This is a genomic window from Sphingomonas sp. Leaf62, assembly GCF_001421915.1.
GTDB lineage: Bacteria > Pseudomonadota > Alphaproteobacteria > Sphingomonadales > Sphingomonadaceae > Sphingomonas.
The window spans coordinates 287900-332715 of the sequence record NZ_LMLN01000002.1; the positions used below are offsets into that span (position 1 = coordinate 287900).

Here is a 44816-nt window from a genome sequence, read left to right on the forward strand (position 1 = left end):
TCGCGCCGAGGGTGACGGCGGTCTCGAAATCGTCGGACATGCCCATGCTCAAGGCGGTCAGGCCGTGGTCGCGGGCGAGTTTGGCGGTCAGCGCGAAATAGGGGGCGGCGTCGAGGCCGGCGGGGGGCACGCACATCAGGCCCGCGATGGGCAGTCCGGCGGCCTTCGCTTCGGCCAGCAGCGCCGGCAGATCGGCAAGGGCGCAGCCGCCCTTTTGCGGTTCGTCGCCGATATCGACCTGGATGAAACAGGCGGGTGCGCGGCCGGTCTTGTCGATCGCTTTCGCCAGTGCCGCGACCAGCGACGGGCGGTCGACCGAATGGATGGCGTCGAACAGGCGGACCGCGTCCTCGGCCTTGTTCGATTGCAGCTGGCCGACCAGATGCAGTTCGATGCCGGGGGTAACGTCCTGCAACGCCGGCCATTTCGCCTGCGCCTCCTGCACTCGGTTTTCGCCGAAGACGCGCTGTCCGGCGTCGATCAGCGGCTGGATCGCGGCGGCGTCGCGGGTCTTGCTGACCGCGATCAGCGTCGTCGCGCCACGGTCCCGGCGCGCGATCGATTCGGCATGGGCGATCCGGTCGCGAAGGTGGCCAAGCGAGGTTGCGGTTTCGGTCATCGCGCGCGCTATAGAGGCGGTCATGCGTCGCCGCCACCCTTTGCCGAGCCGCTGGCTGATGACCGACGAGCGGCTGGGCGACGACATGCCCGCGAAGGTGGCGAAGTTGCCACGCGGCAGCGGGGTCGTCTTTCGCCAATATGCTACACCAGAAGGGAAAAGGCGGCGGATGTTTGCACAGGTGCGGCGGATCGCGCGGGCGCGGCAGTTGGTGCTGCTGGTCGCGGGGCCGTTCCTGCCGGGCGGCGACGGGGTGCACGGCCGAAAAGCTCGCAAGAACAAGGGGTTGGCAACGCGGCCGGTCCATTCAGTGCGCGAACGGATTGCCGCCGAGCGGGCGGGCGTCGATGCAACCTTCGTCTCGCCGGTCTTCGCCACCCGATCGCACCCCGGCGCGCGGCCGCTCGGGCGCATCCGTTTCGCGCTGCTGATCCGCGGCGCGCGCCTGCCCGTCATTGCGCTGGGCGGCATGACCGAGCGGCGCGCCCGCACGCTGCCGGGCATCGCCGGCTGGGCAGCGATCGATGCGTGGTCAGAATTTGGTGCGTAGTTCGACGAAGGCGGTGCGCGGTTCGCCGGGGAAATGGCCGGTCTGCGCGGTGAAGCCCGACGCGGCATAGACTTTGTCGAACAGGTTATCGACGCGCAGCATCAGTTCGGCAAAACCGAGCTGGTGCGTGATCGATGCGTCGAAGATGGTGTAGGGCAGCACCGGCTGTCCCGAGCGGCTGACCCGGCGCGAGACATGTTCGCCGCCGAACGCGAAGGCGGTGCGGAGCGGTGCGACCTGATAGCGGGTCCAGAACCCCAGCTTGTGCGCGGGCGCGTTGGCGAAGCGGTTGCCGATCGCGTCGGTCAGCGACTGGCCGGCGATACTGCCGGTGATGCGCGTATCGTTATACCCGTAATTGGCGAGCAGCACCCAGTCCGGCGTCAGGTCGGTGGTCAGATCGATTTCGAACCCCTTGCTCGTCACTTCGCCGATCGGGCGCAGCTGATCGACGCCGCCGACCGGGGGCAGGCTGGGATCGACCTGCAACAGATTGCGACGGACGATGCGGTAGAGCGCGGCATTGGCCTGTACCCGGCCGTCGAGCAGGCGCGATTTGACGCCGGTTTCGATCTGGTTGCCGGTGATCGGCGCGAAGGGGCCACCGGCGGCGGGCAACTGGCTGGCCGGTGCCTGCGGATCGAAGCCCTGCGACCAGCTGACATAGAGCGACAGATCGTCCCGCGGTTTGTAGATCGCGCCGGTGCGGAAGGTGACGTCGCTGTCCTCGTAGCGTGCGTTCGACGTGACCCGGTCGGCGGTGGCGACCCGGGTGCTGTCCTCGAACCGGTCGTAGCGGACGCCCGCGACCAGCAGCAGATGCGTGGTCAGGTCGATCTGATCCTGCGCATAGACGCCGAAGCGGCGCGAATCGGTATCGGTGACGGTGAAGGGCAGCGCCGTCGCCCGCAGCGCGTCACCATCGGACCGGCCATAGACCGGGTTGGACAGGCTGAGCGGGAGCACGCCAGCGCGCAGGATACGCGATTCCAGCCCGTTCGATTCGCGATACCAGTCGGTGCCGACCTGAATGCGGTGCGACAGGCCGAGCAGGGTCGTGCGCGCGGTGGCATTGGCCATGAACGACAGGCCGTCGACCGGGCGGACCTGATCGCGAAACTCGCGCAGGACCAGATCGGGGTTGGTTGCGCTCAACCCGCGCGGCTCGTGATATTGCTGCCGTTCGATCGAGCGGAAGCTGCGTACGCCGGCATCGAGCGTCGCCGCATCGCCGATCGCCGTTGCATAGCGCGCGGCCCATGCGGTCGAGGCGAGGTGGAGATCATCGCTCCTTTCGTTCGCGTTCCAGCCGATCGAGGTGCGGAAGCGTCCATTGTCGTCGACCAGCACCCCGCGCAGGCGGTTGGCGCGCAGGTAATTGTCATAGGTCGTGACCTGCAGCGTCAGCAGCCCGCCGGGATTGGTACGGATCGACAGGCCGGCGTCGCCGATCAGCGCCTTGTGCAACGTGTTGAAGCGAAAGGGCTGCATCGCTTCGTAGAAGCCGCCGACGCGATAGGATACGACACCATCGGCATCGATGCGGTTGGTCGCCTCCGCCGAGATACCGACCCGGTCGTAATTGCCGGCGGTGACGACGGTGCGCAGCCCGGCGCGGTCGGACGGCGTCTTCGACACATAGTTGATGATCCCGCCCGGCGCGCCGGGACCGAAGAACAGCCCTGCCGGTCCCTTCAGCACCTCGACCCGGTCGATGTTGAACAATTGCGGCACGGTGAAGCCGACGAAGGGATTGCCGCGCATTCCGTCGTAGAAGGATTCGTCCTGGCGAAATCCGCGGAAGGTGACACCGGCATAGCTGTACGCGCTGACGCCCGAGATATTGCGATACAGGTCGGTCGCGTCGCGTGCGCCCTGATCGGTGAACAGGTCGCGGTTGATGACCTGCAACGCCTGCGGAATGTCGAGCGGGTCCTGCGCCGATTTGCCGACGGTGGTGAGCGTGGTGCGATAGAGTTGACGGCCGCGCCCCTCGACCACGATGTCAGCGTCGTCGTCGGTCGCGCGTTCCTGCGCCGCGACCGGTCCCGCCACCATCGCTGCCGCCATCACCGGCATCCACCACCGTTCCACCCGCTTCCCCCTTTAATGCAACTCGGTCGCATTAGCTAACTACAGTTTTATGTGCAATCGTTTCGGATACGATCTTTCGAACGATCGTAACGGTATCGAACCGGAACGGTGCGCGGCCTCTGTCCGTTCACGCGCGAAAGGGGAAACCGATGATGCAAGGCGAAACGGAACGGCAGGGCCCAAGCTATGGCCGGGTCGCGACGATGACGGTGATGGTGCTGGCGATCGTCGGGGCGGGGCTGTTGCTGATATCGATGATGCGGCTGGTACTGCTGGTGTTTGGGGCGACGGTCATCGCGGTACTGTTCAGCGCGGTGGCGCGCCGTATCCAGAAATGGACCCGCCTGCCGCGCGGATTATCGCTGGCAGCAGCGATCATCCTGCTGCTGGGGATCGTGATCGGCATCTTCTATGGCTTCGGCGCGCAGCTGGTGCAGCAGTTCGACACGATCCGCGAACAGATTCCGTCCGCGCTGCAGGCGATCCAGCGGCAACTGGACGCATGGGGGCTGGGCGGGCCGGCGCGCGACCTGTTGTCGCAGGGCAGCAGCGATATGTCGACGATCATGTCGCGCGCGGGCACCTATGCCCTGTCGATCGGATCGGGGCTGTCGGACGCGGTGCTTGTGCTGGTCGGGGCGATCTTCCTTGCGGCCGACCCCGAACTCTATCGCCGCGGGCTGGTGAAGCTGGTGCCGCCAAAGGCCGAACCGGTCGCGCGCAAGGCGGTGGACGATGCCGCCGGGGGCCTGCGCGGATGGATGAAGGGCGAGGCGGTGGCGATCATCGTCGTCGCGGTGCTGACCGGCACCGGGCTGTGGCTGCTGGGGGTGCCCGCCGCGATCGGGCTGGGCCTGATCGCCGGATTGATGGACATCGTGCCCTATGTCGGGCCGATCATCGCCGGTCTGCCGGCGGTGATGCTGGCGTTTACCCATTCGCCGTCGACCGCATTGTGGACGATCGTGCTGTTCCTGATCGTCCAGCAGATTCAGGGCAATATCCTGCAACCCATCGTCCAGAAGCACGCCGTCGACGTGCCGCCCGCCGTGCTGCTGTTCTCGGTCATCGGCATGGGGCTGATGTTCGGGTTCATCGGCGTGGTGCTGGCCGCGCCGCTGACCATCGTCGTGTTCGTGCTGGTGCAGCGGATCTACGTGCAGGCGTTGCTGGGGCGCGACATCACGGTGGCGACCGACAAGGTGAAGGGGGAGGATCATTGAGGAAGCGGATGTTTCTGCTCTCCTCCTTCCGGTCCCCAGCCGATGCTCTGTCGTCACTCCCGCGCTGGCGGGAGTCCAGATGCGCCGAGATCACTGCTTCAGCACAAACATCAGCGGCTATGGATTCCCGCCTGCGCGGGAATGACGAACATTCTTTTGGATCGCTGAACGTCGGTCCGTCCTAGTTCGGGCGCGTCCAGAGCGACGGGTCGCGGGGCGTATCGGGGGCCGGGCGCCAGCGCGCCGCCACGAACGCGCGGGCAATCGCTGCGATCTTCTCGCCCTTCGACGTCGTCTGGCGCTGGTCCCATGCCGCAGGGCCAGCCGCCGCGACCTTGCGGGCAATGCCGCCATAGATGTCGGCGGCGGCCAGTACCGCCCATGCCGACCGCCATGGCAGGCGTGCCGCGCCGACCCGGGCGCTGTCCTCGTGAAGCGCCGCGCGCGCCGCCATCCGCCGCGCGAGCACCGCCACCCGATCGGGCGTCGCCATCGGATCGGCCGGGTCGATGCGCTGTTCGACCAGCCAGTCGCGCGGCAGGTAGCAGCGCCCGGCATCCGCGTCTTCGCGCACGTCGCGGGCAATATTGGCAAGCTGGAACGCCAGCCCGAGATCGCAGGCACGGTCGAGCGTGTCGCGGTCCTCTGCGGGCACGCCCATCACCACCGCCATCAGCCCGCCGACCGCGCCGGCGACATGATAGCAATATTGGTACAGGTCATTCTCGGTCACCGGTTGCCAGCCATCGGCGTCGAGCTGGAACCCGTCGATGACGTCGTACACCAATTGATGCGGGAGGCCGACTTCTGCCGCAACCACGCCCAGCGCGTCGAAGGCCGGATCGCCGGTCGGCTGCCCGGCCAGCGCCTGCGCCGTACGCTCGCGGATCAGCAGCAGGCGCGCGGGCGCATCGTCGAGCCGCTGCATCCCGTGCCCCATGTCCTGCCCGTCGGCGAGGTCGTCGCAGGCGCGGCACCATGCGTAGAGCAGCCAGGCGCGTTCGCGGGTTTGCGGATCGAACAGCTTGCTCGCCGCCGCGAAACTTTTCGAGCCGCGCGCGATGGTTTCGCGGGCGTGCGCGACGAGCTCGGCGCGTGGCGGGATCAAAGGTCTTTGCTGCTCATCTGGATGATCGGCATCACCGGCGTATGCGCCGCCATCCTGTCGAGCAGCGTGTCGAGGGTGTCGGCAACCAGCAGGATATCGCGGTGGACGGGGCGCATGAACCCGACTTCGGCCATCTTTTCGACGAAGGCGATCAGGTGGTCGTAATAGCCGGCGGTGTTGAGCAGGCCGACCGGCTTGGCATGATAGCCAAGCTGCGCCCAGCTCATCGCCTCCCACAATTCGTCCATCGTGCCGGTGCCGCCGGGGATGGTGACGAAACCGTCGGACAGGTCGGTAAACGCCTGTTTGCGCTGATGCATGGTGTCGACGACGTGGAGTTCGGTGAGGCCCTTGTGCGCGGCCTCCGCCTTGACCAGCGCGGTCGGGATGACACCGATGACGTCGCCGCCGGCCTCGATCGCGCCATCGGCGACCGCGCCCATCAGGCCGAGCCGCCCGCCGCCATAGACGACGCCGATGCCGCGTTCCGCAAGGGCACGACCGACGGCACGGGCGGAATCGATGTAGATCGGATCGGCGGGGGTCGCGGACCCGCAGTAAATGGCCAGACGCTGCATGGTCGCGAGCGGTAGGCGATCGGGGGGAGGGGGGCAAGCTGGCCCTGCTATGGCCAGACCTTATCCGTTCGGTTCGAGCAGCTTCGAGCCTGTCGAGAAGCGAATGTCGAGAACGCCCCGTTTGAGGCATTCCGTTCTCGACCGGCGCTTCTCGACAGGCTCGAAGCTGCTAGAACCAAACGGTTTCTACTGGTGGAGGACCGTCAGTCCTCCTCGCCCAGCATCAGCGCCGCCGTCGCCTTGGCACTGCCGACCACGCCCGGAATCCCTGCGCCCGGATGGGTGCCGGCCCCGACGACATACAGGTTCGGGATATCGTCGTCGCGGTTGTGCGCGCGGAAATAGGCGCTCTGCGTCAGGATCGGCTCCAGCGAGAAGGCCGAGCCGTGATACGCGTTCAGATCGTGGGTGAAGTCGCTCGGCATATAGCTGAACTTCGTCACGATCCGGTCGTGGATGTCGGGGATCAGGCGGCGACCGACCTCGTCCAGAATCCGCTTTTCGAGGATCGGGCCGATCTGGTCCCAGTCGACCGGGAACTTGCCGGTGTGCGGCACCGGGCACAGCGCGTAGAAGGTCGAATGCCCCTCCGGTGCCATCGACGGGTCGGTGACGGTCGGGTGGTGGAGGTAGAGCGAGAAATCCTCGCTGAGCACGCCATGGTCGTAAATGTCGGCGAGCAGCCCCTTATAGCGCGGTCCGAACAGGATCATGTGGTGCGGGATGCCCGGCCACGTGCCCTTGATGCCGAAATGGACGACGAACAACGACGGCGAGAAACGCTTGCGTTCCAGCCGCTTGGCCTTGCGCTGCGCGCTGCGCGATCCCGACAGCAGGTCCTTGTAGCTGTGCATCAGGTCGGCATTGGTCGCGACCATGTCGGCACCGATGACCACGCCGCTTTTCGTCGTGACGCCGGTCGCGCGGTCGCCGAGCGTGTCGATACTGGCGACCGGGTCGTTCAGGATCAGCGTGCCGCCCAGCTTCTCGAACAGGCGGACCATGCCGGCGACCAGCTTGTTGGTGCCACCCAGCGCGAACCAGACGCCGCCGTCGCGCTCCAGCTTGTGGATCAGCGCATAGATGCTGCTGGTCTTCATCGGATCGCCGCCGACCAGCAGGGTATGGAACGACAGCGCCTGCCGCAGTTTCTCGTTCTTCACGAACGACGACACGATCGAATAGACCGAGCGCCATGCCTGATATTTGACCAGCGCCGGCGCGGCCTTGATCATCGAGGCGAAGTCGAGGAACGGCACGTGCCCCAGCTTCACATAGCCTTCTTCATACACGCCCGCCGAATATTCGAGGAAGCGGGCATAACCGGCGATGTCGCCGGGATCGAGCTTGGCGATTTCGGAGCGCAGCAGCGTGTCGTCGTTGGTATAGTCGAAATTGGTGCCGTCGGGCCAGTTGAGCCGGTAGAAGGGCGACACCGCCTGCAGCGTCACGTCCTCCGCCATGTCGCGGCCGGTCAGCTGCCACAATTCCTGCAACGCTTCGGGCGCGGTGATGACGGTCGGGCCGGCGTCGAAGACGAAGCCGTCGCGTTCCCAGTAATAGGCACGACCGCCGGGCTTGTCCCGCCCTTCGACCAGCGTCGTCTGTACGCCGGCGGATTGCAGGCGGATGGCGAGCGCGAGGCCGCCGAACCCCGCACCGATTACGACTGCCGTCTTCACCCCTGTCTCCCCACCAAAGCCTGTACCGCACGTCCGATCGGTACCGGCGGTTTGCCTGTCAGCACGCGCAATTTGTCGAACAGCGTCGACCCGCCGGCGTAGAAACGCCCGACCAGTCCCGCATCCAGGCGGTAGAAGCGTTCGAGCACACGGTAGCGTTCCGCCGGTTCCGCCGCACGGAACAACATCGTCGCCAGCATCCGGTAGAATCGCCGCTGCCGCCACAGCGTCGCGGCATAATCATGGGTCAGCGTGTGCAACGCGCCGCCCGACCAGTCGCCGCTGTCGGCGACCAGATGGGCGAGGCGCACCGCATCGGGCAGCGAATAGCCGGTCAGCGGATGGAACAGCCCGGCGCGCATCCCGCCCTTCGCCACGCGGTTCCCGCCCGAGCGCCAATATTCCTCGAAATCGCCGCCCATCGCGACCGGCAGCACGCCGGTTTCGCTGCGACCGACCCGGGCGACGTTCCAGCCCTGCGCCTGCGCATAGCCGCTGATGCGCCCCGCCAGCAGCTGCGTGTCGATATCGGGGGTGTCGCTGTAATAGGTATCCTCGACGAACAGCGTCGAGGCGTCGAACGGCAGGGTATAGACGAAGCGATAGCCGTCGAGCTGTTCGACCGATCCGTCCATGACGATCGGCCGGTCGACGCCGTGCAGGTCGTCGGTAATCAGCTCCATCCCCATGAACTTCTGCCAGCCGAGGTCGAGCAGCGACACGTCGCCGGGACCGCGACAGTCGATCACGCCCTGCGCCTCGACCCGGTCGCCATCGGCGAGGACGACCGCGGTCGGGCTGGCCCCCAGCACGCGGACCGATGGCATCAGGGTTTCGCGCGACAGCGTCTGACGCAACACTGTATCGAGCCGTTCGGAGGTGATCGAATAATAGGCGGTGTCGAGCGTGCGGGCATGGGCGGGAAAAACGATGTCGTAGCCGCGCCACGCATGGGCGATGAGCGGGGCGACCAGCGCGCGATGATCGTCGGACACGTCGCTGCCGAAGAACGACCAGACATGGTTGCCGCCGAAATGCGATGCGCCCTCGATCAGGCGGATGCGGGCATCGGGTCGCCGCTTCGCCGCCGCCAGCGCGATCAACGCACCGGCAAGCCCTCCGCCGACGATGGCGAGGTCGCAGTGATGGATGGTTGGCATGGAACGGCCCTAGGGGAGGGCGGCAACAGTAGCAACGGCGCGCAGAAAATCCTCTCCGTGCGCGGGAAGGGAACCCATGCGCAGCATGGTGGAAGGGGGACCGCCGCGTGCGAAGCCGTTGTTTTCGTGGACGCCCCCCTCCACCATCGCCTTCGGCGACGGTCCCCCTACCCGTGCCGGGGAGGATCTTGGGGTGTCATCTGCCTGTGCAATCCGCTACAGCGGCGGCATGTCGATCCCGTTGGCTATTTTCCTGTCCGCCGTGGCGATGACGGCGATCGTCGGTGTCCGCTATCTGCTGGCGTCGGCCGGCTTCGCCTTTGCGACGCGCAGCAAGCATCCGGGGCTGTACCGCGGACTCGACGCGCAGATCGCCAAGGAAATCCGCTGGTCGCTGTTGTCCGCCGCGATCTACGGCGTGCCGGCGGGCATCGTCGCGTGGGGCTGGGAGCATCGCGGCTGGACCGCGATCTACCGCGACGTCCACGCCCATCCCTTATGGTACCTGCCGGTATCGGTGCTGCTGTACCTCTTTGCGCACGATACCTGGTTCTACTGGACGCATCGCTGGATGCACCGGCCGAAATGGTTTCGCATCGCCCATGCCGTCCACCATGCCAGCCGCCCGCCGACGGCATGGGCAGCGATGGCGTTCCACCCGATCGAAGCGTTAACCGGCGCTGTGGTAATTCCGTTACTGGTATTCGTCATTCCGATTCACACCGGCGCGCTGGCGTTGGTGTTGACGATCATGACGGTTATGGGGGTAACCAACCATATGGGGTGGGAAATGTTCCCGCGGTTCATGTGGTCAGGGCGATTGGGGGGCTGGCTGATTACCGCCAGCCATCATCAGAGGCATCATGAGCGCTATGGCTGCAATTTCGGGCTCTATTTCCGCTTTTGGGACCGGTTGTGCGGCACCGATGGCGGCCTCGGCGACTTCGAAAAGGAACGTGCGCGCGTCGCGCGGCGGGCGAATCGTGCTGGCGGCGCTGGCGCTGGCGACGCTGCCGGGGGCCATGCCGACCGGCACGCTTGACGTCCGTATCGCCGACCTGCGGTCGGCCAAGGGCGTCATCCGCCTGTGCCTGACCGCCGATCCGAAGAATTTTCCCGGTTGCACCGACGACCGCAATGCCGTCACCCGCACCTTTGCCGCGGCGGAGCGCGGCGTACGCATCGCCGGGCTGGGGCGTGGCGATTATGCCGTATCGGTGATCCACGACGAGAACAACAATTCGAAGCTCGACACCTTTGCCGGCATCCCGCGCGAAGGGTTCGGATTCTCGCGCAATCCGGCGATCCGCTTCGGCCCGCCTGCCTTCAGCTCGGCGGAGTTCCCGGTCGCGGGTGATGTAACCATGCAACAGGTGCGGATTCGCTATCTGCTATAGTATCCGCGACGGACCGAAGCGCGCGGCGTAGCGTTACGGCCGGGTAACATTTTCTCGGAGCTACGCCCTTGCGCGCCTTTCTTGCCGCCGTCCTGACCGCCGCCGCCGTTGCCGGCCCCGCCTTCGCACAGGAAGCGGCGACCCCGGCAGTGCCGGCATCGTCGCTGCCCAACACCGATACCGGTGCCGATTTCTACGTCGTCGGCCTCGGCGCGGCGGTGCTGCCCGATTACGAAGGGTCGGACGATTATTCGTTCAGCCCGGTGCCGGCCGCGACCGGTCGTGTGTCGGGGTTCAACTTCCTCCTCGCCGGCAATCGCCTCAGCGTCGACGTGATCCCCGATGGCATCGGGCCGACCTGGGATTTCCAGGCCGGGCCGATCGCGGTCGTGAACCTGAACCGCAATTCGACCAAGGGCATCGACGATGCGCAGGTCCGCGCCTTGGGCACGGTCGATACCGCGATCGAACTGGGCGGCTATGTCGGGTTGGGCAAGACCGGGGTCATCACCTCGCAATTCGACCGGCTGTCGGCATCGATCAGCTATCGCAAGGACGTGAGCGGCGGGCACAAGTCGACGGTGCTGGCACCGACGATCAACTATGTCACACCGCTGAGCACCAAGGCGCTGGCCGGCATCTTCGTATCGGCCGAACGGGTCGGGGAAGGCTACGCCGACAGCTATTTCTCTGTCACGCCGGGGCAGTCGCTGGCCAGCGGCCTGCCGGTCTATAACGCGCGGGGCGGGTGGAAGAACTGGACGCTGGGTCTGCTCGGCGGCCGGTCGATCAGCGGCGACCTGCGCTCGGGCTGGCAGCTGTTCGGCACCGTCGTCTATCGCAAGCTGCTGAACGATTTCGCCGACAGCCCGATCGTTGCGCGCAACGGGTCGAGCAACCAGTGGCTGGGTGCGGTTGGGGTCGCCTACAGCTTCTGATTTGGTGTCGGATCGGGCGGGCGAGTTCGGACGATGAGACATTTGCGAAAACACTGATTCCTGCTTCCCTGCCGTACCCCCGCGCAGGCGGAGGGGCAGGCCGTTGCCGCGGTAGGCGGGCAATACCCGCTTGCGTACCCCCGCGCAGGCGGGGGTCCAGGGTTCCAGGTACAAGCCGTTGTTCTGTTTGGCTCTGGACCCCCNCGCGGGGGTACGGCGAGTTTGCGGCGACGCTTGCGAGTTTCGCAGCGGTCCCGATGATCGCATTGCTGCGTTGCGTCGAACGGGAACGCCATCAGCTGCTATCGTCTCCTGCAAGTTCGGCATATCGGCCGGTACCGGCCGTATGCCGGCCAGCGTCCCGCCGGGCACCCGGTCCTGCCTTGCAGCACGGTTTGCACGATAACGACCGTCAACGGTCGTAACAGGCTGAAGCCCGCGCCCGTCCTGCGCCCAATGGTGCATAGCAACAATATTTAACAGTGCGTCCAATACCCAGACGGGATTTTCGACGTAAGGCGCGGCAGGGCGGTCTGGCGTCGGTAGCACGCGGCCATCGCGACCGGCCTCGGACGCGGGAATAGGGGTGTGTTTTGGCGACGCAACGACTGGGGTTCCGGGATGCGATCGGCTGGCTGTCGCAGATCATCGGTCCCGATTCGGCCTATGTACGGCTCGGCATCGTCTATACCGTCGCGATCAGCCTGCTGGCGCTCGCGACGCCGATCTCGGTGCAGTTGCTGATCAACAGCGTCGCCAATACGGCGATGCCCGCGCCATTATGGGCGCTGTCCGGGGTCCTGCTCTTGCTGCTACTGCTGGTGGTGGCGCTGAGTGCGTTGCGGGTGTGGATCATGGCGGGGTTCGAACGTCGCCTGTTCTCGCGGATCGTCGCGGAAGTCACGTTGCGCGCGGTGCATGCGCAGGACCCGTTCTTTACCGATGGCAATCGTGGCGACCTGTTCAACCGGTTCTTCGATCTGGTCGTCGTTCAGAAATCGGTCCCGAGCCTGGTGATCGGAGCCTTCACCATCGTGTTGCAGGCGGTGATCGGGCTGACCATCACCAGCTTCTATCATCCGGTCTTTCTCGCCTTCAACGTCGTGCTGGTCGCGGCCATCTTCATGGTTTGGCTGATCTGGCGGCGTGGCGCGATCGGCGGGGCGGTGGCGCTGAGCCATGCCAAGCACAAGGCCGCCCACTGGCTGGAAAGCGTCGGCGGGTCGAACGGCTTCTACAAATCGTCGCGCCATCTGGATTTCGCGATGCAGCGTTCGGAGGCGGTGACCGCCAGCTATGTCGACACGCATCGGCGGTATTTCCGGTATCAGTTCGCGCAAACGGTCGCGTTCCTGCTGATCTATGCCTTTGCCAGTGCCGGGCTGTTGCTGCTGGGCGGCATGCTGATCTTGCGCGGGCAATTGTCACTGGGACAGCTGGTCGCGGCTGAGCTGATCCTGTCGGGCGTCTTTTACGGCATTTCGCAGTTCGGCTGGTATCTCGACAGCTTTTACGAACTGGTCGCGAGTTCGGAGGAATTGTCGCTGCTGTTCGCCATTCCGCAGGAAACCACCGTGCGCGGCGACCATGGTCCGCGCGACGGTGCGGTGAAGCTGACCGACGTGGTGCTTGACGGTGCGCGCTATACGCTGGCGCTGGGGGCGGGCGAACAACTGGTCACCGTCGCCGAACCGGGAGCCGAGCGGCGGCTGGCGATGCTGCTGAAACGCCATGCGCTGCCCGAACGCGGGCTGCTCCGGATCGGTGGTGCCGATCCCGGCTCGTTCGACATCTACCGGTTGCGATCGGACGTGACGGTGCTCGACCGCTCGACCATCGTCGAGGCGACGATTCGCCAGTATCTCCGCCTCGCGTCCGAAGACCTCGACGAGGTGGCGATGGAGGCGCTGGCGACGGTCGGTCTCGAACGCCGCCTCGCCAGCCTGCCCAAGGGGCTCGACACGCAGCTGGGATCGACCGGCTATCCGCTCAGCGTCGGCGAGACGATGGCGCTGAAGCTCGCCAATGCGCTGCTGGTCCGGCCGAAGCTGTTGCTGCTCGGCCAGCTGTACGACCTGTTGCCGCCCGAACGGCTGGCCGCGGCGCTGCGGCTGCTGAAGGCGCATGGCACGACCGTGCTGCTGTGTACCGGACGGCCCGAGGATCTGGAACTCGACGGCTATCTCCATCTCGGCATGACCGAACAACGCCGATTCGACCGGCTTGCCGATCTGCAGGCCGTAGCCAACCGGGAGGGTGCAGATGACGCATCGGCCTGAACAACTGGCGCATTTCCGCACGCTGGCGGCGCTGCGTCCGCCGCGCGTGGCGGTGGCGATCGCGTGGATGCTGGTCGTCGGCATCGCGGCGGCGGCGGTCGTGTTGTTCGTGGTGCCGTGGGTACAAACCGCGCAGGGACGCGGGCAGGTCGTGTCGCTCGACCCTGACGACCGTGCGCAGGAGGTGACGGCGCTGGTGCCGGGGCGGGTCGAGCGCTGGTATGTGCAGGACGGGCAGCATGTCGGACGCGGCGACCCGATCGCGCGCATCGTCGACCTCGACCCCAATCTGCTGTCGCGGCTGGCGGCCGAACGCGCGCAGGTGTTGGCCGAGATCGCATCGGTGCAACAGGCGCAGGCCGTCGCGCAGATCGATGTCGGGCGGATGCGGCAGCTCTATTCCGAAGGGCTGGCGTCGCGGCGCGATTACGAACAGGCGCAGATCAAAATCGCGGAATCTGGGGCAAAGCTCGCTGAGTCGCGGGCCAAGCTGAACCGCATCGACGTGCAGCTCAACCGGCAGTCGGCGCAGCTGGTGCGGGCACCGCGCGATGGCCGTATCCAGAATCTGAACGCGGCGACGGGCGGTGCGCTGCTGTCGGCGGGGACCGTCCTTGCCGTCGTCGCGCCCGAACGGGTCAAGCGCGCGGTCGAATTGCTGATCGACGGCCGCGACGTGCCGCTGCTGCGGCCGGGGCGTCCGGTACGGCTGGAGTTCGAAGGCTGGCCGGCGATCCAGTTCAGCGGCTGGCCGTCGATCGCGCACGGCTTTTTCGACGGGCGCGTCCGCACGATCGATCCGAATGCCAATATGCAGGGGCTGTTCCGCATCCTCGTCGAACCGGCCCCCGGCAAGCCGGCATGGCCCGAACGACGCTTCGTCCGGCTGGGCGGCAAGGTCCAGGGCTGGGTCCAGGGCGAGACCGTGACCGTCGGGTATGAACTCTGGCGGCAGCTGAACGATTTCCCGCTCGAATTCGGCCAGACCGCGACCGACCAGACTTCGGGTTCGGCCGGCGGGAAGGAGGAAGACCGGAAGATCGCGACGAAGGCGGGCAAGCCGAAATGATCCGGTTCAGCCTCCTGTCCGCGCTGGTCGCTGCGCAGCTGTCGGTCGCGCCGGTCATCGCGCGGCAGGTCCCGCCGGCCCCCGTGCCCGCTACTGCACCGCTGACCCTCGACGAGGTGTTGCGTGCCTCGGCCCGCGCCGCGCCGCAGATCGTCGAGGCGCTGGCGAAGGTTCGCGCGGCGCAGGGGCGGGCCGTCACCGCCGACGGTGCGTTCGATACCGTGTTCGATGCCGAGGGCCGCTCGCGCGCGCTGGGCTATTATGACGGGACCTATGTCACCGGGCAGGCGACCCGTCCGCTGACCGGCAATGGCGGCTATGTCTATGGCAAGTACCGCGTCAGCCGTGGCGACTTTCCCGTGTACGAGGACGAGCAATACACCAACCGGCTGGGCGAGGCGAAGGTCGGCGCGCTCTATGCGCTGTTGCGCGACCGGTTGATCGATGAACGCCGAACCAGGCGTACGCTGGCGTCGGGGGACATCGACATCGCGCAGTTCGAGCGCGGTGCCGTGGCGATCGGCGTGCAGCGGCGTGCGATCGACGCCTATCAGAACTGGGTCGCGGCCGGATTGCGCCTGCGCGCCTATCGCGACCTGCTCGCCCTGTCGGAGAGCCGGCGCGGCGGCCTTGCGCGGCAGGTTCAGCTGGGCGCCCGGCCAGAAATCCTGCTCGCGGAGAACGACCAGAATCTCGTCCGCCGCCGCGCGCTGGTGGTCCGCGCGGAGGGCGATTTCGCGGCGGCGGCCAATGCCCTGTCGCTGTATTTCCGGGATGGTACGGGGGAACCGGTGCTGGTCGGTCCGGAGCGTCTGCCGAACGATCTCGGCGCGCTGACCGGCGTCGCCGCTGTCGCCCGTGCTGATTTCGCACAGCGCCGCCCCGATCTGCAGATGCTGCTGACCCGGATCGATCAGGCGACGGCGCGGCTGGCGCTGGCGGAGAACGACCTGCGCCCCCGGCTCGACCTGCGCGGCGAGGTCGGCAAGGATGTCGGCCCGGTAGGGCTGGGCGGATCGTCGCGGACCCCGCTGGAAACGGCGGTCGGCTTCCGCTTCTCGATGCCGTTGCAGAATCGTGCGGCCAAGGGGCGCATCGCCGAAGCGCAGGCCGAACTGGACGCCTTGTCGGCGCGCAGCCGGTTCCTGCGCGACCAGATCACGGTCGAGGTGGAGGGCATCGCGATCGGCGTCGGCGCGGCCGAGCAACTGGCGGTGATCGCTGAACAGGAGCGCCAGCTCGCCGAGCGACTGGCCGCAGCCGAGCGGCGACGGTTCGAACTGGGGTCGAGCGATTTCTTCCTCGTCAACCAGCGCGAGGAAACGGCGAACGATGCGCGCGTACGCCTGATCGAGGCGCAGGCGCGGATCGCCGCCGCCCGCGCCGAACTGGCCGCCGCTACCGCCGATCGTGGGGCACTGGGTCTCGTTCCCTGACGCACGAAGGATGCAAGGCAGAATGTTGACCGTTCGCGCCGACGGCCGGGCGGGACGGATAGTCACGGTCCGGCACGTGTGCGAACCGGGACCGCCACGGCCGGTAAGGCAACCGTTGTGCGGCGGGCACCGTCGATCCTGAAGCTGCGTCGCTCGTCGGGTACGATGCTTCGGCATCCCGTCCCGACGGGGCTTCCCCGAATCCGCGCGATCACCGTGTCGATGAGCCATCCCGATCGTATCTTGGCGGGGCTGTACTATCGCACCCGCCGCGAGCGCGACGGTTCAATTCGTTCGCATCGAGGCGTAGCCTGAAGGATCGGTCGGGGCAGTGTTCTCCGGGGATCGTTCTGGACGATCCCCGCGCATGTTCATGCTGTGAGAAATGGTGCCCAGAAGAGGACTCGAACCTCCACGACCTTGCGATCGCCAGCACCTGAAGCTGGTGCGTCTACCAATTCCGCCATCTGGGCACGGGGTAGGAGGGCGCCTCTACGGGGGCGTCGGGGGGGTGTCAACAACTTGTTTCGCGATTTTACGTTGTCCTTGCCGTTTGGATGCGGGAACGGCATGGGGCATGGCATACAGGCCAAGCAAAGGCGGGCACGATGAAGAACCAGTTGGTGACGCTGTTCGGCGGTGGCGGTTTCGTCGGCCGCTATGTCGTACAGGAATTGTTGAAGGCGGGCGCCCGCGTCCGCATCGCACAGCGCGATCCGCGCCAGGCGCTGTACCTGCGGACGCAGGGCGGCCTTGGCCAGACACAGTTCGTCGCGGCCGATCTGTCGCGCCCCGACACGCTGGCGCGGGCGGTTGCGGGTTCGGATGCGGTCGTGAACCTCGTCGGCATTCTCGACGGCGATTTCGACAAGGTCCATGTTACCGGTGCGCGCAACGTCGCAGAGGCGGCGGCAGCGGCCGGTGCAAAGGCGTTCGTCCAGATTTCGGCGATCGGGGCCGATCCGGCGTCGCCATCGGCCTATGGCCGGTCGAAGGCGGCGGGCGAGGAAGCTGTGCGCGGCGCCTTTCCGAATGCCACGATCCTGCGCCCGTCGATCGTGTTCGGGCGCGAGGACGGATTCGTCAATCGCTTCGCCGGCATGATCGCGGGCGCGCCGGCACTGATCGGGCGGCCGATCGTGCCGGTGATGGCAGCAGCGACCCGGTTCCAGCCGATCTATGTCGTCGATCTGGCGCAGGTAGTGGCAAAGGCGCTGGCCGATCCCGACCGGTTCGGGGGCCGGACTTATGCGATCGGCGGCCCGGACGTGATCTCGATGGGGGAACTCAACCACTGGATCGCGCGCGCGATCGGTCGTGACGTGCGCTTCGTAAAGGTTGCCAACGAACTGGGTGGCATGATTGCGGCGTTGCCGTTCACGCCGATCAGCAAGGATCAGTGGGCGATGCTGTCGCGCGACAATGTCGTCACCGGCGACGTGGCCGGGATCGATGCATTCGATATCCGCCCGGTCCCACTGTCGACGGTCGCGCCCGAATGGCTCGTCGCATATCGCAAGAACGGCCGCTTCAACAAAGTCGCCCGGATATGAGCAATGCGCAATCGTGGCTCGAAGCCGCGATCCTTGGGGTGATTCAGGGGTTGACCGAATTTCTGCCGGTCTCCTCCAGCGCGCATCTGCGCATTGCCGGCGCGTTCCTGCCGTCGGGCACCGATCCGGGCGCCGCCTTCACCGCGATCATTCAGATCGGGACCGAAGCGGCGGTGCTGCTGTATTTCCGCAAGGACATCTGGCGGATCGCGACGGCGTGGCTCGGCCAATTCTTCGGGAAGCGGACCGCGCACGACGCCGACAATGCCCGGATCGGCTGGCTGGTCATCATCGGCACGCTGCCGATCGTGGTGCTGGGGCTGTTGTTCAAGGACGCGATCGAGACGTCGTTGCGCAACCTGTGGTTCACCGCGTTCAGCCTGATCGGCTTCGGTATTCTGCTGGGCATCGCCGACCGGGTAGGGCGGCGACGCTGGGGCATCGACCGGCTGGGTTGGGGTAGCGGCACCGCGTTCGGTTTGGCGCAGGCGATGGCGCTGCTGCCGGGCGTTTCGCGCTCGGGCGGCACGATCACCGCCGGGCTGTTCATGGGTTTTACCCGCGAAGCGGCGGCGCGCTATTCGTTCCTGCTCGCGATTCCAGCGGTGCTGGCATCGGGTCTGTACCAGTTGCTCAAGACATGGGGTCAGTTCGGTCCCTATGGCCCGGGACCGACCCTGCTGGCGACGGGTATCTCGTTCGTCGTGGGATATGCATCGATCGTCGGATTCCTGAAGCTCGTATCGACACGCGGGTATATGGTGTTCGTGGTCTATCGGGTGCTGCTGGGTAGCGCGTTGATTATTCTGCTTTCCCAAGGGCGGCTCTTGCCACTTGGATAGGGCCGATACGGCCACGAATCGCCTAGTTAAGAATTGTTTGCATTAGTAATCATGGCTACCGTAGGTTATTAGGTCAACATTGGTTACCTATCGATCGTTTATTGCGTGACTTGGCCGGTCGAATATGCTTTCCAATGCGTCGGAGGGCATCATGGCCGATCAAGCAATGCTGAAGTTCGTTTCGCGTCCCCAAGCCTATCCGGCGAAGCGGGAAGCCGAATTGCGTGCGGAGGACTTCCGCGAGATCGCGGAGCGTTACGCTCCGCCCACTGCCGAGGATCAGGCAGGGCGCTGCTCGCAATGCGGCGTCCCCTATTGTTCGGTCCATTGCCCGCTGCACAATCATATTCCCGACTGGCTGCGCCTGACCGCCGAGGGGCGGTTGCAGGAAGCGTATCAGCTGTCCAACAGCACCTCGACCATGCCCGAGATTTGCGGTCGCATCTGTCCGCAGGACCGGCTGTGCGAGGGCAATTGCGTCATCGAGTTTTCGGGCCACGGCGCGGTCACGATCGGGTCGGTCGAAAAGTTCATCACCGATACCGCATGGGAAAATGGCTGGGTCGAACCGGTCGCGGTCGGTCCGGCGCGGGGCCAGTCGGTCGGCATCATCGGCGCGGGTCCGGCGGGGCTGGCGGCGGCGGAATGGATGCGCAATCTCGGCTACGAGGTCCATGTCTACGACCGGTACGACCGCGCGGGCGGGTTGCTGACCTATGGCATTCCCGGCTTCAAGCTGGAAAAGCCGGTGGTGATGCGCCGGGTCGAACGGTTGAAGGAAGGCGGCATCGTCTTCCACGAAAAGTTCGAGGTCGGTCGCGACGCCACGCTCGACGATCTGCGCCAGCGGCACGATGCTGTGCTGATCGCGACCGGCGTGTACAAGCCCCGTGCGATCAAGGCACCGGGTGTCGGCAGCGGCGGGGTGGTCGATGCGCTCGATTATCTGACCACGTCGAACAAGATCGGTTTCGGCGACAGCGTGGCCGCCTATGACGACGGTTCGCTCAATGCGGCGGGCAAGAATGTCGTCGTCGTCGGCGGCGGCGATACTGCGATGGACTGCGTTCGCACCGCGATCCGTCAGGGCGCGAAGTCGGTGAAGTGCCTCTATCGCCGCGACCGCACCAACATGCCGGGATCGCAGCGCGAAGTCGCCAATGCCGAGGAAGAGGGCGTCGAGTTCGTCTGGCTTTCCGCCCCCGCTGCGTTCGACGAGCGCGACGGTCAGGTGGTGCAGGTGCGCGCTACCGGGATGCGCCTCGGCGCGCCCGACGCTTCGGGCCGGCGTGCGCCGGAAACCGATCCGGGCAACGAATTCGTGCTCGACGCCGATCTGGTGGTGAAGGCGCTGGGTTTCGATGCCGAGGATCTGCCGACGTTGTTCGACGCCCCCGAACTGGGCGTGACGCGCTGGGGCACGGTCCGCGTCGACGGCAAGTCGATGATGACGTCGCTCGACGGCGTGTTCGCGGCGGGGGACATCGTACGCGGTGCGAGCCTCGTGGTGTGGGCGATCCGCGACGGGCGCGACGTGACCGAGCGGATGCACGGTTATCTGAAGGCGAAGGCCAAAGCGGGAAGGCAAGCGGCGTGAGGCTGAAGCCGAACGAGGTGCAGGCGATCAAGGCGGCGGCGCGCGAAGCGTTCGGCGAGGATGTCGTCGTGCGCCTGTTCGGCAGCCGGGTGCGCGACGACCTGCGCGGTGGGGATATCGACCTGCTGGTCGAGGTCGATGCGGGTCTTGCGACCGAGGCACTGGCCGACCGGTTCCGGGACCGTCTGTTCGAACGGATCGATGAGCAGAAGGTGGATGTCGTCTTTGCCCCGCGATCGAGCGAATGGTCCGCTTTCGCCCGCATGGTCGCACCGCAAGCGGTGGCGCTGCCGTGAGCGATGCCGACGACGTCCTGCACGCAACGCTGTTGCGGTGCCGCCGGCTGTCGGTCGGCATCGACGAGTTGCGCCCGATATTGTCGGCACATCTTCCCACGCAAATCTCGGTGCTGGAGGCGCTGCCGCTGATCGAGCGGATCGCTTCGATCGCGTTGCTGAAACGGGTCGAACAGTTGCAGGATATGATCGCGCGGCTGGTCCGCCTGGTCGCCGTCTGGGAGTTGCTCGACACCGCCATGATGACGCGGCGCGACATGGCGAACTGGATGGAAAAGACCCGGTTCGTCGAGGATGCCGATCAGTGGGTCGACCTGACCCTGCTGCGCAATCGTCTGGTGCATGAATATCCGATCGACGAGGCGGAGCAGGTTCGCCGGGTCAATCAATGCTGGGATGCCGCGACGCAATTGCAGTCGATCGTCACAGCGATCGTAACCTATCTTTCCACGAAAGGGTTTTCGGCATGACCGATATGACCTCCGAACGCCTCCGCCTCGCCACCGAAGGCATGTACCGCCCCGAATATGAGGGCGACGCCTGCGGCGTCGGCATGGTCGCCGCGACCGATGGCAAGCCGTCGCGCCGGGTCGTCCAGTCGGCGATCGATGCGCTGCGGGCCGTGTGGCACCGTGGCGCAGTCGATGCCGATGGCAAGACGGGCGACGGCGCGGGTATCCATGTCGACCTGCCGCACCGCTTCTTCGACGACGCGATCGCCGCGTCGGGGCACAAGCCGATGCATGCCCGGCTCGCGGTCGGCATGGTGTTCATGCCGCGCACCGATCTGGGTGCGCAGGAAACCTGCCGCACCCTGGTCGAATCGGAGATCATCGAGGCGGGCTGGTCGATCTATGGCTGGCGGCAGGTGCCGGTCGACGTGTCGGTCATCGGCATGAAGGCGCAGGCGACCCGCCCCGAGATCGAACAGATCATGATCGCCGGCCCCGCGCCGGAGGACATGGACGAGGCCGAGTTCGAAAAGAACCTGTATCTGGTCCGCAGGCGGATCGAGAAGCGGATCATCGCTGCGCAGATCACCGGTTTCTACTTCTGTTCGCTGTCGTGCCGCTCGATCATCTACAAGGGGCTGTTCCTTGCCGAATCGCTGTCGGATTTCTATCCCGACCTGACCGACGAGCGCTTCGAATCGCGCGTCGCGATCTTTCACCAGCGGTACTCGACAAACACCTTCCCGCAATGGTGGCTGGCGCAGCCGTTCCGCTGCCTTGCGCACAATGGCGAGGTCAACACGATCCGCGGCAACAAGAACTGGATGCTCAGCCACGAGATCAAGATGGCAAGCATCGCGTTCGGCGAGCGGTCGGAGGATATCAAGCCGGTGATCCCGGCCGGCGCGTCGGACACGGCGGCGCTGGACGCGGTGTTCGAAACGATCTGCCGGTCGGGTCGCGACGCGCCGACTGCCAAGCTGATGCTGGTGCCCGAGGCGTGGCAGGGCGCGGCGGACATGCCCGAAGCGCATACCGCGATGTATGATTACCTCGCGAGCGTGATGGAGCCGTGGGACGGCCCGGCCGCGCTGGCGATGACCGATGGCCGCTGGGCGGTCGCGGGGCTCGACCGCAACGCATTGCGGCCGCTGCGCTATACGCTGACCGGTGACGGGCTGCTGATCGTGGGGTCGGAAGCGGGCATGGTCCCGGTTGCCGAAGCGACGGTGGTTGAGAAGGGGCGGCTGGGGCCGGGCGAGATGCTCGCCGTCGATCTGAGCGAGGGCAGGCTCTACAAGGACCGCGCGATCAAGGACAAGATTGCGGGCGAGGCGGATTATGCCGCGATGACCGGCAAGTTCCTGACGATCGACGATTTGCCCGCCGCCACCGCCGAACCGTTGCGCTACGACCGGGCCGAACTGGCGCGGCGGCAGGTGTGCGCGGGACAGACGCTGGAGGATATGGAACTGATCCTGTCGCCGATGGTCGAAGGGGCCAAGGAAGCGATCGGGTCGATGGGCGACGATACGCCGCTGGCGGTCATTTCCGACAAGCCGCGCCTGATCAGCCATTTCTTCCGCCAGAATTTCTCGCAGGTGACCAACCCGCCGATCGATCCGCTGCGCGAGCGGTACGTCATGTCGCTCAAGACGCGGTTCGGCAATCTCGCGAACATCCTCGACGCCGCCGACCGCGGAAATGCGGTGCTGGTACTCAACAGCCCGGTGCTGACCAACACCGACTGGCTGCGGCTGAAAGCGCATTTCGGCATCCAGGCGGCGGAGATCGACTGCACCTTCCCGGCGGGTGAGGGGCCGGAGGCGCTGCGTGCCGCCATCGCTCGCATCCGGGCGCAGGCCGAACAGGCGGTGCGCGAAGGGCGCAGCGAGCTGTTCCTGACCGACGAGCATCTCGACGCGACCAAGGTGCCGATCGCCGGCGTGCTGGCGGCGGCAGCGGTGCATACGCATCTGGTCCGCAAGGGGCTGCGCTCCTACGCATCGATCAACGTGCGGTCGTCGGAATGCCTCGACACGCATTATTATGCGGTGCTGATCGGGGTCGGCGCGACGACGGTGAACGCCTATCTGGCCGAAGCCGCCATCGCCGATCGTCATGCGCGCGGGCTGTTCGGGGAGATCAGCATGGACGAGGCGCTGAAGCGCCATCGCACCGCGATCGACGAAGGGCTGCTCAAGATCCTGTCGAAGATGGGGATCGCGGTGATCTCCAGCTATCGCGGCGGCTATAACTTCGAGGCGGTGGGCCTCAGCCGCGCGCTGGTCAACGACTTCTTCCCCGGCATGCCGGCCAAGATTTCGGGCGAGGGCTATCATTCGCTCCACGTCAACGCGACCGAACGGCACGAGGCGGCGTTCGATACGGCCGTCGCGACGCTGCCAATCGGCGGCTTCTATCGCCAGCGCGGCGGTGGCGAGGCGCATGCCTATTCGGCGCAGCTGATGCACCTGTTGCAGACGGCGGTCGCGACCGACAGCTATTCGACCTATATGCAGTTCTCGCGCGGGGTGCGCGACCTGCCGCCGGTCTATCTGCGCGACGTGCTGGAGTTCAACTTCCCCGAAACCGGCGTGGCGATCGATCAGGTCGAGGCGATCACCGAGATCCGCAAGCGGTTCGTGACGCCGGGCATGTCGCTGGGCGCGCTGAGCCCGGAAGCGCATGAGACGCTGGCGATCGCAATGAACCGGATCGGCGCAAAGGCGGTGTCGGGCGAGGGTGGCGAGGATTCGATCCGCTATCAGCCGTACGAGAATGGCGACAACGGCAATTCGGTCATCAAGCAGGTGGCGAGCGGAAGGTTCGGCGTCACCGCCGAATATCTCAACGCCTGCGACGAGATCGAGATCAAGGTCGCGCAGGGTGCCAAACCCGGCGAGGGCGGGCAGCTGCCCGGTTTCAAGGTGACCGAGTTCATCGCCAAGCTGCGCCATGCGACGCCGGGGGTGACGCTCATTTCGCCGCCACCGCATCACGACATCTATTCGATCGAGGATCTGGCGCAGCTCATCTACGACCTCAAGCAGATCAACCCGAAGGCGCGGGTCTGCGTCAAGCTCGTGTCGTCCGCCGGAATCGGCACGGTGGCGGCGGGCGTGGCGAAGGCGCATGCCGACGTCATCCTCGTGTCGGGCCATGTCGGCGGGACCGGCGCGTCACCGCAGACCAGCATCAAATATGCCGGCACGCCATGGGAAATGGGGCTGTCGGAGGTCAACCAGACGCTGACGCTGAACGGCCTGCGCGGACGCGTGGTGCTGCGCACCGACGGCGGCCTCAAGACCGGACGCGACATCGTCGCCGCCGCGATTTTGGGTGCGGAAGAGTTCGGGATCGGCACGCTGTCGCTGGTGGCGATGGGCTGCATCATGGTGCGTCAGTGCCATAGCAACACCTGCCCGGTCGGCGTGTGCGTGCAGGACGAGCGGCTGCGCGCCAAGTTCACGGGGACCCCGGAAAAGGTCATCAACCTGATGACCTTCATCGCCGAGGAAGTGCGCGAGATCCTGTCGCGCCTGGGCGTGCGCAGCCTGAACGACGTGGTCGGGCGGACCGAGTTCCTGCGGCAGGTCAGCCGCGGGGCCGAGCATCTCGACGATCTCGACCTCAACCCGATCCTCGCGAAGGTCGATGCCGACGAGAGCGAGCGGCGGTTCAGCCTGTCGACCTTCCGCAACGAAGTGCCCGACAGCCTCGACGCGCAGATGATCAAGGATGCGGCGGCGGTATTCTCGCGCGGTGAGAAGATGCAGCTGACCTATTCGGTGCGCAACACCCACCGCGCGGTCGGCACCCGGCTGTCGTCCGAGATCACCCGCACGTTCGGCATGTCGAAGCTGGCCGATGGTCATGTGACGGTTCGCCTGCGCGGGTCGGCGGGGCAGAGCCTCGGCGCGTTCCTGTGCAAGGGCATCAAGCTGGAGGTGTTCGGCGACGCCAACGACTATGTCGGCAAGGGGCTGTCGGGTGGCACGATCGTCGTGCGGCCGATGGTGTCGTCGCCGCTGCGCAGCCACGAGAATACGATCGTCGGCAATACCGTGCTGTACGGTGCGACCAGCGGCAAGCTGTTCGCGGCGGGGCAGGCGGGCGAGCGCTTCGCGGTCCGCAATTCGGGCGCGACCGTGGTCGTCGAGGGCTGTGGCGCCAATGGCTGCGAATATATGACCGGCGGCGTCGCGGTCGTGCTGGGGCGGACCGGCACGAACTTCGGGGCGGGCATGACCGGCGGCATGGCATTCATCTACGACCATGACGCCAGCTTCGAACGCAACCACAACCCGGAGAACATCGCACTCCACCGGCTGGGATCGACGCATTGGGAAGGCGTGCTGAAGGATCTGGTCGCCCAGCATCATGCCGCCACCGACAGCAAATGGTCGGGCGCGATCCTTGAGGATTGGGACCGGTGCAAGGGTCGGTTCTGGCAGGTGGTGCCGAAGGAAATGCTGACGCGGCTGCCACACCAGTTGCTCGACGATGCGGCGGGTGACCCGGGACAGGCGGTCGCCGCCGCTTGAACCCGCGCGTCGCGACGGTCGGTCGATCGTCGCGGCGTTGCGCTATCGTCCGGTAGCGTTCGCCGTCATGACGGATGCCGGCCGGTCGTGGAAACGGCCGGTCCGTCGGTCCCGCGTCGTACGGCGATCCAGCCGAACGCGGCATAGACCATCATTGCCCACCAGCCGCCATCGGTGACGAACAGATAGGCGATGCCGATCGCCGCCAGCGCCATGGCGGTCAGCAGCGCGAGCCCGGTCGGCAGCGCGGCCGCCAGCAGCACCGCGCCCGCGACCGTCGCCACCACCGCCTGAACGCCGAGCCACGCATAGGAACCGGACACGCCCAGCGATCCGATCGCCGGCAGCTTGACCGTCGCGAAGCCGCGCATCGCATTGGGAAAGGCGTCGGCGGCGAGATGTAGGCCGATGCCGATCGCGAGTCCGGCCATCACCGGTCGCCAGCGGCGCGCGATCAGCGCCAGTGCGAGGGGCAGCAGCGAATGGGTCAGGCCGCTGCGATGGCCGATCGGCAGCCACAGGTCGAGATCGGGCAGGGTGGTGCCCGCGATCCCGGCACAGATCGCTGCCGCAGCGTGGACCATCGACCGGCGCGAGGCGCGTGCCAGCAGGATCGCGCCCGCCAGCCAGACCAGAGCAATCAGCAATCCCACACGAATCCCCTTCCGCGCCGTCGCCGTGCCGCCTAACACGACGGCATGTGGCAGCTTCTGCAATTCCCGTTATGTCCCTTTTCACGCAAGGTCCGTCTGCTGCTGGCGGAGAAGAGCATCGGCTATCAGCCGGTGCGCGAATCGCCATGGACGCGGCGGGACGAGTTCCTGCACCTGAACCCCGCCGGACAGACGCCGGTGATGATCGACGAACAGGCCGGTATCCGCCTGATCGATTCGATGGCGATCTGCGAATATATCGAGGAGACGGGCGACAAGCCGGCGATGCTGAACGGCAGCGCCGCCGACCGCGCCGAACAGCGGCGGCTGGTGACGTGGTTCGACACCCAATTCTATCGCGAGATCACCGGACCGTTGCTGATGGAGCGGATGGAGAAGCGCATCGTCCACCGTCAGACGCCAGACACGCGCGTGCTGCGCGAGGCGATGAAGGCGGCGGTCGAGCATCTCGATTATATCGACTATCTGCTCGACCATCGGCAGTGGATCGGTGGGGCGACGATGAGTCTGGCCGATCTGGCGGCGGCGGCGCAGATTTCGATCGCGGACTATCTGGGCGGGATCGACTTCAAGACGCACGACCTGGCGAAGCGATGGTATGTCGGCATGAAGAGCCGGCCGAGTTTCCGGCCGCTGCTCGCCGAGCGGATGGAAGGCGTGCCGCCACCGGCGGATTATGAGAAGCTGGACGTTTAAGGGAAACTGGTGCGTGCGGCAGGGGAGGCCGAAATGATCGACATGCCGCAAACACCGCCGTCGGCCTATGAACAGGTCATGGTACAGAAGCTGGTGCGATGCGGCCTGCGGGCGGACGGCTTCACCGTGCGGTACGAAGCCGAATTGCAGAGCGTCGAGGTCGTGATCGGAGAAGGTGCCGGCGCAACCGAAAAGCATGTCGAGTGTATCCGGCAGGTGGCGGGATCGGAGATCGTCACCATCCGCGATCCGGCGGTGCAACGGGCTTATGAAGAACGGATTGGGGAGGTCATGCGTCCGGTAATGCTGGCCAGTGCCAAGACCGAACTGGAACGGCGCGGCGTCCTGAACGACTTTCCGCGGCGGTCCGCCTATCCGACCGACAAGGCGTTCGCCGAAGCATTGGAACGCCAGTGCGGTCTGGTACCCGGAGCGATGTTCGTGGAAACCGCTGGCGGATTGATCCTGCGACCCGACGCGATGGGTGGCGGGTCTTTCGACAAGCTGACGTGCGTCATGGCCGCGGCGCAATATGCCCAGGCTCAGGGGGATCGCTTCACGTTCGGCATCATCGGCAACGAACAGTTTGCTCCAGATCCGGAGAAGGCCGTTCCGACGAGGCCGACGCGATAGGCGGCGGGAACGAGCGCGAGATCCGGTGGCGGCGGCGCAGATTTCCGATCGCCGATTACCCGCAAGGATCGATTTCCGGACGCAGGACCGTTCGACGCGCTGGCAGGTGGTAAGAAGTGCTGCCCGAGCTTCGGGCCGTTGCCGGTGGAGCGTTTGAAGAGTGTGCCGCGACCGGCAATGTATGGCAACCGGACGTTTTTGGACGTCTTGGAGCGGCCCGTCGACGTTGCGTTCGGGGCGGCGTGTTCTCGACGGACGCTTCTCGACAGGCTCGAAGCTGCTCGAACCGAACGGGTGGTAGCGGGAACGGGTTGTGTGATTACAGTGACTTGGTAATTTGCGCCGGCCAAAGGTCACAAAGGTCACACTCGTGCGCGTTTTGCGATCGGGGTGACCTTGCCCGGTGGCGGGACGGCGGAATCTACGGTTAAAAAGAGCGTCGGCGATCCTGCCACCCGTTGCCGCTTGTAGGAAAGCGCTACCGGCCGAGCGCCTTTTGCCGGCGTCGCTGGACCGAGGAGCCCAGCCCGATCGCCTCGCGATATTTCGCCACCGTCCGCCGGGCGATGTCGAAGCCCTTGGCGTTCAACAATTCGACCAGCGTGTCATCGGACAGGATCTTTTTCGGGTCTTCGGCCGCGATCAGGCTGCGGATCGCTTCCTTGACCGCGAGCGCCGATACCGCCTCGCCGCCATCGGCCGACTGGATGGCGGAAGTGAAGAAATACTTCATCTCGAACAGCCCGCGCGGGCAGGACAGATATTTGTTCGAGGTCACGCGGCTGACCGTCGATTCGTGCATCTCGATCGCTTCGGCGATCTTCGCCAGCGTCAGCGGGCGGAGATGGGCGACGCCCTGACGAAAGAACGCCTCCTGCTGCTTCACGATCTCGGTCGCGACCTTCAGGATGGTGCGCTGCCGCTGGTCGAGCGCCTTCACCAGCCAGTTGGCGCTGGCGAGGCAATCGGACAGCCATGCCTTGGACGATTTGGTGCCGTTCGCGCTGAGTTCGGCGAAATAGCCGCGATTGACCAGCACGCGCGGCAGGGTGGCGCCGTTGATCTCGACCGCCCAGCCATCGCCGCGCGGCGCCACGAACAGGTCGGGGACCACCGACTGGGCACGTTCGCCGCCGAAGCGACAGCCGGGTTTGGGGTCATAGCCGCGCAACTCGCGGATCATGTCGGTCAGGTCTTCGTCGTCGACCTCGCAGATCCGGCGCAGCTGCGGCAGCGCGCCGCGCGCGAGCAGGTCGAGATGGTCGAGCAGCCGCATCATGCACGGATCGTAGCGATCGACCTCGCGCGCCTGAATCGCGAGACATTCGGCAAGGCTGCGCGCGCCGACGCCGCTGGGGTCGAAAGTCTGGACGATGCCCAGCACCGCTTCGACGCGGGCGAGCGGCACGCCGAGCCGGTTGGCGATGTCGAGCAGCGAACCCGACAGATAGCCGCAATCGTCGATCTGATCGATGATCGCGCTGGCGATGAACAGGTCGGCCCCGGCGACGCTGGCCCCGGCCTGTTGCAGCAGATGGTCGATCAGCGAGATGTCGGCGCTGGCCAGCGCGTCGAGATCGGGGGCGTCCTCGAACCCGCCGGCACCGGTCGCGGCGAGGCCGAGGCCGCCGTCGAGCGAGCCGACCCCGTCGGAGGCACTGTCATGATGGAAGGTTTCGCTGAGATCGAGGTCGAGCGATTCGCCGCTCGCCGCGCCCAGCCCGAGCAGTTCGTCGGACCCGGCGGGTTCGCCGGCCGCGACCGGATCGGGTGCTTCGGCCGCCGGGCCGTCATCGTCGCTGCCGCCCGATTCGAGCAGCGGGTTCTTTTCGATTTCCTCGGCAAGGAACCCTTCGATTTCGAGATTCGACAGCGCGAGCAGGCGGATCGCCTGCTGCAACTGGGGCGTCATCACCAGCGATTGCGACTGGCGCAGGTCGAGGCGAGGCGCGAGGCTCATCGCGGTTAGAGTTCGAACCCTTCGCCGAGATACAGGCGGCGGACATTGGCGTCGGCGACCAGTTCGGACGGCGAGCCGGCGAACAGCACCCGCCCGTCATAGATGATATAGGCGCGGTCGACGATTTCGAGCGTCTCGCGGACATTGTGGTCGGTGATGAGCACGCCGATGCCGCGCGATTTGAGCTGGATCACCAGATCGCGAATGTCGGCGATCGAAATCGGATCGATGCCGGCAAAGGGTTCGTCGAGCAGGATGATCGTCGGATTGGCCGCCAGCGCGCGCGCGATTTCGGCGCGTCGCCGCTCGCCGCCCGACAAGGCCATGGCGGATGCCGTGCGCAGCCGGGTGAGGCCGAATTCGTCGAGCAGCTGTTCGAGTCGCGCCGCGCGCGTCACCTTGTCCGGTTCGGCCAGTTCGAGCACGGCGAGGATGTTCTTTTCGACCGACAGCCCGCGGAAGATCGACGTTTCCTGCGGCAGATAGCCAAGGCCGAGGATCGCGCGGCGGTACATGGGCAGCGCCGTGATATCCTCGCCATCCAGCAGGATGCGGCCGGCATCGGGCTTTACGAGACCCATCGCCGAATAGAAGCTGGTCGTCTTGCCCGCGCCATTGGGGCCGAGCAGGCCGACGACCTCGCCACGCCCGACCGACATCGACACGTCGGACAAAACGACGCGCTTGTCATAGGATTTGGCGATTGACACGACCGACAGCCCCCGGTCGGAGGGGCGTTCGTGCACGGGGACAGCGTCGGCGCTGCGGGACAACAGGGTGGTGTCGGTCATCGGCAGCGTCCTGATCGCATAGCAATGGTTACCGTACCGTTAGAGATTGACCGGACCCAAGTTGAACCACCGTCATCGCCCTGCGGGCGACCGCTTCGCGGCGGGGTGCTTTCGACGGGACGCTGCGTTGCTCGTCGGTCACGATGCTTTGGCATCGCTCCCTCCTCGCGCCTTGCCTCACGCCGAAATCCCCTCCGTGCCGATGCTCCAACTTGGGTCCGGTCAATCTCCAGGGCGGAACGATTGGCAGGAATATTGCATGAAAGCGGCGGTGGCGGAAGGTCCGATCGCCGGCCCGCGCAGGTTATGCGATGAATGCAGGCTTAATCGTCGCCGGCGGGGCGGACGCGCCCGCCCCCTAGTTCCGCTTGGGAACCGAGAACCGCCCGGTGACACGACCGCCGCTCTGCTGGACCGATCCGCCCGGCGCGGCGGTGGTGCCGACGCCAGACCCGTCGATCGTCGCGCGGCCGGTGTCGAGGTCGATCGACAGCCGCCCGCCGGTCAGGGTGTTGGCCCCCTGCGTCAGCTGCACGCCGCCGATCATCGTGACGACGCGGCGATTGACGTCATAGACGGCAAAGCGCGACTTCGCGGTCTGATCGGGGCGGGTGACGGTGACGTTGCCGGTCGCGTCCATGCGCGATGCCTGGGGCGAGGCGCCTTCGGTGACCTGCCCGACATAGTCGACGACGACCCGGTCGGCGGTGAGCGTCATGGTCGACTGGCGAATGGTCACGCCGCCGGTCAGGACGGCGCGGTTGGCGCGATCCTGCAATTCGATGGCGTTCGCCGAAAAATCGATCGGCGCGTTCGAGTTGTGCCGCGTCTGCGCCTGGGCCGACCCGAGGATGGCGAGGAGGCCGAAGGTGGCGGCGAGGCCCGGGAGCGCGTGGCGAATCATCGCGGCTATTTCGTGCGTGCCGGGTCGATACGCAAGCGGGCATTGCCGGTCAGCCGCACGGTGCGCGCCTCGAGATCGGCGTCGAGCCGGTCGCCGCTGAACGTTCCCATCGATGTAGTGCCGGTGACCGCGCTGCCGCTTTGCAGGCGGCGGGTCTTGAGATCGACGGTCGCGTCGTTGGTGTCGAGCGCATAGCCGTCGGCCGCGCGGAAGCGGATCGGGCCGTTCACCGCGACCTGTTCGGTCTGCATGTCATAGCGTCCCCGCGGTGCCGTCAGCCGCGCGGGACCATCGGGCAGGCGGATGGCGGCGGCCAGTTGCTGCAGCTGCACCACCGGTTCGGCCGAGCTTTTCTGCACCGCCGATCCGGCATCGATGACGAAGGGCTGACCCTTGGCATCCTGTCCGCGATATTCGGCGGCGCGCAGGCGCATCCGTTCCTGCGCGACGGCGACCTTGTTCTTGTCGAGGACGAAGCTGGTATCGCCGCGCATGAACAGCGGGGCCATCACCAGAAACGCGGCCAGCACGCCGATGCCGATCGGCAGCACGACCATCAGGAATCCGATCAGCCGGTCATGCGCACTGCCCGGCGCTGCACGGCGTTGCCGGCGCGAGCGTTCCTGGCGGGCGATTTCCGACATCCTCTGCCCTTACATGTGCGCGAAGATATCGGTCTCGGGCCAGCCGGCGAGATCGAGGGCGGCACGGTGCGGCAGGAAATCGAAACAAGCCTGCGCCAGACCGGTGCGCCCTTCGCGGGCCAGCCGCTTCGTCAGTTCCTCGCGCAGCGCGTGGAGGAAGCGGACGTCGGAGGCGGCATAATCGCGCTGCGCATCGGACAGCACCGGCCCCCCCCAATCGGACGATTGCTGCTGCTTGGACAAATCCTGCCCCAGCAGTTCGCGGACCAGTTCCTTCAGGCCGTGGCGATCGGTGTAGGTGCGGACCAGCCGCGACGCGATCTTGGTGCAGAATACCGGGCCGGCGGTGACGCCCAGATAATGCTGGATCGCGGCAAGGTCGAACCGGCCGAAATGATAGAGCTTCACGCGGGCCGGATCGGCCAGCACCGCCTTCAGGTTCGGCGCGGCATAATCGCTGCCGGGATTGAAGCGGACCAGATGCTGGTTCTCGCCGCCATCGGACAGCTGCACGACGCACAGCCGGTCGCGCGGGGTGATCAGGCCCATCGTCTCGGTATCGACGGCGATGTCGGCGCCGGGGGCGAACACGTCGGCCGGCAGGTCTTCTTCGTGGAAATAAACGCTCATCGGTTGCGCCTAGCGGTTCGCGCGCTGTTTGAAAACTCGCTGGCGCGAGTTTTGCGGGAGCGGGCCGGTGCCGCCTTAATGGGAAACGTCGCGCTCAATGGCTTCCCGGGCCTTGCGCTTCTTCGTCTTCGATCGGCGCGAGACGATGTTCAGCGTCTCGACCCCGGCGGAGAATGCCATCGCGGCATAGATATACCCCTTGGGCACATGCACGCCGAAGCCGTCGGCGATCAACACCGCGCCGATCATCAGCAGAAAGCCGAGGGCAAGCATGACGACGGTCGGGTTGGCGTTGATGAAGCGCGCCAGCGGATCGGCGGCGACCAGCATGATCGCCACGGTAACGATCACCGCCGCCATCATGATCGGCACCTCGTCGGTCATGCCGACCGCGGTCAGGATCGAATCGATCGAGAACACCATGTCGAGCGCGACGATCTGCGCGATCGCCGAACCGAGCCCGAGGGCGGCCTTGCCCTTCCGGTCGAGCGCGTCGCCGGTGGATTCGTCGTCCATCGTGTGATGGATCTCCTTTGTCGCCTTCCACACCAGGAACAGCCCGCCGGCGATCAGGATGAGGTCGCGCCACGAAAAGGCGGTTTCGAAGCTCGGCCGGCCATAGCCGTCGGGCGACCCCTGAATGCCGAGGTCGAACACCGGGGTCGTCAGCGAGACGATGAACGCGATCATCGACAACAGCAGCAGCCGCATGACCAGCGCGAGGCCGATCCCGATTCGCCGCGCCAGTTGTTGCTGATGGGCCGGCAACTTGTTCGACAGAATCGAAATGAAGATCAGGTTGTCGATGCCGAGCACGACTTCCAGCACGACCAGCGTGAGGAACGCGGCCCATGCCGTCGGGTCGGCGATCAGCGCCATCATGGTGTCCATCGGGCGATTCTGTGCCGTCTTCGCCACATAATCGCAAGATAATCGCCATGATCGCGGCGACAGGAACGATTGCAGCGGCGAAATTCGTTTGGGGCCGCGCGCTTTTACGCTATGCAGGGATGTGGCACCCGGCTTGGCGGTGCCCGGACACCTGCGTTTTTCGCTCGGCGCTTGGGTTTAGAATGAAGTTGGGCGAACCAGGAAGACGAACAGGGCAATGAGTTTCGATCGAGGACGGCGCGGCGAGCGCGGTGGGCGCGGCAGGGACAAGCGCGACGGTTTTGGTGACGAAGGCAGCAGCAGCAGCTACGGCGGCGGCGGCTTCGGCGGCGATCGCGGTGGCTTCGGCGGCGGTGGATTTGGCGGCGGCGGCTTCGGCGGCGGCGGCAGCAGCTACGGTGATCGTGGCGGCGGTGGCGGCTTCGGCGGCGGCGGCGGCGGTTTCCGTGGTGGCGGCGGCTTCGGCGGCGGCGGTGGCGGCTTCGGTGGTGGCGGCGGCGGCGGTGGCCGCGGCATGCCCCCGCAGGTCGTCGGCGAGGCGACCGGTGTCGTAAAGTTCTTCAACGCGCAGAAGGGCTTCGGCTTCGTCGTCCGTGATGATGGCGGCGAAGACGTGTTCGTGCACATCTCGGCCGTCGAACAGGCCGGGCTGAGCGCGCTGGCCGAAGGGCAGCCGATGGGCTTCACGCTCGTCGATCGTGGCGGCCGCATTTCGGCGACCGATCTGAAGATCGACGGCGAACCGATGGCAGTCACCGGCGGTGGCGCACCGCGCGAAGCACGTGAACCGCGTGATGCCGGCCCCCGTGGCGGCGCAGGCGGCGGCATGGGCGGCCCGCAGCGTCAGCTGACCGGCGAGCGCGCCAGCGGCGTCGTGAAGTTCTTCAACGCGATGAAGGGCTTCGGCTTCATTCAGCGCGACGATGGACAGCCGGACGCATTCGTCCACATCTCGGCCGTCGAGCGCGCGGGTCTGCCGACGCTTAACGAAGGCGATCGCCTTGAGTTCGAACTCGAAGTCGATCGTCGCGGCAAGCACGCCGCGGTGAACCTCAACAAGCTCTGAGGTTCGCGCTTCGGCGACAGGAAAGCGGCCGGTCACTCGCAAGGGTGGCCGGCCTTTTTCGTTTCGGGAACTCCGTACGGGATCGGGCATCCGATGGATCTGGCGACACCCAATTTGCCGTCGCGCGACTTCGCGGTGACATCGGCCTTTTTCGCCGCGCTCGGGTTTCACGAGGCATGGCGCGACCCGACCTGGATGATCCTCGAACGAGGGTCGCTGAAGCTCGAATTCTTCCCGTGGCCCGATTTCGATCCCGCGACGAGCGGCTATGGCAGTTGCCTGCGGCTCGACGATCTCGACGCATTTTATGCGGTCGCGCAGGCGGCGGGAATTGTGGAGCAATCGACCGGCTTTCCGCGATTGCAACCGGCCCGCGAGCAGAACGGCCTGCGGATCGGCGCGTTGCTCGATCCCGATGGTTCGCTGCTGCGGTTGATCCAGAATCCCTGAGTGGATGTCGGCGTGCGGGGCCGGCGTTCCCGGCACGCTCGCAGCAGCTCCGACCGACCGGCAGGACGGCGTTGGAGGGTCAGCGTCGGCAATAGCCGAGCCGATAGGCTACCCCGCCTGCGCAGAGACCAGCGAGACAATAGCCAAGAACGTCGAGCGGTTCGTCGAACCAGCGGGTGCCGGGATCGCCGATGATCGCCATCACTGCCCCGATCAGGCCGCCGGCGATCAACCCGAAGCGCAGCGCGTCGCCGCGGCGCTGTCGTCCCGATCGTATTGCAAAATCCCACAGGGTCAGCCCGAGCATCAGGCAGATCGGCACGGCGATGACCCATTAGAAGACGATGCTGAACAGCGACAATTGGAGCAGTCCGGCGAGGGGATAGGCGACGGCCGGTCCATGGTCGACTGCTTTTCGCAGCGCCGAGGAGTTGCCTCGAAGCAGGATGGGAACACCGACGAGGTTTGATCGGATCGACGGCCGCGTCCGATTCCCGCTGCGGACCGGGAGCGGGCTGACGAAGGGATGCGCGCAGGTCGCTTGCGGCTTCACATCCTATCGATCGAAATCGCTCTGTTCGGCGAATTGAAGCTGATCGGAAACCGGCCGCCCTGCGTTGGACCGCCGGATAGCGAAAGGATCGCCGATGGGCATGTTGCAGCACGGGGTTTGGACCAACGACACGCCGGTCGCACCGACCGACGCATCGGGCAATTTCCAGCGGGCGGAGAGCGGGTTCCGCGACTGGCTGACCCGCGATGGGGGTGCGGGGCCGGAGGGACAGCGCGGCATGCCGGCGGAAGCGGGGCGCTATCATCTGTATGTCAGCCTCGCCTGCCCATGGGCGCATCGGACGCTGGTGGTGCGCGCGCTGAAAGGATTGCAGGATTTGCTGCCGGTCACGGTGGTCGGGCCGTTGATGGGTGCGCAGGGATGGAGCTTTGCGGAGGCGTTCGGCGGTAGCGGCGATCCGGTCAACGGCGTCGATCATCTGCACCAGCTCTACACGCTCGCCGATCCCGACATGACCGGCAAGGTCACCGTGCCGGTGCTGTGGGACAAGGCCGAACGCCGGATCGTGAACAACGAATCGTCGGATATCCTGCGGATGCTGAATACCGCGTTCGACGATCTGGGCGCGACGCCGGGCGATTATTATCCGGCGGCGCTGCGCGGCGAGATCGATGCAATCAACGATCGCGTCTATGCGAGCGTCAACAACGGCGTCTATCGCGCGGGCTTCGCGACGACGCAGGCCGCGTATGACGACGCGGTCGCTGCGCTGTTCGACTCGCTCGACTGGCTGGAGGATCGGCTGACGGGCGATTGGCTGGTCGGCGATCGTCTGACCGAGGCGGATATCCGGTTGTTCACCACGCTGGTGCGGTTCGACCCGGTCTATCACGGGCATTTCAAATGCAATGTCCGCCGCCTGCTCGACTATCCCCGGCTGCGCGCGCTGACCGAACGGATCGCGGCATTGCCGGGCGTCATGGACACGATCGATCTCGACCAGATCAAGACGCACTATTATCGCAGTCACAAGGATATCAATCCGACCGGGATCGTGCCCGCCGGCCCGGCGGTACCCTTCTGACGGTTCAGCAACGGGCAAGGCGGATGCGAGGATGACGACGACGATGATCCGCTGGTTGATGCCCCTGAGCCTCGCGCTCGCCACCGCCGCGTCCGCGCAGGCCGGCGCGCCCCCGCTTGCGCCGGTGCAGCCGGTCCCGGTCGAGGGGATTTCGGCGCGGATCGTGGCGCGCTATCCGCATGATCGCACCGCCTTCACGCAGGGACTGGTGTGGCATGATGGGGCGCTGTTCGAAAGTACCGGACAGCCCGGCGTGTCCGATGTGCGGCGGGTCAATCTGGCCGACGGCAAGGTGCTGGCGCGCGCCCGGCTGCCGGGGGAGCAGTTCGGCGAAGGGCTGGCAGTCGACGGGCAGCAACTGGTCAGCCTGACGTGGATGGACGGCATCGCCCATCGCTGGAACGCCAAGACGCTGAAGGCGGTCGGCACCGCGCGCTATGCCGGGGAGGGCTGGGGACTGGCGAGCGACGGCGAGTCGCTGATCCTGTCGGACGGGACGCCGACGCTGCGCTTTCTCGATCCCAAGACGTTCAGGGAGCGGCGACGGGTGACGATCACCGCCAATGGCCGCCCACTGCATAACCTGAACGAGCTGGAGATGATCGACGGCAAGCTGTGGGGCAATATCTGGCATCGCGACTATATCGTGCGGATCGATCCGGCGACGGGGGCGGTCGACGGGCTGGTCGATCTTGCACCGCTGCGCGCGGAGCTGGGGGCACTCGATCCGGAGGCGGTGTTGAACGGGATCGCGTGGGATGCGGGGACCAAGCGCCTGTTCGTTACCGGCAAATGGTGGCCGATGCTGTTCGAGATCGCGTTGGAGCCAGTGGCGGGGTGATCGTACGCCCGCCTACGCGGGGGTACGACAACGTGCAGGGTTCAGCTCACCAGTTTCAGCAACGTCGCGACGTGATCGGCCTCGGTGGCGGGTTTGTCGGTGCGGATGCGGTTGATGCGGGGGAAGCGCATCGCGACCCCCGATTTATGGCGTTTCGATGCGTGGATCGAATCGAACGCGACTTCGAGGACCAGCGTCTTCTCCACCTCGCGCACCGGGCCGAAGCGTTGCACGGTATGCTGGCGGACGAAGCGGTCGAGATCCTTCAATTCGGCATCGGTGAAGCCCGAATAGGCCTTGCCCACCGGCAGCAATTCGCCGCCCTCGGCCGGGTCGCCGGTCCAGCAGCCGAAGGTATAGTCCGAATAGAAGGACGATCGCTTGCCGCTGCCGCGCTGGGCGTACATCATCACGCAGTCGGCGACGAGCGGGTCGCGTTTCCATTTATACCACAGCCCGACGCGCCGCCCGGCGACATAGGGCGAGTCGCGCCGCTTGAGCATGACGCCCTCGATCGCGGCGTCGCGCGCGCCGCTGCGGATATCGGCGAGCGCGTCGAAATCGGCGGCGTCGATCAGGCGCGACAGGTCGAAGACGGTCGGGTCGAGCCGCGGCACGAAGGTTTCGAGCCGGGCGCGGCGGGCGGTCCATGGCTGGTCGCGCAGATCCTCGGCGCCGTCGAACAAAATGTCGTAGAGGCGAACGAAGGCGGGATAGTCGGCCAGCATCGCCTTCGACACGATTTTCCGCCCCAGCCGCTGTTGCAGCGCGTTGAAGCTGGCGGCACCGGCATCGGCATGGACGCTCGCGCCCTGTCCATCGCCGCGCACCAGCAATTCGCCGTCGAGCACGCCGGGTGTGCGGAAGGCGGCGGCGACTTCGGGGAAGGCGGCGGTGATGTCGTCGCCGGCGCGGCTGTAGAGGCGGGTCTCGGCCCCGACATGGACCAGTTGTACCCGGATGCCGTCCCATTTCCATTCGGCGGCATAGTCGGCAAGGTCGACCACGCCGTCGTCGAGCGGGTGGGCGAGCATGAACGACCGGAACACCGGCAGGTCGGCGGCGTGCGGCTGCTCGCCGCGCCCCTCCGCCCAGGCGAAGAGTTCGGTGTAGGGCGGGGCGAGGCCGTGCCACACTTCCTCGACCGCATCGACATCGAGCCCGAACGCCTGCGCCAGTGCGGTTTTGGCCAGCCGGGCGGAGACGCCGACGCGCAGCGCCCCGGTGGCGAGCTTCAGCAGCGCATAGCGTTCGTCGGATTCGAGCCGGTCGAGCATGTCGGCGAGCGCGCGCGGCGCATCGGAACGCGACAGGCTGGCGAGGCGGCTGACGACGGTATCGAGCGTCAGCGGATCGGCATCGTGGATCGTACCGGGCGGCGGTTCGGGCCAGAGCAACGCCACGGTCTCGGCAGTGTCGCCGACGAAATCGCGGCTCATCGCGAACAGGACGGGATCGGTGCGTTCGGTAATGAGCGCGCGGATCATCGCCGATTTGACGGCGGGCAAGTCGAGATCGCCGGTCAGTGCGGCGATCGCCCAGCCACGATCGGGATCGGGCGTATCGCGCAGATAGGTGCCGATCAGAGCCAGCTTGGCATTGCGCGACCGGGTGTAGATCAGGCGGTCGAGCAGATCGGCAAAGGCGCGCATCGGTTCATGCGGACGGGCGGGGCGGCAAGACCGCCCCGCGCACCCGATCAGCCCTTGCGAGCGGCTTCGAACAGGAACCAGGCGCGTTCCTCGGCCTGATCGATCCATTCGTCGGCAAGACTGCTGGTCGCGGTGTCGCCGGCATCCTCGGCAGCTTCGCGAGCTTCGCGGAAACGCTCGACCAGCTTCAGATTGTCGTCGCGCAGCTCGGCGAGCATGTCGTCGGGCTTCACGAAATCCTTGTCATTGTCCTTGATCGCGGCGCGGCGGGCGATGTCGCCGATCGAGCGCAGCGTGGTGTTGCCGGTCTTTCGCACGCGTTCGGCGATGACGTCGGTCACGGCGAGGATCTGCGAAGCCTGATCGTCGAGCATCAGGTGATAGTCGCGAAAATGCGGACCGGAGACGTGCCAGTGGAAGTTCTTCGTCTTCAGATACAGGGTGAAACAGTCAGCGAGCGCGGCGTTCAGCCCGTCGGCGACGGTCACCGTCTTGTTGTTGGGCAGGTCGGTGGGGGTGTCGAGCGCGGGGTTGGTCACAGGGAAAATCTCCGGCAGGATATGGTTCGGTTCAGCAACGATCGCGCTGGCGAATCTTTCCCGGCCGCGCCGCTCAAAAAATCCGGTCGTGGTGATCGCCGGAGCAGATTACAGCAGGCGCAGCGCACCGAGACCGAGGATCGCGCCGGTCAGGCCGAGCAACAGCGTCGCAATCGCCCGGATCGCGGCGAGCGGCAGCTTCAGCCAGTCGCGCTCGCCGAACGTTGCCGACGCGAGCAGGAGGATCGCGCCGGCCAGCGCACCCCCGACCGCGCCGGTCACGGGATCGGGGGTTCGCGCCACGAGCGCGAAGACGAGGAACTGGCTGCGGTCGCCAAGGGTCAGAACCGCCATGCCGAGCAGCCCGGTCAGGAACGGCGGCAGTCGCCAGTCGCCGAGGCGGTCCTTGATTCGCGCCGGAAACGGCACCGACGTCGCGGCGCCGATCAGCGCGACGGCGAGCATGAGGTCGCGGGCATTGGGGGTCAGGATCGGCGCGGCCAGCCTGCCGCCGATTGCCGCCAGCACGAAACCCGCCGCCTCTGCGACGATCGCGCCCCATAGTGCGCCGCGTCCCGACCGGTCGGACAGGATCGCGGCGAGCAGAGGCGGGCGGTCGCTCGCCCCGGCCAGCAGGACCGCGACGAACGCGGGGACGAGCGGGTCCATGCCGTGGCCGGATCAGTCGGCGAACCGCACCGTGCAGGCGGCGGCATAGGCCTGCGCCGTGGCGATGTCGCTGCGGCCGCAGTGCATCGCTTCGCGGGCGAGCGCGGTCCATTCGCCGATCGACCGGCGTTCGCCCCGGGCGATCGCGGCGTCGACCACCGCAAGGATGCTGAGCGCGGGCAGACTCGATTCGGCGATGGCGATGGCGCGAATCGCCTCGATCTCCGCCAACGGACAGAGGCGATGCCCGACGCGTAGTGCCCGTTCCGCATCGATGTGCACTGACTCGATCCGCATCCTTACCTCCAACGCTTTGAATCCCAAGCTAGGATGCGATCGTTACGTTTCGATGAAGGCCGCTCGTCTTGACTTTGGCCGGGGATTGGCTCATGCGCCCACGTCTTGCAGCAGCCCCCGTGTGGCGGGCCGCTATTCATTGTCAATTCGCGGGCGTCAGGCCCAAGGGGTTTTTGGGTCATGGCAAAGCCGACCACCGTCAAGATCAAGCTCGTCAGCTCGGCCGATACCGGCTTCTTCTACGTCACCAAGAAGAACCCGCGCAACCAGACCGAAAAGCTGACCTTCCGCAAGTATGACCCGGTCGTGCGCAAGCATGTCGAGTTCAAGGAAGCGAAGATCAAGTAAGCCGCTCCGGTCCCGAGGGACCGGGCGTGTCGCTTGACGCTTTCCGCAAAACCCGCCGGACGTCGATGAGCGACCGGCGGGTTTTGCTGTGTTGGGGACGGATGCGTTGCGAGGCTTGCGAAGGGCGATCCGTCACCCGGACTTAATTATGACCTTTGCGAAAGTACCGAACGGCACCGGCGCTCCACCGTACCCCGGCGAAGGCCGGGGGCCGGTTGGGAAGGCTTTTCCGTAGCGTGCCAGCGTCCCCCAACCGGGCCTCGGCCTTCGCCGGGGTACGGGCCATCGAGACTTGCGCAGAGGTCTCGGCTTTATCCGCGGCGACGTAGAGCGTGTAGCGGGAGCGCGGCCTTACCCCCGCCTGTCCCGCCCCGGATCGCGATCGGCATTGAACGCGTCGACGGCGGCGTCATGGCCCGATCCGTTGCTCAGGAACACCAGCGCCATCAGCGCGCCGCCCAGCATCACCGAGAATCCGACGCCGGCCAGCGTCGCCGCGGCGATCACCCAGTTCATCGATCCGATCCACCACCAGATGCCGGCCAGCGCCAGCAGCGCGGCGACCGCCGAGATCGCTGCCATCACCCTGAGCAGCCAGCGAAATCGTCCCCAGGCGAACGCGGCATATTCTGGTTCGTCGAGATCGTTCGCCATGGCTTTCAAATGGCGGCGAAGCATGAAATTCTCAACCCATGGATGCGCCGGCGGGTCGGACCGGCGCACCGATGGAGGATAGGGCGATGACCATCGCGAAACTGTTGGGCAAGCGTGCGGTCGTATCGGTTGGAGCCGATCGAACGGTACGCGAGGTCGTGGCACTGCTGGCCGAGCATCGCATCGGGGCGGTGCCGGTGCTGGAGGGGGCCGAGGTCGTCGGCATCTTTTCCGAACGTGACATGATCCACGCGCTGGTCGAACGCGGCGCGGACGCGCTCGACCTGACCGTGGCCGAACGGATGACCAGTCCGGCGATCACCGTCGATCCGGCGGCGTCGGTGCTGGGGGCGCTGTCGCTGATGACGCAGCGGCGCATCCGGCACCTGCCGGTGATCGACGCCGACCGGCTGGTCGGGTTCGTGTCGATCGGCGACCTCGTCAAATATCGCATCGACGGCATCGAGGCGGAGGCGAAGGCGATGCGCGACTATATCCAGCAGGGATAACGAACCCGGGCGCGCCGGTTGACGCGCGTTTAACCGGCGGTCGATAAGATGGCGTCATGGCCTCGCTCGGCGAACATCTCAACTGGCACTGGAAGCAATGGCGGCACCGCCGGCTGGCGCGCGGCATCCTTGCCACGCCACCGGCGATGGTGCGCGACGATGGGGTGATCGTCTTTTCGATGATCGGCAGCGCGGTGCTGTTGCCCTATCTGGTCGCGGTCAAATTGCTGCTGCATCATTTGCGGCGCGGGCGCGTCGTGATCCTCGACGACGGCACGCTGACCTCGGCGGACAGGGCGGTGCTGGCCGCGCAGCTTGGCGACCCGCAAATCATTCCGATCGATTCGGTCGTGACCGATCCCTGCCCCCGGCGCGATGTGTGGGAGCGGTTGCTGACGATCCTCGACCTGCGCGCGCACGACTATGTGATCCAGCTCGATTCGGACACGGTGACGCTGGGTCCGGTGCCCGAGGTCGCGGCGGCGATCGCGGCAGGACGCAGCTTTACGTTGTTGGGCGAAGCGGATGCCCGGTTGCTGCAAGTCGACGCCTTTGTCGCGACGCGCCGCCCGGTCGATCCGCTGTCGCCCGCCACCCATGTACAGGACGCGTCGGAGGCGGTGCTGGGCCGGGTCGACCTGCCCGGCCATGCGCCGCTCCGCTATGTCCGCGGTTGTGCCGGTTTCGCCGGCTTCGCCCGCAGCGGCGATGGGCGGGGCGTTGCCGAGGCGCTGTCGCTCGCGATGGACGGGATCCTCGGGCAACGGCAATGGCGCCGCTGGGGCAGCGAGCAGGTTGCCGCCAATGTCGTGGTCGCGAACGATCCCGATCCGGTGCTGCTGCCCTATGCGCGCTATTTCAACTTCTGGAATGCCGGTGTTCCGGGCGACGCGGCGTTCGCGCACTTCATCGGCACCTATCGCTTTCACGGCAACGCCTATCTGCGCGCGACCCGCGACGCGATTCGCCAGCTGCGCGGCGCGGAATAAGGGGCTGTTCGGAAACGCGCGAAAGGGCGAGTTTCAAGGCGGTGCCGGCCCGCTCCCCCCCACCCGGCCACCCATCGAGTGTACCCTGTGGGTGGCCGGGTGAGGGTAGCCCAGCAAAATATTACTTTGCTGGGACCCCTTGGGGAGCGGGCCGGCACCGCAAAACGTGCAGCCGCGCGTTTCCAGACAGCCTCTACCGCCGCCGGAGCATCGCGATCGCATCGGTCAGTGCGGGCCGGGCGAACAGCAGCAACATGGCCGTATAGACGCCGCCGCCGACCACGACCGACAGCGCCAGCGTCGCAGCCGGCGATCCCGGTGCAACGATCGTCTGCGCCAGCACGACTGCACCGACCATCGCCACTCCCGCCGCGAACGCCGGGCGGACGGCGGTGGCGAATTCGGCCAGCGACAGTCCGATCACCGGCAAGGCCCGGTGCAGCACGATGCCGAGCAGGATCGGATGGGCGACGATCCACGCTGCCGCCAGCCCGGCAATGCCGAAACGCCCGCCGATCAGGAACGCGATCGGCAACAGCACTGCGCCGATCGCCGTCGTCCGCGCGGTGATCCCCGGCCGCCCCATCGCATCGACCACCGGCGGGAACAGCGTCTGGAGCGCCATGAACGGCATGGCGATGCCCAGCAACGCGACCAGCGGTGCCGCCTCCCGCCACTGATCGCCCAGCGCCAGCGTCACGACCGGCCCGGCGGTCACGGTCAGCCCGAGGAAGAAGGGGACGGCGACCAGCATCACCAGTCGCACCGACCGCAGGAAGCCGTTCGCCACCGCTGCCGGATCATGCTGCATCCGGGCATAGGCGGAAAAGGCGACTTCGTTGAGCGGGGGCACGACCTTGTTGGTAAAGATCTGCGTCAGGAACAGCGCGGTGGTATAGACGCCGACCGCATGGGCATCGAACCAGCGCCCGGCGATCAGGATATCGGCCTGGCTCTGCGCGAAACCGAGCAGGCTGGCGCCGGCGACGGCACCACCATAGCGCGCGAGATGCCCGGCACCGCGAAAATCGAAGCTCGGCCACATCCATGCCTTCGCGGCGATGGTCAGCCCGACGGCGCGCGTCACGAACAGGACCGCGGGCGCAAGGACCAGCGTCCATACCCCCAGCCCGCCATAGGCGCCCCCGATCGCCGCCAGCGCGCCGAGGAAGGAGGACAGGAGATTGACCTGTGCCTGGCGATGGAAATCCATTCGCCGCGCGAGCAGCGCATAGGCGAACGAGCTGAACGGCGTGGTCAGGTACAGCAGCGACTGGACACGTAGCAGGTCGGTGACGAAGGGTTCGCGATAATAGGCCGCGGCCAGCGGCGCGATCACGAACTGCACCGCGCCCAGCGTCAGGTTGAGCAGGAGGAGCATCCCGAACACCTGGCGCTGTTGCCGGCGCGATACGTCGCCATGCTGGATCAGCGCATTGGCAAGGCCGTGGCCGTTCAGCATGTTGAGCAAGAGCAGCACGACGCCGGTCATCGCCACCAGTCCATAATCTCCCGGGGTCAGCAGCCGGATGACGAGGAAGGTCGACGCCCATGACACGATCTGCCCGACGATCTGGCTGCCCGACCGCCAGATGACGGCCCGACGCACCTGTCCGTGCAGTGATTCGGTGGGGGCGGGGGCTGATTCGGCAGGAGACTCCATCATACTACCCTGTACCCCAAGCGATTGAGGCCGCGTAAACCCGTGGAATTCCGTCGATCTGCAACTTTCCCGAAACAAAATTGCAAAAAGCCGTTGACGGTTTCCGACATCGCCCGTAGAGGGCTGTTCACCGGACGGGGCGAGCTACTCGCTTCTACCGGGACAGCGAAACGCAGGCGACGCAAACCGCCCCTCCTAAAAAAGGGGTAGCGAAGCGACGCCGGTTTCCTTGTCCGCTATTTGACATTGTTGATGTAGATGAAGGGACATGTGGGCGGCGGCTTGCGGTCTATGCCAT

The 44816-nt window shown here is 66.2% G+C and carries 43 protein-coding genes and 1 tRNA gene; 23 read left to right on the plus strand and 21 right to left on the minus strand.

The genetic code is table 11. The annotated features are described in order from the left end of the window. A partial coding sequence (locus tag ASE91_RS02090; protein ID WP_056622199.1) for a YggS family pyridoxal phosphate-dependent enzyme occupies positions 1-619 on the minus strand: 619 nt, incomplete at its 3' end. A gap of 22 nt (positions 620-641) precedes the next feature. Between ASE91_RS02090 and ASE91_RS02095 the strand changes: the two genes are divergently transcribed. After that, positions 642-1169 carry a thiamine phosphate synthase gene (locus ASE91_RS02095; RefSeq protein ID WP_056622201.1) on the plus strand — a complete coding sequence of 176 codons (528 nt, stop codon included), beginning with the start codon at positions 642-644 and terminating at the stop codon, positions 1167-1169. Here the strand turns inward: ASE91_RS02095 and ASE91_RS02100 are convergent. After that, the gene (locus tag ASE91_RS02100) at positions 1152-3263 is read right to left on the minus strand and encodes a TonB-dependent siderophore receptor (RefSeq protein ID WP_235530259.1); all 2112 of its coding nucleotides are present in this window, start codon (positions 3261-3263) and stop codon (positions 1152-1154) included. The two genes, ASE91_RS02095 and ASE91_RS02100, sit on opposite strands and share 18 nt — an antisense overlap. A gap of 152 nt (positions 3264-3415) precedes the next feature. Here ASE91_RS02100 and ASE91_RS02105 point away from each other — a divergent pair, with 152 nt between their 5' ends. Continuing rightward, positions 3416-4486: an AI-2E family transporter gene (locus tag ASE91_RS02105; RefSeq protein WP_235530260.1), complete on the plus strand. Its 1071-nt coding sequence runs from the start codon at positions 3416-3418 to the stop codon at positions 4484-4486. Positions 4487-4667: 181 nt separating this feature from the next. On the opposite strand, the gene ASE91_RS02110 is transcribed toward ASE91_RS02105, so the two are convergent. From ASE91_RS02110 to crtY, 4 genes are all read right to left on the minus strand, one after another. After that, entirely contained in the window at positions 4668-5594 is a 927-nt protein-coding gene (locus ASE91_RS02110) for a phytoene/squalene synthase family protein (protein WP_056622207.1), read from the minus strand. After that, complete coding sequence (locus ASE91_RS02115; RefSeq protein WP_056622208.1) at positions 5591-6172, minus strand: TIGR00730 family Rossman fold protein; 582 nt, start codon at positions 6170-6172, stop codon at positions 5591-5593. The genes ASE91_RS02110 and ASE91_RS02115 overlap by 4 nt, the downstream gene beginning before the upstream one ends. A 203-nt stretch (positions 6173-6375) precedes the next feature. Further along, positions 6376-7854, minus strand: a complete 1479-nt coding sequence (locus ASE91_RS02120) for a phytoene desaturase (protein WP_055998586.1) — start codon at positions 7852-7854, stop codon at positions 6376-6378. Then, positions 7851-9014, minus strand: coding sequence for a lycopene beta-cyclase CrtY (gene crtY / locus ASE91_RS02125; RefSeq protein ID WP_055998584.1), 1164 nt, complete (start codon positions 9012-9014; stop codon positions 7851-7853). The genes ASE91_RS02120 and crtY overlap by 4 nt, the downstream gene beginning before the upstream one ends. Before the next feature lie 229 nt (positions 9015-9243). On the opposite strand from crtY, the gene ASE91_RS02130 reads away from it, so the two are divergent. The 6 genes from ASE91_RS02130 to ASE91_RS02155 all read left to right on the plus strand — a co-directional run bounded on the left by ASE91_RS02130 (position 9244) and on the right by ASE91_RS02155 (position 16133). Further along, positions 9244-10056, plus strand: coding sequence for a sterol desaturase family protein (locus ASE91_RS02130; RefSeq protein WP_056622210.1), 813 nt, complete (start codon positions 9244-9246; stop codon positions 10054-10056). Further along, entirely contained in the window at positions 9998-10411 is a 414-nt protein-coding gene (locus ASE91_RS02135) for a DUF2141 domain-containing protein (RefSeq protein ID WP_235530261.1), read from the plus strand. The genes ASE91_RS02130 and ASE91_RS02135 overlap by 59 nt, the downstream gene beginning before the upstream one ends. Positions 10412-10479: 68 nt before the next feature. After that, positions 10480-11349: a MipA/OmpV family protein gene (locus ASE91_RS02140; protein ID WP_056622212.1), complete on the plus strand. Its 870-nt coding sequence runs from the start codon at positions 10480-10482 to the stop codon at positions 11347-11349. A 593-nt stretch (positions 11350-11942) separates the two neighbouring features. After that, positions 11943-13628: an ABC transporter transmembrane domain-containing protein gene (locus tag ASE91_RS02145; RefSeq protein WP_056622214.1), complete on the plus strand. Its 1686-nt coding sequence runs from the start codon at positions 11943-11945 to the stop codon at positions 13626-13628. After that, a complete protein-coding gene (locus ASE91_RS02150; protein WP_056622216.1) occupies positions 13612-14697 on the plus strand; it encodes an efflux RND transporter periplasmic adaptor subunit in 1086 nt (361 codons plus the stop codon). The genes ASE91_RS02145 and ASE91_RS02150 overlap by 17 nt, the downstream gene beginning before the upstream one ends. Next, entirely contained in the window at positions 14694-16133 is a 1440-nt protein-coding gene (locus ASE91_RS02155; RefSeq protein WP_056622218.1) for a TolC family protein, read from the plus strand. Before ASE91_RS02150 ends, ASE91_RS02155 begins: the two co-directional genes overlap by 4 nt. 386 nt (positions 16134-16519) lie before the next feature. On the opposite strand, the gene ASE91_RS02160 is transcribed toward ASE91_RS02155, so the two are convergent. Beyond that, positions 16520-16606 (minus strand) — tRNA-Leu (locus ASE91_RS02160). A 135-nt stretch (positions 16607-16741) separates the two neighbouring features. Between ASE91_RS02160 and ASE91_RS02165 the strand changes: the two genes are divergently transcribed. The 6 genes from ASE91_RS02165 to gltB all read left to right on the plus strand — a co-directional run bounded on the left by ASE91_RS02165 (position 16742) and on the right by gltB (position 25420). Further along, complete coding sequence (locus ASE91_RS02165; RefSeq protein ID WP_056622220.1) at positions 16742-17686, plus strand: complex I NDUFA9 subunit family protein; 945 nt, start codon at positions 16742-16744, stop codon at positions 17684-17686. Next, a complete protein-coding gene (locus tag ASE91_RS02170) occupies positions 17683-18528 on the plus strand; it encodes an undecaprenyl-diphosphate phosphatase (RefSeq protein WP_056622221.1) in 846 nt (281 codons plus the stop codon). The genes ASE91_RS02165 and ASE91_RS02170 overlap by 4 nt, the downstream gene beginning before the upstream one ends. Positions 18529-18679: 151 nt before the next feature. Further along, positions 18680-20125, plus strand: a complete 1446-nt coding sequence (locus ASE91_RS02175) for an NAD(P)-dependent oxidoreductase (RefSeq protein ID WP_056622308.1) — start codon at positions 18680-18682, stop codon at positions 20123-20125. After that, positions 20122-20421: a nucleotidyltransferase domain-containing protein gene (locus ASE91_RS02180; protein ID WP_056622223.1), complete on the plus strand. Its 300-nt coding sequence runs from the start codon at positions 20122-20124 to the stop codon at positions 20419-20421. Before ASE91_RS02175 ends, ASE91_RS02180 begins: the two co-directional genes overlap by 4 nt. Further along, the gene (locus tag ASE91_RS02185) at positions 20418-20891 is read left to right on the plus strand and encodes a hypothetical protein (protein WP_056622225.1); all 474 of its coding nucleotides are present in this window, start codon (positions 20418-20420) and stop codon (positions 20889-20891) included. Before ASE91_RS02180 ends, ASE91_RS02185 begins: the two co-directional genes overlap by 4 nt. After that, on the plus strand, positions 20888-25420 hold the full coding sequence (gltB, locus tag ASE91_RS02190; protein WP_056622227.1) for a glutamate synthase large subunit: 4533 nt from the start codon (positions 20888-20890) through the stop codon (positions 25418-25420). Before ASE91_RS02185 ends, gltB begins: the two co-directional genes overlap by 4 nt. A 65-nt stretch (positions 25421-25485) precedes the next feature. Here gltB and ASE91_RS02195 read toward each other — a convergent pair whose 3' ends face one another. Continuing rightward, entirely contained in the window at positions 25486-26073 is a 588-nt protein-coding gene (locus tag ASE91_RS02195) for a hypothetical protein (RefSeq protein WP_056622229.1), read from the minus strand. A gap of 45 nt (positions 26074-26118) precedes the next feature. Between ASE91_RS02195 and ASE91_RS02200 the strand changes: the two genes are divergently transcribed. Next, the gene (locus ASE91_RS02200) at positions 26119-26790 is read left to right on the plus strand and encodes a glutathione S-transferase family protein (protein WP_056395461.1); all 672 of its coding nucleotides are present in this window, start codon (positions 26119-26121) and stop codon (positions 26788-26790) included. Positions 26791-26799: 9 nt separating this feature from the next. Continuing rightward, positions 26800-27423, plus strand: coding sequence for a hypothetical protein (locus tag ASE91_RS02205; protein ID WP_156357607.1), 624 nt, complete (start codon positions 26800-26802; stop codon positions 27421-27423). 478 nt (positions 27424-27901) lie between these two features. Here ASE91_RS02205 and rpoN read toward each other — a convergent pair whose 3' ends face one another. The 6 genes from rpoN to ASE91_RS02235 form a co-directional block, all read right to left on the minus strand. Next, positions 27902-29383 (minus strand): RNA polymerase factor sigma-54, encoded by a 1482-nt coding sequence (rpoN, locus tag ASE91_RS02210; protein ID WP_056622233.1) that lies wholly within the window; start codon positions 29381-29383, stop codon positions 27902-27904. Between the two features lie 5 nt (positions 29384-29388). Continuing rightward, positions 29389-30174 (minus strand): LPS export ABC transporter ATP-binding protein, encoded by a 786-nt coding sequence (gene lptB / locus ASE91_RS02215; protein WP_055998417.1) that lies wholly within the window; start codon positions 30172-30174, stop codon positions 29389-29391. Between the two features lie 358 nt (positions 30175-30532). Further along, on the minus strand, positions 30533-31078 hold the full coding sequence (locus ASE91_RS02220; RefSeq protein ID WP_056622235.1) for an LptA/OstA family protein: 546 nt from the start codon (positions 31076-31078) through the stop codon (positions 30533-30535). Between the two features lie 5 nt (positions 31079-31083). Next, positions 31084-31722, minus strand: coding sequence for an LPS export ABC transporter periplasmic protein LptC (gene lptC, locus ASE91_RS02225; protein ID WP_055998420.1), 639 nt, complete (start codon positions 31720-31722; stop codon positions 31084-31086). Positions 31723-31731: 9 nt separating this feature from the next. Continuing rightward, entirely contained in the window at positions 31732-32352 is a 621-nt protein-coding gene (locus ASE91_RS02230; RefSeq protein ID WP_056622236.1) for a ribonuclease D, read from the minus strand. A gap of 75 nt (positions 32353-32427) precedes the next feature. Beyond that, positions 32428-33243, minus strand: a complete 816-nt coding sequence (locus tag ASE91_RS02235) for a TerC family protein (protein WP_056622238.1) — start codon at positions 33241-33243, stop codon at positions 32428-32430. Positions 33244-33460: 217 nt separating this feature from the next. Here ASE91_RS02235 and ASE91_RS20905 point away from each other — a divergent pair, with 217 nt between their 5' ends. Both ASE91_RS20905 and ASE91_RS02245 read left to right on the plus strand, forming a co-directional pair. Further along, positions 33461-34309 carry a cold-shock protein gene (locus tag ASE91_RS20905; protein WP_056622239.1) on the plus strand — a complete coding sequence of 283 codons (849 nt, stop codon included), beginning with the start codon at positions 33461-33463 and terminating at the stop codon, positions 34307-34309. A 93-nt stretch (positions 34310-34402) separates the two neighbouring features. Next, positions 34403-34759 (plus strand): bleomycin resistance protein, encoded by a 357-nt coding sequence (locus ASE91_RS02245; RefSeq protein ID WP_056622242.1) that lies wholly within the window; start codon positions 34403-34405, stop codon positions 34757-34759. A gap of 79 nt (positions 34760-34838) precedes the next feature. On the opposite strand, the gene ASE91_RS02250 is transcribed toward ASE91_RS02245, so the two are convergent. Next, positions 34839-35066 (minus strand): hypothetical protein, encoded by a 228-nt coding sequence (locus ASE91_RS02250; protein WP_235530263.1) that lies wholly within the window; start codon positions 35064-35066, stop codon positions 34839-34841. Between the two features lie 340 nt (positions 35067-35406). On the opposite strand from ASE91_RS02250, the gene ASE91_RS02260 reads away from it, so the two are divergent. Continuing rightward, on the plus strand, positions 35407-36357 hold the full coding sequence (locus tag ASE91_RS02260; protein ID WP_056622248.1) for a glutathione S-transferase family protein: 951 nt from the start codon (positions 35407-35409) through the stop codon (positions 36355-36357). 31 nt (positions 36358-36388) lie between these two features. Then, positions 36389-37198 carry a glutaminyl-peptide cyclotransferase gene (locus tag ASE91_RS02265; RefSeq protein WP_235530265.1) on the plus strand — a complete coding sequence of 270 codons (810 nt, stop codon included), beginning with the start codon at positions 36389-36391 and terminating at the stop codon, positions 37196-37198. 41 nt (positions 37199-37239) lie between these two features. Here the strand turns inward: ASE91_RS02265 and ASE91_RS02270 are convergent, their stop codons facing one another. From ASE91_RS02270 to ASE91_RS02285, 4 genes are all read right to left on the minus strand, one after another. Further along, positions 37240-38850, minus strand: coding sequence for a cisplatin damage response ATP-dependent DNA ligase (locus ASE91_RS02270; RefSeq protein ID WP_056622250.1), 1611 nt, complete (start codon positions 38848-38850; stop codon positions 37240-37242). A gap of 47 nt (positions 38851-38897) precedes the next feature. After that, on the minus strand, positions 38898-39389 hold the full coding sequence (locus tag ASE91_RS02275) for a Dps family protein (RefSeq protein ID WP_055998447.1): 492 nt from the start codon (positions 39387-39389) through the stop codon (positions 38898-38900). A gap of 108 nt (positions 39390-39497) precedes the next feature. Continuing rightward, positions 39498-40058, minus strand: a complete 561-nt coding sequence (locus ASE91_RS02280; protein WP_056622252.1) for a TMEM165/GDT1 family protein — start codon at positions 40056-40058, stop codon at positions 39498-39500. Between the two features lie 12 nt (positions 40059-40070). Next, entirely contained in the window at positions 40071-40355 is a 285-nt protein-coding gene (locus tag ASE91_RS02285) for a hypothetical protein (protein WP_055998452.1), read from the minus strand. 180 nt (positions 40356-40535) lie between these two features. On the opposite strand from ASE91_RS02285, the gene rpmG reads away from it, so the two are divergent. Next, a complete protein-coding gene (gene rpmG, locus ASE91_RS02290) occupies positions 40536-40703 on the plus strand; it encodes a 50S ribosomal protein L33 (RefSeq protein ID WP_055757016.1) in 168 nt (55 codons plus the stop codon). A gap of 351 nt (positions 40704-41054) precedes the next feature. Here the strand turns inward: rpmG and ASE91_RS02295 are convergent, their stop codons facing one another. Then, positions 41055-41357 (minus strand): hypothetical protein, encoded by a 303-nt coding sequence (locus tag ASE91_RS02295; protein WP_056395508.1) that lies wholly within the window; start codon positions 41355-41357, stop codon positions 41055-41057. Between the two features lie 86 nt (positions 41358-41443). Here ASE91_RS02295 and ASE91_RS02300 point away from each other — a divergent pair, with 86 nt between their 5' ends. Both ASE91_RS02300 and ASE91_RS02305 read left to right on the plus strand, forming a co-directional pair. Further along, the gene (locus ASE91_RS02300; protein WP_055998465.1) at positions 41444-41866 is read left to right on the plus strand and encodes a CBS domain-containing protein; all 423 of its coding nucleotides are present in this window, start codon (positions 41444-41446) and stop codon (positions 41864-41866) included. 56 nt (positions 41867-41922) lie between these two features. After that, complete coding sequence (locus ASE91_RS02305; protein ID WP_056622254.1) at positions 41923-42855, plus strand: hypothetical protein; 933 nt, start codon at positions 41923-41925, stop codon at positions 42853-42855. Positions 42856-43048: 193 nt separating this feature from the next. Here the strand turns inward: ASE91_RS02305 and ASE91_RS02310 are convergent, their stop codons facing one another. Then, on the minus strand, positions 43049-44464 hold the full coding sequence (locus ASE91_RS02310; protein WP_235530266.1) for a lipopolysaccharide biosynthesis protein: 1416 nt from the start codon (positions 44462-44464) through the stop codon (positions 43049-43051). Positions 44465-44816: the final 352 nt, after the last annotated feature.

Excerpts from the sequence above, each read along its gene's own strand:
- ASE91_RS02130 (WP_056622210.1), top strand. The coding sequence starts at position 9,244 with ATGTCGATCCCGTTGGCTATTTTCCTGTCCGCCGTGGCGATGACGGCG.
- ASE91_RS02300 (WP_055998465.1), top strand. The coding sequence starts at position 41,444 with ATGACCATCGCGAAACTGTTGGGCAAGCGTGCGGTCGTATCGGTTGGA.
- crtY (WP_055998584.1), bottom strand. The coding sequence starts at position 9,014 with ATGCCAACCATCCATCACTGCGACCTCGCCATCGTCGGCGGAGGGCTT.
- rpmG (WP_055757016.1), top strand. The coding sequence starts at position 40,536 with ATGGCAAAGCCGACCACCGTCAAGATCAAGCTCGTCAGCTCGGCCGAT.
- ASE91_RS20905 (WP_056622239.1), top strand. The coding sequence starts at position 33,461 with ATGAGTTTCGATCGAGGACGGCGCGGCGAGCGCGGTGGGCGCGGCAGG.
- ASE91_RS02280 (WP_056622252.1), bottom strand. The coding sequence starts at position 40,058 with ATGGACCCGCTCGTCCCCGCGTTCGTCGCGGTCCTGCTGGCCGGGGCG.
- ASE91_RS02260 (WP_056622248.1), top strand. The coding sequence starts at position 35,407 with ATGGGCATGTTGCAGCACGGGGTTTGGACCAACGACACGCCGGTCGCA.
- ASE91_RS02245 (WP_056622242.1), top strand. The coding sequence starts at position 34,403 with ATGGATCTGGCGACACCCAATTTGCCGTCGCGCGACTTCGCGGTGACA.
- rpoN (WP_056622233.1), bottom strand. The coding sequence starts at position 29,383 with ATGAGCCTCGCGCCTCGCCTCGACCTGCGCCAGTCGCAATCGCTGGTG.
- ASE91_RS02095 (WP_056622201.1), top strand. The coding sequence starts at position 642 with ATGCGTCGCCGCCACCCTTTGCCGAGCCGCTGGCTGATGACCGACGAG.
- ASE91_RS02115 (WP_056622208.1), bottom strand. The coding sequence starts at position 6,172 with ATGCAGCGTCTGGCCATTTACTGCGGGTCCGCGACCCCCGCCGATCCG.
- ASE91_RS02265 (WP_235530265.1), top strand. The coding sequence starts at position 36,389 with ATGACGACGACGATGATCCGCTGGTTGATGCCCCTGAGCCTCGCGCTC.
- ASE91_RS02285 (WP_055998452.1), bottom strand. The coding sequence starts at position 40,355 with ATGCGGATCGAGTCAGTGCACATCGATGCGGAACGGGCACTACGCGTC.
- ASE91_RS02165 (WP_056622220.1), top strand. The coding sequence starts at position 16,742 with ATGAAGAACCAGTTGGTGACGCTGTTCGGCGGTGGCGGTTTCGTCGGC.
- gltB (WP_056622227.1), top strand. The coding sequence starts at position 20,888 with ATGACCGATATGACCTCCGAACGCCTCCGCCTCGCCACCGAAGGCATG.
- ASE91_RS02150 (WP_056622216.1), top strand. The coding sequence starts at position 13,612 with ATGACGCATCGGCCTGAACAACTGGCGCATTTCCGCACGCTGGCGGCG.
- ASE91_RS02250 (WP_235530263.1), bottom strand. The coding sequence starts at position 35,066 with ATGCTCGGGCTGACCCTGTGGGATTTTGCAATACGATCGGGACGACAG.
- ASE91_RS02200 (WP_056395461.1), top strand. The coding sequence starts at position 26,119 with ATGTGGCAGCTTCTGCAATTCCCGTTATGTCCCTTTTCACGCAAGGTC.
- ASE91_RS02235 (WP_056622238.1), bottom strand. The coding sequence starts at position 33,243 with ATGGACACCATGATGGCGCTGATCGCCGACCCGACGGCATGGGCCGCG.
- ASE91_RS02305 (WP_056622254.1), top strand. The coding sequence starts at position 41,923 with ATGGCCTCGCTCGGCGAACATCTCAACTGGCACTGGAAGCAATGGCGG.
- ASE91_RS02170 (WP_056622221.1), top strand. The coding sequence starts at position 17,683 with ATGAGCAATGCGCAATCGTGGCTCGAAGCCGCGATCCTTGGGGTGATT.
- ASE91_RS02220 (WP_056622235.1), bottom strand. The coding sequence starts at position 31,078 with ATGATTCGCCACGCGCTCCCGGGCCTCGCCGCCACCTTCGGCCTCCTC.
- lptB (WP_055998417.1), bottom strand. The coding sequence starts at position 30,174 with ATGACCGACACCACCCTGTTGTCCCGCAGCGCCGACGCTGTCCCCGTG.
- ASE91_RS02175 (WP_056622308.1), top strand. The coding sequence starts at position 18,680 with ATGGCCGATCAAGCAATGCTGAAGTTCGTTTCGCGTCCCCAAGCCTAT.
- ASE91_RS02155 (WP_056622218.1), top strand. The coding sequence starts at position 14,694 with ATGATCCGGTTCAGCCTCCTGTCCGCGCTGGTCGCTGCGCAGCTGTCG.
- ASE91_RS02230 (WP_056622236.1), bottom strand. The coding sequence starts at position 32,352 with ATGAGCGTTTATTTCCACGAAGAAGACCTGCCGGCCGACGTGTTCGCC.
- ASE91_RS02270 (WP_056622250.1), bottom strand. The coding sequence starts at position 38,850 with ATGCGCGCCTTTGCCGATCTGCTCGACCGCCTGATCTACACCCGGTCG.
- lptC (WP_055998420.1), bottom strand. The coding sequence starts at position 31,722 with ATGTCGGAAATCGCCCGCCAGGAACGCTCGCGCCGGCAACGCCGTGCA.
- ASE91_RS02295 (WP_056395508.1), bottom strand. The coding sequence starts at position 41,357 with ATGGCGAACGATCTCGACGAACCAGAATATGCCGCGTTCGCCTGGGGA.
- ASE91_RS02105 (WP_235530260.1), top strand. The coding sequence starts at position 3,416 with ATGCAAGGCGAAACGGAACGGCAGGGCCCAAGCTATGGCCGGGTCGCG.